The following is a 52,825-nucleotide window of genomic DNA, read 5'->3' on the forward strand; positions in this document are numbered from 1 at the left end:
ATGTATTAATATTAACAAATGACTATTTATTTTAATAAAGTCCAAGGAATTATTTATTAGTGAATAAAATACTTAAAAAAAATTTCCAAAAAAGATTGAAGAAAAAAAAATATACTCGTATCATTTCAAAAAATATTTAAAGTAAGGAGAGAGGAAAAATGAAAAAACTTTCTGTTGCTCTTTTAGTAATGCTCCTAGCTGTTTCTTTTGTTTTTGCTAATGGTGCTAAAGAGGAAGCAGCTCCAGCTTCAGATGTGTTCCATGTAGGTATCGTTACAGGTACTGTTTCACAGAGTGAAGATGACCTTAGAGGTGCTGAGGCTCTTATCGCTGAGTATGGTGCAGTTAAGGATGGTGGTATTATCCAGCATGTTACTTATCCTGATAACTTCATGGATGAGCAGGAAACAACAATCGCAGTAATTGTTGGTCTTGCAGATGATCCTTTAATGAAGGCTGTAGTAGTTAACCAGGCAGTTCCTGGTACAACTGAGGCTTTCCGCCAGATTAAGGAGAAGAGACCTGATATCTTATGCTTTGCTGGTGAATCACATGAGGATATTCCAGTAATTAGCACAACTGCAGACTTAGTATGTAACAATGACTTCGTTGCACGTGGTTATCTCATCATCAGAACAGCTCATGAGCTTGGATGTGATACATTCGTACATATCTCATTCCCAAGACATATGTCATATGAAACAATGAGCCGCCGTGTTGCTATCATGAAGGCAGCTTGTGATGAATTTGGCATGAAGTTTGTTCTTGAGACAGCTCCAGACCCAACATCAGATGTAGGTGTTGCAGGTGCTCAGCAGTATATTCTTGAGAAGGTTCCAGCATGGATTAACCAGTATGGTAAAAATGCTGCATTCTTCTGTACAAACGATGCTCATACAGAGCCTCTTCTCAAGCAGCTCCTACAGTATGGTGGTTACTTCATCGAAGCTGACCTTCCATCTCCTCTCATGGGATATCCTGGTGCTCTTGGTCTTGACCTTACTGCAGAGCAGGGTAACTTCTCAGCTATCCTCAACAAGGTTGAGTCTGCAATCGTAGCTAAGGGTGGTGCTAACAGATTTGGTACATGGGCTTACTCATATGGCTATACACAGTCTGCAGCTCTCGGACAGCACGCTATTAACTGTATTAAGGGTGAAAGCCAGCCTACAAATCTTAACGACCTTTGGAAGGCTTATAACAAGTTCACACCAGGTGCTAATTGGAATGGTTCATTCTATACAAATGCTTCAACAGGCGTAAGATCTAAGAATGCTGTTCTTATCTACCAGGATACTTATATCATGGGTGGTAGAGGCTTCATGGGTAACGCTGATGTAGAAGTACCAGAGAAGTATTTCACAATCAAATAGTTGCTTTTTAAGTAATTTTTTACTAATCCGGAGAGATTTTCTCTCCGGTTTAATGTTCTTGGATAAAACTTATCTTAGAGCATTAAACCACACATAAAGAGGAAGAAAAATATGAATAAAGCTCCCATGCTCCTTCAAGCACGAGGGATAAAAAAAGATTTCTTCGGTAATGTCGTACTAAAAGACATCAACTTTACTCTAGAAAAGGGCCAAATAATGGGTCTAGTCGGAGAAAATGGTGCTGGTAAAAGTACATTAATGAAGATTCTTTTTGGAATGAAGGATATCACTGAAACAGGTGGGTACCAAGGAGACATTATATTAGATGGAGAGAAGGTTCACTTTGAAACTCCTTTTGATGCTCTCGCAGCTGGTATTGGAATGGTTCACCAGGAATTTAGCTTACTTCCAGATTTTAGTTCAACAGAGAATATTCAGCTAAATCGTGAAAGCGTAAATTACAATGTTACCTCAGAGATTTTTGGAGAGAGGTTAAATACTCTTAATAAAAAGGAAATGAGAAAAAAAGCTGTTGAAGCTATTAATAAGCTAGGCGTTGACTTATCTCCTGAAATGGTTGTTAGTGAGATGCCGGTAGGTCATAAGCAATTTACAGAGATTTCTCGTGAGCTTTCTCGAGAGAAAATGAAATTGTTAATCCTAGACGAACCAACAGCTGTTTTAACTGAAAAGGAAGCAGAAACTCTTCTTAAAACAATGAGAAAGCTTGCTGATTCAGGAATTTCAATTATCTTCATTACACACCGATTAGGTGAGATTATGGAGGTTTGTGATAAGATTCTTGTAATGCGAGATGGCTGTATTATTAGCGAGCTCGAGAAGGATAAAACTAACGTCCGCGAAATTACAAAGGCAATGGTTGGACGTGAGGTTAAAGGCATCTCAGAGAATAAGAGAGAGAATAGTGATGCTCCAGAAATAATGAATATCTCACACCTATGGGTTAACATGCCGGGTGAGATTGTAAGAGATGTAAATCTCTCTGTTAAGAAGGGAGAAATACTTGGTATTGGTGGTTTAGCTGGACAGGGTAAGCTTGGTATTCCAAATGGAATTATGGGTCTCTATCAAGCAGGCGGTAAGGTTATCTTTGATGGAAAAGAAATTCAATTAAATGATGCTAAGCTCTGCTTAAAGGAAGGCTTAGCCTTTGTTTCTGAGGATAGAAGAGGAGTTGGACTATTACTAGATGAATCACTAGAGTGGAACGTTTCCTTTACCGCTATGCAGGCTCAGGATAAATATTTAAAGAAATATTTTAATGGGCTTATTAAGTGGAGAGACCAAAAGGCAATTGAAGAGGTTACTCAAAAATACATCGATGAGCTTCAAATAAAATGTACTAGCTCAAAGCAAAAGGCTAAGGAGCTATCGGGAGGAAATCAACAAAAGATTTGTCTTGCAAAGGCCTTTGCTCTTGAACCAAGACTTTTAATGGTAAGTGAGCCTACTAGAGGTATTGACGTAGGAGCTAAGGCGCTAGTTCTTGAAGCACTCAAAAAATACAATCAGGAAGCTGGTACAACTATTATTATGGTTTCATCAGAGCTTGAGGAGCTTAGAACTACATGTGATAGAATCGCGATCATTACAGATGGTAAGGTTGCAGGAATATTACCAGCACATACCTCAAGTGAGGAGTTTGGTTATTTGATGGTAGGTGCTAAGGATATGGTTAAGGAAGGAGAGAAGTAATGAATAAGACAGAAGGTAAAAGCTTAAAGGAATTTATTAATGACTTCATTGACTCCTTTGGATGGCCAAGATTAATTATTGCATTGTTCTTAATAATGCTATTTATTATTGCACCACTTGGAGGAATAAGTATTACACAAAGTATTTCAGATGTTCTCCAGCGCTTTGGTATGAATAGTATTATGGTACTAGCAATGGTTCCAATGATTCACTCTGGATGTGGCCTTAACTTTGGTCTACCAGTAGGAATTATAGCCGGTCTTCTCGGTGGTACAATTTCAATGCAGTTAGGCTTCACTGGTGGATTATCCTTTGTAATGGCAGTATTAATTGCAACATTCTTTGGAATTATCTTTGGTTGGGCTTATGGAGTTCTATTAAACAAGGTAAAGGGTGGTGAGATGATGATTGCTACCTATGTAGGTTATGCAATCGTATCCTTTATGTGTATGATGTGGCTCCTGCTTCCATATAATAATCCACAGATGGTTTGGGGCTATAAGGGTACTGGATTGAGAACAACAATCTCAACCGAGGGATATTACTTACACATCTTAAGTGACTTCTTACAGATTAAGATTGGAAACCTAGTAATCCCTACAGGATCTTTACTATTCTTTGCTTTCTTTGCTTTCTTAATGTGGGCGTTCTTACATACAAAGAAAGGAACTGCAATGACAGCTGTTGGCTCAAACCCAATCTTTGCTAGAGCATCTGGAATAAATGTTAACTCAATAAGAACACTTTCTGTAATAATGTCTACAGTTCTTGGTGCTATTGGTATTTTAGCTTATCAACAGGCATTTGGCTTTATACAGCTATATATGGGACCATTCTACATGGCTCTTCCTGCTGTATCAGCAATTCTAATTGGTGGTGCTTCTGTAAATAAAGCAACAATTTCAAATGTAATCATCGGTACTCTCCTTTATCAGGGTATTGTCACGATGACACCATCTGTAATGAACTCACTTGTTCATACAGATATGAGTGAGGTAATAAGAATTATAGTATCTAACGGTATGATTCTTTACGCTCTCACAAGAAAAACGGAGGGTGCAAAATGAAAAAAACTAATATAAAGTCCTTTGTATTAGATAACTTAGTACCAATTATTTTCATTGTAATTGGTATCTTTGGTATAATGTTTTCTGGCTTCTCTGCAACTGCAATAGCTAATGAGATGATGACTAGACTTGCAAGAAATAGCTTCTTAGTTATCTCACTTTTAATTCCTATTATGGCTGGTATGGGTCTTAACTTCGGTATGACCTTAGGAGCGATGGCAGGCCAAATCGGATTAATATTTATAACTGAGTGGGGAATTGTTGGAATTCCAGGTATGATTCTTGCTGCTATAATTTCAACACCTATTTCAATATTCCTTGGATATATTTGTGGAAAAATCCTCAATATGGCAAAGGGTAGAGAGATGGTAACTAGCTACATCATTGGCTTCTTTATCAATGGTGTTTACCAGCTAATTGTACTCTTTTTAATGGGTGTAATTATTCCAATTAAATCAGATATTCTGCTTCCAAGAGGATATGGTATTAGAAATACTGTAAACCTTATTGGAATAAGAAAATGCTTAGATAATTTAATTCCATTAAAGATAGCTGGAGTAAGTATTCCTTTAGCAACCTTTTTAGTAATTGCATTACTTTGCTTATTTATTATTTGGTTTAGAAAAACAAAGCTTGGACAAGATATGAGAGCAGTTAGCCAGGATATGGAGGTTGCTAGAGATAGTGGTATTAAGGTTGAAGAGACAAGAATATTATCTATCATCATTTCAACTGTATTAGCTGGATATGGAATGATTATTTATCTTCAGAACATGGGAACCTTAAATACATATAATAGCCATAACCAAATTGGTATGTTCTCTGCTGCAGCTCTATTAGTTGGTGGTGCTTCAGTATCTAAAGCAAATATTAGAAACGTATTCTTGGGTGTTATACTTTTCCACTTAATGTTCTATGTATCTCCATATGCAGGAAAGAACCTTATCGGAGAAGCACAGCTTGGTGAGTATTTCAGAGTATTTGTCTCCTACGGCGTTATTACACTCTCACTAGTTCTCTATGAATTAAAGAAGAAGAGAGATAAGCTTGAAAGAGGTAAGAAGCTCGCTTTAATGCAAGAGGAGGATAAATAATGAAGCTACAATTTAAAAAGCCAACTAAAACCTTTTATATCCGTCTTATTGCTATTTTAATCATTATCCTAGTTGCTATTTGGATGTATGTTATAGGAAAGCAGCATAATATCTATATCGATAATAAGGATTATGGCTCCTATAAGGCCTTTAGCTGGGTTGATGTTACTGTAGATAAGCAAGAGCCTCTTGGACTTGCAAAGAGAGATAGAGATGTATTTACAGTTGTAAATCAAACTCATAAATTCAAGGTTGAAGCTGACGGAGAGACTAAAGAGGTTAAGCTTAGAATTCCTCTTGAGATGAAAAATGTAATCATCAATCTTCCAGCTTTTATGGCAGGGCTTGATCAAGCTGAGTGGATGAGTGAATTTATAATTGAAACTGTGAGTGTTGAAAGCCAGACAGAAGCAATCGTAACAGATGACACAGCAGTATTTTTTGAATAAGTTATCGGGGCTACAGAAATGTAGCCCTTTATGTTATAAGTTTTTTTGTATATAATTATCAGCTATGATGAAATTAGCTCCTTCAATTCTTTCATGCAATTTTTCAAATGTTGCAAAAGCAGTATCACAGGTAGATGAATTAGGTCTTGAGTATTTACATTTAGATGTAATGGATGGAAGCTTTGTTCCAGAAATAACCTTTGGCGCAAAGCTGATTAAGGATATAAGAAGAAATACAAATATTACCTTCGATGTACATTTAATGGTTGAAAGACCTGAGGATAAGCTAGATGCCTTTATTGAGGCAGGAAGTGATATAATTACTGTTCATCAGGAAAGCACGATCCACCTTCATAGAGTTTTACAGAAAATTAAAAGTGCTGGAATAAAATGTGGAGTTTCGATTGTACCATCAACTCCAGTATCAATGATTTTACCAATACTTGATATGGTTGATTTAGTTCTTATTATGACTGTTAATCCTGGCTATGGTGGTCAAAAGCTAATACAGTCCTGCTTAGATAAGGTTGTAGAGCTTAGAGATATCAGAGAAAAGGAAGATTACACATATTTAATAAGTGTTGATGGTGGAGTAAATCTATCAACAGTCCAGGATGTAGCAACAGCAGGTGCTGATTTAGCTGTCACAGGTTCAGCATTCTTTTTAAGTGAGGATAAGGCTGAATTTGTTAATAAGATGAATGATTTAATTAGGAAATGTCAATGAAAGCTGTTATTCAAACTGTCCACGATGCAAGGGTCACAGTTGATAATAATGTAGTTGGCCAAATTAAGGATGGAATGCTTATCTACTTTGGCGTTGCAAAAAATGATGAAGAAAGGGATGTAATTCCATTTTTTGATAAAATATTAAAGATGCGCATCTTTAAGGATGAAAATCAGAGAATGAATTTAAATTTAAAGAGCGTTAATGGTAGTATTTTACTTGTAAGCCAATTTACTCTAGAAACAAATATTTATGCTGGTAATAGACCTTCCTTAGATAGTGCCGCTCCAGGAGAAAAGGCAAAGCTATTCTACGAAAAAGCTATACAATACCTAAAGGATTTAGGATATGAGGTAAGTACTGGAGTCTTCGGTGCACACATGATGGTTTCTTACGTAAATGATGGTCCAGAGACTTTTGTCCTAGATAGTCGTGATCTTTTTAAATAATTTGTAAAAATTTTTAATTTTTTTTGTATTATTAGCAGGAGATAAAAAAATTATGGAAAAAAATGAGAATGTAAAAAAGGCTAGGGCGGAAGCGCTTGAAGCAGCAAGAGCCCAAATCGACAAGCAATTTGGTAAAGGCTCACTCATGAGATTGGGAGATGCAAAAAATACTCTCGATATCGAAGCTATTCCATCTGGATCTCTCCTGCTCGACGAAGCTTTAGGAGTAGGTGGGTATCCAAAGGGAAGAATCATTGAGATTTATGGACCAGAAAGCTCAGGTAAAACAACCTTAGCTCTTCATGCAATTGCTGAGTGTCAAAAGAGTGGCGGAACAGCTGCATTTATTGATGCTGAGCATGCTCTTGATCCAACCTATGCAAAGAATTTAGGTGTAAATATCGATGATTTATGGATAAGCCAACCAGACAATGGTGAACAGGCTCTAGAGATTACAGAATCTCTAGTACGCTCAGGTGCAGTTGATATTGTAGTTATTGACTCTGTAGCAGCTCTAACTCCTCAAGCAGAAATTGAAGGTGATATGGGTGATTCACACATGGGTGTACAGGCAAGACTTATGAGCCAGGCTTTAAGAAAGCTCACAGGTATTCTTGCAAAGAGCAATGCAACTATCATCTTTATCAACCAGCTAAGAATGAAGATTGGTGTAATGTTTGGTAACCCAGAAACAACTACAGGTGGTAATGCATTAAAGTTCTATGCATCTGTCAGAATGGATGTTAGAAAGATTGAATCTATCGGAAAGAGCCAGGATGAAATCGTTGGAAACCGTGTAAGAGTTAAAATTGTAAAGAATAAGGTTGCACCTCCATTTAAAAAGTGTGAAATTGATTTACTCTTTGGTAAAGGTATTTCCTACGTTGGCTCTATGCTTGATGCAGCATTAAAATATGAGCTTGTTGAGAAATCTGGTTCTTGGTTTAGCTATAATGGTGAGAAAATTGGACAAGGTAGAGATAAGACCTTAGATTATTTTACAAACAATCCTCAAATTACAGAGGAATTGGTAGCAAGTCTAAGAAAGCTAATGTTTAGTCATGATGAAGAAGAGAGCGCTCCAGCTCCTACAGAAGAGTGATGGTATTAGAGAGCCAGGAAAACTTTGGTGAGGTTAAGCAGGTCTTTAAAACAGAGGAGTTTGAAGGCCCGCTTGATTTACTTTTATATCAAATACAAAAAGCAGAAATAAATATTTATAATATTCCTATATCTGAAATTACTGAGCAGTTTATAGAGTATATTGAAAATCATAAAACAACACTGCGTAACCTAGCTGACTTCTATAAGATGGCAGCTGATTTACTTTACATTAAATCAAGGATGCTTCTTCCTGTAGAGGTTGAATTTGATGAAGAGTATGAGGACCCTAGAAGAGAGCTTGTAGATAGACTTCTTGATTATCAAAAGTTTAAAAAATATACAGATCTATTAATGGGTGTAAATACTAGTGATAGCTTCTACATTCCTAGAAAGGAAAATTTATTTGCTCTTCCTTTTGAGGATGAGGATCTATTTAAGGGAGTTGATCTTCAAGCTCTTTTTGATACCTATAGGTCCTTAGTCAGTCAAATTGCTCCTAATAAGCTATTTAACGTTTATGAGGAGGTAACAGTGAAGGAAAAGATTGCATTAATGCAGGAGCTTTTAGAGAGTAATGAGGAAATAACATTATCTCTATTAATAAAGGATTTTAATAATCCTCTTCACATTATTTGTTCCTTCATGGCTATATTGGAATCATGTAAATTTAGGATGATTTTAATTAGACAGGATGTTAATTGCGGAGAAATATATATCACAAAGAGGCCTTTAGATTTTGATCAAAGAGATGCAGATGAATTTGATAAAGCATATGATGAGATTGTTGAGCATAATCTTCAGGATGCAGATGATTTCTCTATATTAACAGAGGAAGCTAAAGAAAAATTTGAGGAAGAAGAAAAGCTAGAGAAAGAAGAGGCTCAAGAAGAAATTGAGTATATTGGAGATGAGGAAAATCTCTTAGATGAGGAGGATTGAGGATGCTCTCACATGAAGCTAGAATAGTTGAAGCAATACTTTTTATTGAAAATGAAGCTTTAACAATTGAAAAGCTTGCAGCTATGTCTAATCTAAGTGAAAAGGATTGTGAAAAAGCCTTAAAGGAGCTTGATAAGCTTTATCAAAATCAGGGACATGGTATTTTCTTAAAGCAAAATGATGATGAGAGTGTTTGCTTTGCGCCTTGTAGTGATTTATATGATGATTTAAGACAAACCTATGGAAAAAAGGTTGATAAAAGACTTTCACGTGCTGCATTGGAAACTCTTTCTATTGTAGCTTATTCACAGCCAATTACTCGTAAGGAAATAGATAATATAAGAGGTGTTACCTCAGATACTATTGTTAGACTTTTAAGAGATAGAGAGTATATTAAGATTGTTGGTAGAAAGGATGTTCAAGGACACCCATGCTTATATGGAACAAGTAGAAAATTTCTATTTGAATTTGGACTACAATCTATAAGTGATTTGCCTAAGCTCTCAGATATTGATAGAATGCGATTTGATAAAGGCGAAGGAGAAGATAAATGATTATAGAGTATCCTATTAGGCTACAGGCTTATTTAGCTAAATGTGGATGTGGAAGCAGAAGATATTGTGAAGAGCTCATAAAAGATGGGCGTGTAATGGTAAATAATAAAACTGTAAGAGAAATGGGAGTAAAGGTTAACCAGGATGATATTGTCCAGGTTGATACTGAAACTGTAGAGGTAATAGATAAAACATACTATATAGCTCTTAATAAGCCAAAGGGATATGTTTGTACTAATTTTGATCCAAACGAAACAAAATATGCTCGTGAATTAATTCAAATTAGAGATCAAAATCTTCTATTTAATGTTGGACGCTTGGACCGTGATTCAAATGGCTTAATCCTTTTTACAAATGATGGTGATTTTGCAAACAAGGTAATGCATCCTTCTAAGGAAATAGAAAAAGAGTATCTTGTACACCTAGATAGAATGTGTACTGTTGAGGATTTAAATAAAGCAATTAAGGGGCTTTATATCGATATGGACAAGCCTTATAGAATTAAATCCTATGAATTTGTCCCAAGAAGAAAGGATTATATTAAGGTTACTTTAATTGAGGGAAAAAATAGAGAGATAAGAAAAATCTTTTCATTCCTTGGATATGAAGTAAAGGGTCTTACTAGAATTAGGATAGGCTGTATTGTTCTTGGTAATATGGTTCCTGGCGAATATAGAGATCTAAGTAAGAAGGAAATTGAAGGCTTACTTGCAGGAAAGACAACATTAGTTGAAAGAAAGAAATTTGGTGCAGCTTTAAAGAGAGAGAAGGACCAAAAACGATTAGAGAGGGAAAAGCGCAATGATAGTAGCAATTGATGGACCTGCTGGATGCGGTAAAAGTACTATTGCTAAGCTATTAGCAAAGAGATTAGGCTTCTATTTTCTAAACACAGGCTCCTTTTATAGAGCTGTTACATATGCTCATCTACAAAAGGGCTTAGATCCTAAGGATAAAGAGAGTGTACTTGAGAGCGCTAAGCAAATAAATATTAGTGTTAATAATGGTAATATTTGTATTGATGGTAAGGATGTAGAGGATAAGCTACATGGTCCTGATGTAGATTTAAATGCATCATATGTTTCTTCGGATCCTAGAGTAAGAGAAATTATTACTTCTAGAGTAAGAGAGGTTGCAGCTAACATGGATATTGTTACAGAGGGTAGGGATACAACTACTGTAATTTTCCCAAATGCAGAGTATAAATTTTACTTTGATGCCTCTCCTGAAATTAGAGCTGAGAGAAGAATAAAACAGCATCCAGAGGGACAAACCTACGAGGAAGTCCTAAGGGATATTATTCTTAGAGACGAAAATGATAAAAATAAAGAGGTTGGTGCGTTAAAAATATCAAAAGATGCTATATATATTGACACATCTTACTTGACCATTGACCAAGTTTGTGAGAAAGTTGTTTCTGTTATGGGAAAAGATTTAACATAACAAACGTAATTTTATAGGAGCAAAAGAAGTGGAAGATGAAACTCAGATGACTGACATGCAGTCATTACTGCAAGAGCAGTATCTAAAGTCACTTGCTGGCATTGAAGACGGTCAGATCGTAACCGGAACTGTTGTACAGTTAAATAACGACTATGTATTTGTAGATGTAGGCTACAAGAGCGAAGGAAAGATTCCTGTTGATGAATTTATCGAATTACCAAAGGTTGGTGATAAGGTAAATGTTGCTATCATTAACAAGGAAGGTAAGGGTGGTCAGGTCATCGTATCAAAGAAGAAGGCCGATGCTAAGGAGAGAACAGAAGCTCTCAAGGAAGCAGCAGAAAACAGAACACCTATCCTTGGTAAGTTCTTAAAAGTAATCAAGGGCGGCTATGAGGTCGATCTTGGTGCAGATTATAGAGGTTTCTGCCCATTATCAAAGGCAGATGTTTCAAGAGTTGAAGATACTGATTCCTTAATTGGAAAGACAGATTACTTCATCATTGATAAGTTCCACTCAAGCACAAAGCTTAAGAGTGTAGTTTCAAGAAGAGAGTACCTAGAAGGTATCATCAAGGAGAACAAGGAAAAGTTCTTTAGTTCTGTTCAGATTGGTGATGTTGTTCAGGGTGAGGTTAAGAGCTTCACTTCATTTGGTGCTTTCATCGATCTCGGTGGTTTCGATGGTCTTCTCCATATCAACGATATGTCTTGGGGCCATGTAACAAGACCAAAGGATTTTGTTAAGAAGGGTCAGGTTATCCAGCTCAGACTTATCAATGTTGATCCAGAGACACAGAAGATTAACCTTTCTCTCAAGCACATGCAGGAAGATCCTTGGACTAACTTTGAACAGCGCTATAATGTTGGTGATGTTGTAAAAGCTCCAGTAACAAAGCTTACATCATTTGGTGTATTCATCGAAATTGAACCAGGTATCGAAGGTCTTGCTCACATTTCAGAGCTCTCATGGACTAAGAAGATTACAAACCCTAAGGAAGTTTTAAACATTGGTGATGTAGTTGAAGCTAAGATTCTTGGTTATGACCTCGATAAGAAGAGAGTTTCACTTGGTCTTAAGCAGCTTTCTGAGAACCCATGGGATACTATTGAAGAAAGATACCCAGTTGGTAAGGTTCTAAAGGGTAAGGTTGTAAAGATCACAAATAGTGGTGCATTCGTAAACCTTGAAGAAGGTATTGATGGTTTCTTACACATTGATGATGTATCTTGGGTTAAGAAGCTTAAGAATATGAGCCAGTTCTGTGCTGAAGGTGATGAAATTGATGTTGCTGTTTCAAGAGTTGAACCAGAAAACAGAAGAATCCGCCTTTCTGTAAAGAACCTTGAGGGTAACCCATGGCAGGCTCTTAGAAAGAATCACCCAAAGAATTCTATCATCACTGGTGAAATTTCAAACATCACAGACTTTGGTGTATTTGTAAAGGTTGATGGTGGTATTGAAGGTCTTATTAGCAAGTTCAATCTTGTTGGTCCTGATCAGGAATTCGATGATAAGATTCTCGAGAACTACAAGGTTGGTGATTCAATCACAGCTATGGTTGTTGAAATCAATCCACAGACTCAGAAGCTCTCACTCTCAGTAAAAGAGATGATTAAGAAGAACCAGGAAAATGAGATGGCTAAGTACATGTCAAATTCTCAGGATGATTCAGATACTTTCTCTCTTGCTGATATGCTCAATGCAAAGAAAGAGAACTAATCTCTTTGACTAACTTAAGTCTAGGCGGGGGAATATCCCGCCTAACTATTTAAATGAGGTAAAGATGAAAGCTAAAGAAAATACACCTGAACTCACAAAAACAGAGAAATTAGCAGGTTCTGTTGAAAAGTTTTTCAGCAAAAATGGTAAGGTCTTAGCTATTGTAGCTGCAGTTGTTCTAATTGTAGTAATTGCTATTGGCATAATTGTTACTGTTAATTCAAATAAATCTGAAAAAGAATTTACTGCTATTGCTAAGCTTGATAGCCAGTATTCTGCATTAATTAATATGGATAATACATCAGATGAGTATAAAACTGCCGCTGATACATTTGTTTCTGATGCTGACGCTCTTATCTCATCAAGCAAGGGTTATCCAGGTATTAAGGCTAAATATCTCAAGGGATTATATAGCTTTGATATGAAGAATTATTCAGATGCTGCTTCAATCTTTGAAGAAGTAAGTGTTTCTGCTAACAATACATATCTTGGCGCTCTTGCTTTAATTAATGGTGCTGCTTCATATGAAAATGCAGGTAACCAGGATAAGGCACTTGAATTATACAACAAGGTATGGGATTCATATGGCAAGAATGCTGCTGAAAGCCAGAAGGCTCTTTTCAATGTAGCTAGAATCTATGAAGAGAAGGGTGATAGTGAGCTTGCAAAGGCAACATACCAGCAGCTCGTAGATGAGTTTGGTACAACCGGTGAGTATGGAAAGCTTGCTGCTTCAAGAATAATTGTACTATAATTAATTATAGTTTATTGTTCATAAGGAGGATTATATGAAAAGGTTTCTAACTTTATTCGTCATCCTCCTTTTTTTTGTATCCTGTGGTATTCCTTCAATTAAGGACTTTTCTTCATCTGTAATAGTAAGTAGTAGAAAATCAAGTAATAAATTTACTTTAACATTTAATCCAAATAGTATAAATTCTAGCTATTTTTATAATGGTCAAATAAACCAATATTCACCATCTGTATTATTACTTTATACAGTTACAAATCAAAGTAGTGATGCATATGCAAGCTCGTTTATAAGCCAGTTTAAAACCGATTATAGAGGTACTGGTGGAGTTAATGGACTTCCTGTTACAATTAAGCGAGATTCAGGTATTGTTGAAATAACAAAAAATGATAATCAATTATATCTTTATCCTTTAAAGGAATATAATAGTGAAATCTATGCACCAGGATATACAATAGCTAATAATGTTGATTATACCTTTAATCAATATGGTACTGAGTTTACTTTGTCCTTAAAGCAAGAAGAAGATGGGTTTACAATTTTATTAACTAACGATAAAAATTCAAATGAAAAAGAATTATATCGCTATACAGGAAATAAAAAGTTCCTTGAATCCGACAATCTTGAATATAGAAGAAATAGCGACAGCTCAGATCAATTTTATATTCATATTTTTGCTGCAGTTAACGTAACTAAATCAACAACATCAGATTTCTCTAATGATTATTGGACAGAGCTATTTAGTGTAGCTGATATCCCAATAAAATATTAATTTAAGCTCATTTTTAGAAGAAAATTTAATCTAATATCTATAGTAGTACTAATTTTTGTCTAAAACGCCCTATTAAAAATTAGATATAATCGATATTCTGTCAACTAGGATATGTATTATTACAGGATATAGCATTCTATAATAGTGAGATATAGGGGTAATGCAAAATAAGTTTAAATCTCTTTTACAACATAGGTGCTAATATGGTTGGTAAAATTATTTTCATTAATAATTATTGGTATTAATACAATCACCCCTGTATAAAATAATTGCAGATTTAAATGGTCCTTATATAATTTTTCAAGTTCATTTTAAGATTGAACTCAAACACATACTTTTTAAATGTTTAATAACTACAAGCTCTACAACTCCCCTATTATTTTTAATTTAATTATTCAGAAGGATGAAAATGGAAGTTATAAATACATTTACAAAAGTTAAGCATTTCCTATATTAAAAAAATGGTCTTCCAGCCATAGAAAAGAAGATGAGGCAAGATTACTTACCTCATCTATTTTACTATTAGATTCAATCTTTTTATTATCAATAATAATTTATTGTAAACTTATTTTATATTTACTTAAGAAGTCTTCTGTAATAGCACCTACTGGTATTCCACAATTCATTAAATGCTTTTTAATAAAAGCTCTCTTTGTTGATTCATCATTATTATTCAAAGTATAACCAAAATGAGGAAAACCAAAGTTATCATCATTTGAAAAAGTTAGACCAGGTAATGATTGTATAACAATATTATTATTATCATAGTTATCAAGAATATATTTAAATGCAGGGCTATAGGTAGGATCCATATACTTTGCACTAGCTGTTTTTTTATTTATGGTATCATAGCATACAGGGTTTTCAGCAAAATCAGCGTTTATATTTGCTTCTGATTCAAAATTATATTCTTTAATTGATGCTGCATTAAAATCATCAAAGCTACTATAATTATGACTTACAATTTTTTCTCCTGATTTATAAGCATATTTAATAAAACTATTTAATGTATCAATTTTCATAGCTTTAGCTTGATCTGTAGTACGTATAGGTAAAGTACTTACGGTATTATTAGTACTAGTACTTAATATATCTAGAATTTCTGCTTCTTTTGTATTTAATTTCTTAATAAAGCTTGTAGGTCTATAAACTGAATAATATATTCCATTATCGAATTTAGAAGAAAGGATTTGTCTCTGGAATTCTAAACTTTTTGTAATACCATATTGTAGCATTATAAAATCGGCAATTCCATTATCTATAAATGAATTATCTTTATACTCCCCTACTACATATGAGATAATTCCATTGCTAATAGTTAGAGGAATATTTGTGTATTCAACGGTATATGGAGAAACAAGTATAGGTACAACTTCTGTTCCCATCTTCATACAAATAGTAAGCATTACACTTTGTCTATATGAAAAGCTTTTTGTTGCAGGGTTATAAACATATTCAATAAAGCCTACCTGTTGGTTATCTTCATAAACATTGTATATTAGGAAAGAAGATCCATCAGATAATAGCTTTGAGTTAGCGCTATCAAGTTTAATATCAAATCCTAAATCACCAATTCCATCTTGTTTTGAAAGATTTTGAGTAAGAGAATCAAAGGAACCTTCTGCTTCAGAAATACCAACCATTAATGGTAAAGAAGTCATAATATTGGAAGCATCCTTCATATTTGTAAATGGATTACCATCTGGCACCATATTAATTAAACCTCTGCTATTTACCTCAGTTTTAAAAATTGGTACATAGCTTTTCTGCATATTTTCAGGTGTACTAGTATTGTTGTTACAAGAAAATAAAATTAGTAACAAAAAAATAAATAAACAAAATTTTGTTTTTTTCATAAATATCCCCTTCAAATCAAAAATATATAATATAAGAGTTTAATATACAATAATTAATATATTCCTAAACCATTGATTACCATTTATTCTATGGCTAGAATAACCACATGGTTAACTATAATTTTAATAAAGCAACAAACACAAAAGATGCATTTCAGAATCTATATGATATTGTAACAATATTAAGAAGTGAAAATGGATGTCCATATGATAAAGCACTTCATAATAAGGATTCTCTTGCAAGCTTATTAGATGAAGCTTATGAGTATTTAGAGGGTGCTAATAATAATGATGTATCATCTTGTAGAGAAGAAATTGGTGATGTTTTTATTAATGCTATGATGATTCTCCGTATACATGAAGAGCAAAAAGACTTTACTCCATATGATGCAATAAATGATGTATGTGAAAAGCTCATTAGAAGGCACCCACATGTATTTTCTGATGTTGTAGTACATAATATGGAGGAAGGGTTAAAGTCCTATTACAGTGTTAAAGAAAATGTAGAAAAGAAGGCTGCTGACCCTATTTCTAAGCTAGATCATATACCTCACTCTCTTCCACCTCTAGAGAGAAGCTACGAGATACAGAAAAAGCTTTCAAAGGTTGGCTTTGATTGGCCAAATGTTGATGGTGTTATTGATAAGGTATATGAGGAGCTAGATGAAGTTATATTAGCCTTAAAGCATAAGGATAATGATAATCTTGAAGAAGAAATTGGGGATCTATTTTCAGCTGTAATTAACCTAGCTAGATTTGTACATGTTAATCCTGCTTTTGCTATTGCAAGAGCTAATGAAAAGATAACTAATCGCTTTAAGGCAGTATTTCAGCTTGCAAAGGAGCGTGGTATTACCATTGATAAAGACCATGTCGATGAAATGAATTTATTATGGGATGAAGTAAAGCTTAGAGGTATGTAAGCCTTAGCTTTACTTCCTCTGGATAGCTTTTATATGCATTAGACCAATAGCTACGAGCCAGGCTGTAATCATTTTCATAGAAATATATATCACCAATAGCTAAGGCTAATGCATCATTAGATGAATTATAATGCTTAATAGCAAGATTAAGTAGCATGCTACCCTCACCTCTTTCATTAAGCACATTTATCGCTTGAGTTAAGATAGAATCAAAATCCTCATCATATGCTTCATCTAAATCACGTAGCTCACTTACTATTAGCTCTGATGAGGCTTTGCCATTAATTAGCATCATGCATCTAGCCTTATTTGAAAGAGCTACTTTACTTTCAGCATAAATTATATCTGCTTCCTGATAATCCTCAGTTCTCATAAGAGCTGTAAAGTATGCATTCATCTCAGCTTCTGATAAGGTATAATACTTTTTCATTATATGACCAGCAAAGCATTTTTCTGCATCATTAGAATAAAATAGTAATATTCTTAATGCATCACGTAATCTCTGATCCTGAACACTATTATAGCAAGCTACATATAAACGAGCAGAAGGTAAAGAATCATCTATGTAACCAAGCTTAAAGTGGCTCATAAATTGATAGTAAATTGCATCTTGATTAAGCTTATGAGATAGATCCTCATTTGCATGTTCTATTACTAAGTCATAGCTACCAGCTTCATAGCTAGCTTTGTAATCAAAGCTTTTAAAGCAAGAGGATAAAAGAAAAGAGATAAGAATGAGTATAGAAATAATTCTAAGTTTCACATCTTACCTCCAAATAAAAATAATAATCGGTTAGCAATAAGCCGGGTTCTGTATAACGGCAGTCATCTATCCAGGCCTACAGTTACCTGTAGGCTCAAGCAACCTACCCGAAAAGTATAGTCAAGGACGGGACACTTTTCTTCTTGGTCTTGCTCCAGACGAGGTTTACCATGCCACTTACATCACTGTAAGTGCGGTAGGCTCTTACCCTACCATTTCACCCTTACCCGAAGGCGGTATACTTTCTGTTGCACTTTCTATTGCATTACTGCATCTGGGTGTTACCCAGCATCTTGTCCTTAGGAGCCCGGACTTTCCTCTCCAACCTAATGAAGCGACTGCCTAGCTAACCGATTGAATTAACAATTAAAGAAGATCGTCGAAATCACCTGTATCAACAACATCTGCAAGAGCTTCTTCATCACCCTCATCACCATAAGATGCTGCTGAATAGTCGATATCACTATCCTCGCTCTCTTCATAGTAGAGAATTCTTGAGCAATAAGGACAATACTCTGTTGTATTACCCATTCTTACATCGTTAACAAACTGAACTGGTAATACCATGTGACAGCCCTGACATACCTGGCCATGAATAGCAACAATACCTACACCACTCTTGTTCTTTACAATATTACAGAACTTTGTGTAAATCTCATCGCTAATACCCTGCTCTTTGATCTCAATACACTTTTCTTCGAGCTGAGCAATCTGCTGCTTCTTCTCATTGATAATACTATCAATTTCAGCATTCTTAGCATCTACATCAGCTTTAATAGCATCACAAACAGCTTCCTGCTCATCGAGCTGAGTCTTAAGCTGTTCAACAAGTGCTGTTGAAGCATTTCTAGCTCTAAGAAGACCATTTTCCTTAATCTTAGCCTCTTCAATCTGCTTGGAAAGTGCTTCATACTCTCTTTGAGTAGTGATAGAATCCATCATCTTCTCAGCATTTGTTCTTGTCTGAAATGCTTCATCATAACGGATAGAATTAGAAGCAGCATCTTCCTTTGCCTTGAGATACTTATCATTAAGCTCCAAGAACTTCTGATTTGCTACTGCAAGCTCTTCCTTTTGAGACTTTAGATTCTCAGGAAGTAATTCAATCTCTTTTTCAAGATCAAATTTTACCCTTAACACATCCTGTAATGTGAGAAGGAGATTGTCGATTTGCTGTAAATCTTTATCAGCCATTATATTTCACTCCTCAAAGATCAAACGTAATCTTTTAATTTTCTACTTCGTTTAGGGTGGCGTAGTCTTCTCAAAGCCTTAGCTTCGATCTGACGAATACGTTCACGTGTAACATCAAAATACAACCCAACTTCTTCAAGTGTCAATGGATATCCATCGTCAAGACCAAATCTCATGCGAAGGACCTCCTGCTCACGAGCAGGTAGAGTTGTAAGAACATCTTTAATTTGCTCCTGTAAAAGAACATATGCAGTCTGATTAGCTGGGTTCTCAACATCCTTATCCTCGATGAAGTCAGAAAGTAAGCTATCTTCCTCCTCACCAACCGGTGTTTCAAGAGAAATTGGTTCACGAGAAACGTTCTTAACAGCCTTAACCTTCTTTTCATCCCATCCGAGGCGCTCTGCAATTTCTGCATCGGTCGGCTCTCTACCTAAGGACTGTAATAGAGATCTAGACTCTCTTACAACCTTGTTAATCTGCTCAATCATGTGTACTGGAACACGGATTGTTCTAGCTTGGTCAGAAATAGAACGAGTAATAGCCTGTCTAATCCACCAGGTTGCATATGTAGAGAACTTAAAGCCCTTTCTATATTCAAACTTCTCAACTGCCTTAATAAGACCAATATTACCCTCTTGTACAAGATCAAAGAAGTGTAAGCCTCTATTGGTATATTTTTTAGCAATTGATACTACAAGTCTAAGGTTAGCCTTAATGAGACGGTCCTTAGCATCCTTCATCATCTTCTGACCACTCTTGATAGTCTTAACGTTATCAAGAATCTTTTGAGTACCAGTTCTAAGCTCCTTAGTTGGATTATTTGGGTCAAAACGATCATCAAAGGATTCAAACTCATAGCATATCTGCTTTAGCTTCTTTTCAGTTATCTGAAGCTCTTTAATATCCTGCTTAATCTCATCGGCACTAAGACCAAGACGCTCTTCAATTCCAGCAACCTTACTTCTTGTTGCAAGATCACGTCCAAGCTGTCTTAATTCCTTTGCGATATCACCATCACTAGCGATTTGAAGCTTACGAGTTAAAATTCTATTTTTATCTGTACATTCTTTAATAAAATCAGCAGCTTGAATAAATTTTTCAGTAAGCTCATCAATTTCTTCCTGCTGAATTACCATAGGATAGTACCAAATAGGAACATATGTACTGTTCTCAGAAACCTGCTTAACAGCCTCTTCATATGCTTCATCAACCTCTAAAGCTGCAGAGATACCATCTTCTTCGTTTTCTACAAATTCCTCACCCTCAGCACCTTCTATTACCTCCTCTGAAGAAGCAAAAATAGAGGACTCATTTTTATCGATGATATTTGCCTTCTTGACAATCATCTTATTGCCATAAGGGTTTGTAATCTTTACATATTCATTTAACTCATATTCCTTAAGGTCCTTTACATCAACACCAAGGAACTTAGCTAAATCCTTTTTATTATCATCATCAAAGAATTCAACGTCATCAAGCTTAACCTCAAAGCCACCGAGGTATAGCTTCATTAACTCATCTCTCTTCTTGTTGAATCTTTCATCATTAATTAATTCTTCACCTGTAAGAATTGCTTTTTGGATTTGGTCGTTATAATCCTTTAAATATTTGTTAGCGACCTTAAGACCTTCCTTATAGTTTGAAGAGTAGTGCTTTTGCTTACTAATTAAATTCTTAAGCTCTTCAGGAGAGATAGAATCATCATCCTCATCGATTTTTGTTGAAATCTGCTGATAGATTTTTGTGTACATAGAGATAAGTACACCACTCTCTCTAATAACAGAACGAATTACTTCATCTCCAGATTCCATCTGCTTAGAAAGAGTTACTTCCTGAGCTGCATCGAGCAAATTCTCTTTACCAATCTCACGAAGATATAATCTAATAGGGTCATCACCACTTGTTTCACCCTTATCAGAGCCTAAGATAGTATGACTTCTTTCATGGTCATGTGAATCACTAATCTGTGAGATATCTACATATTGCTCAGATGAGCCTACATGCTCATCCTCAGATGACCAAGATGAAATAGTAGGTGCATCATTATCAACATCTTCCTCTTCATCGTAGTCTTCATCATCGTCATCATCGTGGGATATTTCAGTTGAAGCATCACTAGGCTCTGGGATAGCATACTCATCTTCATGGTTCTCATCTCCAAGATCCTCTTCTAAGAATGAATCATCTAGATCATCCCCACCTTCCTCTAATACTTCAGCTGTAGGTTCATCACTATTAACTTCGCTTTCATCCTCATGATATTCAATTCCATTATCACTAAGCTCAGCGATGAGATCATCAATTTCATTGGATATCTTATTTAATTCATCCTCACTCATTTTTAAGAGTGCATTTATATCCTTTTTTAGAATATACCCACCCCTCTCTATGCTCTTCTTTGTGAGTTCTTTAATTAAAAGATTCCTTGTTTCTTCATTCATTATCTACTACCCTTCTGTCATTGAAAAGACGGTCCTTAAGCTCTAAAATTTCCTTCTCGATTGAGAACTTTTCATTTAATAAAGTCTTAAGATCCTCATTTGCAATGCCATCCTGCTCACCCTGTTTCAACTGGGCAGAAATTAATTGACGCTCCTCTTCCTTCTTTCTTAAGCTAAGACGATCAAGAATCTCATCTATAACGACCTGTGGTCGCTCACGTCTGAACTCCTCTAGTTCAAAGGACGTATTAACATCATTGCGGACTCTCTCGTCAGCAAAAAGCGATAAGAAGATCTCATCACTTGTGCCCATATTGCTTCGACGCATGTTTTCAAGCGCTACAAAGATCATTTGTGCTTCCTTATCCTTAAGATCACCAAAGTTTAAAACCTTAGTGTACTCAGAGAATAATTCTCTATGATTTGCAAAGATTAACATCAAATACAAATCAAGTGAGATAGCACTTGTATTTAGTGGCTCAAAATGTACCTGCTCCTCCCTTATTGGATTTTCATATACCTTTCTAACCACTGGGTTTCGGTTAAGATCAGAGTAAATCTGTTCTTGACCAACGCTAAGAAGCTCACTAACTCGTTGTACATAGCTTTCCTTCTCAACCTGGCTTTGAGTTGCGTTGATAAAGTCCTTTAAATACGATACGAAATCAGATTTGCCTTTTGGCGTCCGTATATTATACAAATTCAAGCCATTATTGACAAGATAGCTAAATCCTGTCTGTTTATTAAGTAATATGTTTTTTACAGCCTCTTCACCCTTTGTTTCTAGTAATTCAGAAGCATCCTTAGCGCCCTCAATTCTTAATACGCCTACCTCTATATTCTTTTCCTGAAGCATTACTATTGCCTTCTCTGTGGCCTTCTGTCCAGCACCATCAGAGTCGAAGAGTAAATCTACATGAGAGCAATATCTGCAAATTAAATCTGCCTGCTCACTAGTAAATGCAGTACCAAAAGGTGCAACAGCATTTCTTATACCTGATTGCTGCAAGGAAATTGCATCAAAGTTTCCCTCACAAACTATTACACTCTTTTCCTTTTTTATTACATCTAGACCTTCATAAAACGCATATAGATTGTGCTTCTTTGAATATATTACAGTTTCAGGTGTATTAATATACTTTGGAGCATTCTCCCTAAAAGAGAGATCTCTAGCACCAAAGGCTACAATCTTACCCTGCCAATTTTTAACAGGGAACATTAAACGATTAGCAAATAGTGGATACGGATAGTGATTACTACTAAATAATCCACTCTTTTTTAATGCCTCATCACTATATGACTTACTCTTAAGAAAATCATATAACCATTTAGGATCCTGAGGAGCATAGCCTAAGGAGAAGCGTAAAATAGTTTCATCTGAAATCTTTCTCTTTCTTAGGTAATCAAGAGCCCTTTTTCCACTTTCTGTTTTTAATAGCATATAGGAGAAGGTCTTTGTTAATCTGTCATAAAGATCAAATAAAGCATCTCTCTCTTCTCTTTCTTTATTAGTATTAGATGATTTCTTATCTGTCTTCTCTAGCTCAACTCCAGCCTTTTCTGCAAGAAACTCAACACTCTCTGGAAATGTTAAATGCTCCATTTCCATAACAAAATTAAACATTGTTCCTGTCGCATGACAGCCAAAGCAATAATAACGTGAGCTTTCAATATCTAATTTACATGAAGGAGTTCTTTCTTGCCCATTACCATGAAAGGGACATTTAATCCAAGGCTTTCCACTCTTTTGATATATTTGGGTATAAGAGCTTGCAACATCAACTATTGATAGTTTACGTTTAATCTCTTCTATAGTTTTATCAGAATATATCGGCAAAGCAAAAACCTCACTATTTTAACAATATCTTAATTGGGAAAATTTACAACAATTATTTTTTAATTTTTCTATAATTATCTCTTTTTTTTGCTTTATCTAATTGTTCCCTAATTTCCTTCTCACTATGTAGTTCTCCCTCTCCTATTCCAGGACAGGCTTCCTTTTCTGCATAAAAGAGTGCTTTATCACTTAATAGATAATCCCAGAAAGGATATGTGGAGCATTGTAATGGCTTTACAGGATAAATCGTACACCCCTTATCAGATAAAAAGATACAGGAGTAATCTTCTCTTTCCTTTAGTGAGATATCGTAGTAGGTTCCTCTATCAATTAAACGAGTGTACTTATTTAAAAACTCTTCTTCAGCTAAGCCTAAATAGGAAGAAATATGCTCTATTTCATCCTTAGATAGAAAAACATAACCTGGCTCACCTGAACAGCAGTGACCACAAAGCTTACATGTAAATTTTAATCCTGAGGAATACCAGGCCATTTTATCTCCTGTATACACAAAAAAACCTTCCAAATATTGGAAGGCTTTTTAGTGGAGAGAGAAGGATTCGGACCTTCGAAGGCTTAGCCAACAGATTTACAGTCTGCCCCCTTTGACCGCTCGGGAACCTCTCCATGCTGTCAAAACAACGATTAGTATTTAACCTAAAATAGAGATAAATGTCAACCACTATTTAATAAATATTTTACAAAAAATATAGAGGTTTTTGCTATATCCTTACCCTAAAATTAAATATTAAAAATTATTTCTGCTAACAACCTTTTTACTTAGCTCAATAGCAACATTTTTAGGAACCATTTTAGAAATATCTGCTCCAAAGGCTGCCATTTCCTTTATAGCTGAGCTTCTCAATAAGAAATAATGAGGGTCTGTAGGCATGAAAAGAGTTTCAACACCTGGTAGGAGCTGCTTATTAGTCATTGCAAGCTCAAACTCATAGCCAAAATCAGCAAGAGCTCTAACACCTCTAATCATAACATCAACATTTAATTGCTTAGCAATATCTACAGTTAACCCTTGGTATGATAGTACCTCAATATTATCAAGACCAATAAAGTTGTCCTTAATAAGCTTTATTCTCTCCTCTGCTGTAAAGAGACATTTCTTCGCAATGTTATCAGCAACTACTACATAGAGCTTATCATAGAGCTTTGCACTACGCTCGATTATATTAATATGTCCTAAGGTTGGTGGATCAAAGGATCCAGGAAACATGGCACTAGTCATACTTTAGTTCCTTCTACATATGCCTTCATCTTCTCAAAGCTTTCTTGGTTCTCATAGACATATCTTTCGACAATAGACCAAGAGCCATTTTCATCCTTTTCAAGTAAAGCAAAGGTACCTCTACCTATGTAGCTAATTGTTTGGTTTTCATGAACACTATGATTTTTCTTAAGATCCTCTAGGACACAATCAAAATGGACAAATGAGCCATCAGGATTAATCATAGCTTGAGAAATATTATGAATAGTCTCACCACAGATAGAACAGCTAACTAATGGCTCTTTAATTATCTTAGCTGGGCTAACTTGTAGCTTAGATTTATATGGATGTGGCTTAGGAACCCCTGACACCTGATTCAGTGTAGCAAACCCTGTGAGCTTTGAATCATCACATTTCTTCTTTTCTTTTTTCTTTAATTCCTTTTTTGGGAAGTTATTTTTTGCTTTCATACCCATATTATAAAAAAAAGGTGACAAATTTGCCACCCTTAGAAAAATTAGTTATAGACTTAGTTAGCCTTTTTTCTGATAAGCTCCTTAACCTTAGCAGCCTTACCAACCTTACCTCTGATATAATAGAGCTTAGCTCTTCTAACACGACCACATCTAACAACCTCAATCTTATCGATTCTTGGTGAGTGGAGTGGGAAGATTCTTTCTACGCCTACACCATAGCTAATCTTTCTAACTACGAAAGATCTACCAATACCTGTATTGTTCTTTGCAATAACAATACCTTCAAAAACCTGAATTCTTTCAGTAGTTCCTTCAACAATCTTGAAGAAAACTTTAATTGTGTCACCTACAGAGAAATTCTCTGCATCCTTCTTAATCTGCTTTGCTTCAATAGCCTTAATTAAGTCCATTTTCGCCGAACCCCTTATTATCTAACAATTCAATAAATTTTTTTCTGCTTTCCACGTCGAGAGAGGCGTTAGTCAGCACTTCCGGTCGGCTCAGCATCGTTTTTTCGAGCCTTTGGAAAACACGCCAGGTAGCAATCCTTTCGTGATGACCGGATAATAATACCTCAGGAACATTTTTTTTGCAATACCTTTCAGGTCTTGTATACTGAGGATATTCAAGCAAAGGAGATGAAAAACTCTCATCCTCTAAGCTTTCTTTTGAAATAACTCCATCGATTAATCTAAAGATTGCATCGATTATTACGATCGAGCTAGTCTCACCACTAGTTAGAACGTAATCACCGATAGAAATTTCATCATCAACCCATTCATCTATTACTCTTTGATCAAGGCCCTCATAGTGTCCACAGATAAATGTTAAGCGATCCTCATTAGATAATTGCTTTGCATATTCCTGATTAAAAAGCTTACCTGAGGGAGTTGGAAATATAACTCTTGATTTAGCTGCATCTATACTATTTAGAGCTAAATACAATGGCTCTGGCTTTAAAACCATACCAGCTCCGCCACCATAAGGTACATCATCACAAGTGTGATGATTATCAAAAGTAAAATCTCTGAAGTTAATTATATTATAAGTAATTATTCCCTTTTCAACAGCACGAGCCATGATAGAATTCTCAAAAAAGGACTTTATCATGTCTGGAAAAAGTGTGAGGATATCTATATGCATCAGTCCATCAATTCCTTAATAAGGAGTACAATCTCTTTTTTGTTAAAATCGGGCTTTGACACAAATTGAGGGATATTAGGAACAATTTTTATCTCTCCCTTATCATTTCTGACATTAAGATATAAGCCCTGAGCACCATCTGAAAGATATTCTACTTTACCTAAGACTTCCTGGTTATATACAATGCTTAAGCCAATTAAATCAGCAATATAGTACTCACCAGCTTTTAATTTAGGAGCCTTTGAACGAGGAATATACATTACTGAGCCAGATAAATATCTTGCTTTTTCGGGAGAATCATAACCTATAAATTTAAAAAGAATATTTGAAGAATGAACCTCTATGTCTTCAATAGTAACAGCTACCTGTTTACCGTCCCTTGTCTTTAGGATACATGAATCCAGCTTCATTAAGTGATCATACTCTCCAGATAGAGAGTTAATCTTAATAAAGCCATTAACACCATGTGTTTTTCCTACAGTAGCGGTAGCAAGTAGCTGTTCTTCCATTAGTCTAAAATCTCCAAAACGGCACGTTTGCCATCTTTAGTTGCGCTGGCGGAAAGAATAGTTCTTATCGCTTTTGCAATTCTACCTTGTTTTCCGATGACCTTTCCAACATCATCTTGAGCGACATGAAGTTCAAGGATAGTTGATTTCTCTCCTTCAACTTTGTTGACAAATACTTCATCAGGGTTATCGACAAGGCTCTTGACTACGAATTCAACAAGTTCCTTCTCCATAACTGAACCTCCGGATATTAACCCTGGACAGTACGGTTACAAGAAATACCTTTTGCGTTAAGAATCTTCTTTACTGTTGCAGATGGGTTTGCACCCTTCTTTAACCATTCTGCTGCTTTTTCTGCATCGATAGTTGTCTGTCTGTCTTCAGCTTCAATTGGATGATATGTACCAATCTCATCAATAGTTCTGCTTGTTGCTGCAGCTCTGCTGTCCATAACAACAACACGATAGTAAGGTCTCTTCTTAGACCCAAAGCGCTTTAGTCTCATGCTAACACTCACGGCTTTACTCCTTATTCTACTTGATAGACTCACATGCCCATTTTAGAAAGCATGCTAGCCTGTAATTTCTTATTTCCAAGAAGCTTCTTCATCATAAGCTTACTCTTTTCAAATTTCTTTAAAAGACGATTAACATCGGCAACGCTAGTTCCACTACCCTTTGCAATCCTCTTTCTTCTTGATGGGCCAATAATCCTATAGTTTGCTCTTTCAAACTTAGTCATACTCTTAATGATTGCTTTCTCAACCTCAACCTCTTTAAGATTGATATCCTCCTCACTAATATTACCCTTTGCACCAGGAATCATCTCAATTAGCTTATCAACAGAGCCCATCTTATTCATGTTTTCTAGCTGATCAAGATAGTCCTGTAAATCGAAGGTGTTCTTCTGCATCTTCTTTGCAAGACGTTCAGCCTCATCCTTATCGAATGCCTGCTGAGCCTTTTCAACGAGAGATACAACATCACCCATTCCAAGGATTCTAGATGCAATTCTATCTGGGTGGAATGCTTCTAAATCCTCACTCTTTTCACCTGTACCGATAAACTTAATTGGCTTACCAACTACACTCTTTAATGATAGTGCAGCACCACCTCTAGTATCAGAATCGAACTTAGATAGAATAACACCAGAAATTCCAACCTTCTCTTCGAATTCCTTAGCGATGGTAACGGCATTTTGACCAGTCATTGCATCTGCAACAAATAGTGTTTCATCTGGGTTAACTGCCTTTGCGATATCTTGAATTTCCTTCATCAAGGTATCATCAAGGTGCATTCTACCACTTGTATCGATGATGACTGTATCATATAGCTCATGACGAGCTGTCTTAACTGCTTCAGTAGCAACCTTAACAGGGTTCTTCTCACCAGGTATAGTAAATACTCTTACACCAACCTTTTCGCCGAGAACCTGTAACTGTGTAATAGCAGCAGGTCTAACGAGGTCTGCTGCAACTAGCATTACCTTTCTGCCCTCTTTTGTGAGCTTTAATGCTAGCTTATGTGCTGTAGTAGTTTTACCTGAGCCCTGTAAACCCATCATAAGGATAACACTTGTTGTATCCTTACCCTTTAGCTTTAACTCCTGTCCACTCTCATCGCCTAAAAGGGCAACCATCTTATCATAGACAATCTTAGTAAATTGCTGACCTGGATCTACAGATAAAAGAACCTTCTCACCTAGAGCTTCTTCTAGAGTACTGTTGATAAATTTTCTGACAACACGAAGATTAACATCGGCATCCAAAAGAGACATCTTAATATCTTCTACTGCATCACGAATGTTTTTTTCTGTTATCTTACCTTTACCCGATAAATTCTTCATTATCGAGGAAAATTTAGTGCTTATATTATCAAACATGTACCTTTCCTTGGTTATATTGCAACTTTTTATTTATACTAGCTTAGAGGTGTTTTAGTCAATAAGAGTTAGCCATTAAGTTCTTCTACCTTCGCTATCAAAATCGACTTGGTTATCATTTTCATTTAATATGACAGCCTCCCCCTTAATCCTAGCGAGCTTATAGCTTACAGTTGTTGAAACACCTGCCTCCATCTGAGTAACACCTAAGAGAGATGCGGAGCCCATAACTGTATGCTTATTGTGAGTAATAATAATAAACTGACTATCCTTTGCGAAATCCTCTAAAACAGATAGGAAGAATCCAATATTCTTATCATCTAGCGCCGCATCAATCTCATCAAGAATACAGAATGGAGATGGCTTTACCATGTAGGTTGCAAACAATAGCGCAACAGCTGTCATACTTCTTTCACCACCAGAAAGAAGTGTTAAGCTAATAAGCTTCTTTCCTGGAGGCTGAGCAAAGATATCTATTCCACTTGTTAATACATTCTCTGGGTCTTGAAGTGTTATTTCAGCTCTACCACCACCAAATAGACGTCTAAACATCACCTGGAAGTTTTCACTAATTTGCTTATATGTATTTAGGAACATCTCCTTAGAGCGTGTCTCAATCTCAGCTAAGACAGTCTCAAGATCATGCTTACTCTTATACATATCATCTAGCTGCTTTTGCAAAAACTCATATCTTTCCTTAGCACCCTCAAATTCATCAACAGCCATATGGTTGATGTTAGGACCAAGTGTTTGTAGCTGCTTTTTTATTTCAGCAAGCTCATTTTCTAAAAGTACCTGCTCACCTAGCTCTGCATCCATTCTATCCTCAAATTCCTTAAGGTTACGAGAATATGTATTATAAAATGATGCATAAAGATTTTGAATTAAATCCTGAGTGTTATTAATCCATAGCTCATTCTTTTCAATTTCATTATTAAGATAGTTAATCTTATCTATTGTATCGTTTTTCTCTTTTTCCTTACTGCTTAAGGCGCTATAGCGTTCATTAATCTCATCCTGAAGCTCCTTTAGCTGTTTCTTCAGCTCAATAATTTGATTAAGTAGCTCTGCCTTCTCGCTATCTGCCTGCCTTAGCTGGTTAGCTGTTGCTTCAATTCTAGAATTAGCGATAGTAATAGCACTTTGACTATCAGCAAAGCTTATCTCCTTTTCATCTATACTTCTCTCTAAATTATCCTTAACAGCCTTAAAGGATGAAATACCAGCCTCTACAGAGGCTAATTGTATTTCCATATTCTTAATAGTATCTCTTAGGTTATCAACCTCAACCTCTAGAGATGCAATTTGACTCTTAAAGGAGACTATTTTCTCTCTACTTCTTACATTTGCATCTCTTAATAAAGCTTCCTTTTCTGAAATCTCTCTTTTCTTTGTTAATAAGCCATCTGGAGACAAGAAGGAATCAATAAAGGGAGGAATAGTATCCTTATAGCTTAAGAAATCATTCTTAAGCTCTTGAAGAGCTGAAATAATATTTTCAAAGGAAATAATTTTATCAGAAAAGGATGAAATAGATTTTTGTAGCTCTGCTTTTTCCTTTAAATCTCTAATTATCATATCAAGTCTGTCATTAAAGTTTTTCTCAGCACTACTACGACGCTTAAAGGAGTACTTCTCGCCCATCATCTTATCAAGCTCACTAGCTAGAGAATCAACAACTTCCTTTAGGCTTGCACCAAGCTTTTCTATTTTCTCTTCATTTTCACTAATTAAATTCTCTTCTGCAGTAACCTTAGCTTTGAAATCATCAATTAGCTTTAAGTCATCAGAAAGCATTAAATTAGCACGCTTAACCTGCCTTTGGCTCTCCTCAAGAATTTGATGCTTTTCATCAAGCTCAGCTTGCATTCTTTCTAATTCACTTTTATCTCTATCGAGGGAGGACTTAATACTCTCTGCTCTATTTTCAGCCTCCTTCTTAGCATTTATATAATCACGATAGGTACTTTCTAAAAATGCTATTTTATCATTACGACTATTTACAGCCTCTTCATTTCTATTAATTGCATATTGAAGAGAATGAGATTTCTGGCTCTCACTCTGCATCCTAGCCTGCTCCTCTTCAATATTAACTCTAAAGCTCTCAAGAGATGACTTTAGAGCTTCAACCTGTGCTGCTAAGCTTTTATTTCTTTCACTTCTCATATCCTTCAAAGCTAAATAGGTCTTTAGCTTTGAATAGTGAATATCAACATCAACACTAAGCTGTCTTTTAACTAATTCATTATAGCTCTTAGCCTTCTCAGCTTGAGTCTTTAACGATTCATAGCTTCTCTTTTCAACCTTCATCAGGCTCTCTGCTTGGTTGATATTCTCATCTGTTCTCTCAATCTTCTTTGAAGCCTCATTACACTCCATCTTAAAGCGAGAAATACCTGCAGCCTCTTCAAAAATATATCTTCTATCCTCAGGGCGCTGAGATAGAATTTGGTCGATCTTACCCTGTTCTAGGATAGAATAGGCACTCTTTCCAACACCGGTATCAAAAAAGAGCTCTCTAATATTTTTTAATAGACATCTATTTTTATTTATATAGTATTCGCTTTCACCACTTCTAAAAACACGTCTTTTGATCTCAACCTCTGTAAGATCTGTTGGAAGATTTCTTTCACTATTATCGATAGTAAGAGCAACCTCTGCATATTGCAGTGGTTTTCTTTTATCTGTTCCATTAAAAATTACATCCTCCATTCTGCCAGCTCTTAGAGTCTTTGTTGATTGCTCACCTAAAACCCACTTAATGGAATCAACGATATTTGATTTTCCACATCCATTTGGTCCAAGGAGCGAAGTAATTCCATCGGCAAAATCTATATGTGTTTTATCTGCAAAGCTTTTAAAGCCTACAATATCAAGACATTTTAAAAACAAATTTAAAGCTCTCCTTGACTATCTATCGAGATAAAATTTAACATTTTTGAAATGGAAATGGAAGAATTATTCTCTTTTAATGAGGTGTTAACAATTTGTGGGACAGATGAAGCAGGTAGAGGTCCTTTAGCAGGACCTGTAACAGCCGCTGCTGTAGTTTTGCCAAAGGATTTTCCATTTGAAATTTTAGCTGATAGCAAAAAATTATCTCATAATAAATTAATTGAAGCAGAAAAGGTAATAAGAGAAAAAGCAGTAGCATTTTCAATCTCATTTATTTCTAATGAAGAAATAGATGAAATAAATATTTTAAATGCAGCATTAAAGGCTATGGCAAACTCCTATAAAGAGGTTAATAAAATAATTCATGTCGATAAGCTAATGGTCGATGGAAATCGTTCCCCTAGAAAGTTTATTGAGGATTCAAGCCTTGCTATTGAAACTGTTGTTAAGGGTGACTCAAAGATTCATGAGATAATGGCTGCAAGTATATTAGCTAAAACTGCTAGAGATAGATTTATGGAATCACTTGATAAGGAATATCCTCAATATGGATTTTCTAAAAATAAAGGATATCCATCTAAAGAGCATCAAGAGGCGATAATCAAATATGGATTATCGCCTTATCATAGAAAAACCTTTCATCTAAAGAATGTAAAAATTAAAGAAGAGCAAGACTTATTCCCATTATAAGCATTCCTAGAATAACACCCCATATTACTAGATGGTGTCTTCCATAGGTTTCTGCTGTTGGTAGGATTTCATCAAATGACAGATAAATCATTATACCTGCAACAGCTGCATATACATATGATAATACACTAGATGGGAAAATAGTTTTTATTAAAATGAAACCAAGTAAGGCTCCAAGTGGCTCTGCAAGTCCTGAGAATAAGCTCATCATAAAGGCTTTACGCTTTGCTCCAGTTGCATGGTAAATTGGAGCTGCAACAGTAATACCTTCAGGAATATTATGTAGTGCAATAGCGATTGCAATAGAAATACCCTGTGCAGGATCCTCATACGCAGATAAGAAGGTAGCTAAGCCCTCAGGGAAGTTATGGATTGCAATAACTAAAGCTGAGAATAGTCCCATCTTTTGTAGTGAAAATTCTGTTCCAAATTCATGTGGATTTTCATTTTCTGGAATTGCTTTATCGATTAAAGCAATAAATAACATTCCTAAGAAAAAGCACGCTAGAGCTATTATGCCAGATACTCTTGGAGAAAAGGAGTTTTCAAGCAAGGAAATACTCTCTGGTAGAATTTCCATAAAGGATACATATACCATTACACCTGCAGAAAGACCAAGGCTAAAGCATAAAAAGGAGGATGAAACCTTCTTCTGAAATAGAGGCATTAAGCCACCTATTGCAGTTGATAGACCTGCTAAAAGCGATAAAATAAATGCGTACGTCATAAAATAGCAAAGAGAGGTTTACTCTTCGTCACCTCTCTTAACACTCTTTTTTGCATGAAGCTTTAAATAATCTAAAGACTTTTGCATCTCTTTGATAAATTCTCCAATGTCCTCTTGATAAACAAGAACTGATTGTCTTAAGAATTTTCCGTTTTCAGTTGGCTTGCTCTCTACAATATTTAAGTAGAGGTCACCATATAGATTTTCCTTTACATTGAAAAAGTATGTTCTATCTCCAGTAACACACTTTGAGGAAAAATGTTCACCACGCTGTCCCATATTATAAGACCTTCCTTTAGATATAAAAAAAAGCGTCCGACGGGAATCGAACCCGCATCTTCAGCTTGGAAGGCTGAGGTAATAGCCATTATACAACAGACGCGCTACGAGTAAAGAAAATACTCTAATTCTCGATTAATGTCAACAATACTGGCAAAAAAAATCTCATTTGCTTATACTTTACCAATCATGAATAACATTGAGCAAAAATATGCAGAATTCATTTTAAATGAAGAATTAAGAATTGAAGGTGGTGAAAAGCTTACAATTAACGCCAATGAAGAAACAATAGCCTTTGCACATTTACTTGCACATATGGCAGCTGAAAAGACAGGTGTAAATGTACAAATTGTTTTTATTGATCACGGTAAGGTTGAATCTGTTGATGAAATAGAACCAGACTTTCAGGAAAAGGCAAGTGGTAAGGTTTGTATGCTCCACCTAGCCTCCTTCCCTAGCTTCTCACCTCTTAATGATGAAAATAAAGAGCTAAGTGCTAAGGAGCTTGGAGAGTATAGAGTTATAAGCGAGCCAGTAATCGCAGGAAGAAGAGTCGCAGTACCTTGGGCTATTTGCTATGTACCAACTCCAGCTTGGGCAGAGTTTGTTTTTGGTCCAGGAGCTACTACAGACTCCTTGTGGCTTTTACTTTCCGATATATTAAAGCTTGATAGCGAAGATAATTCACTAAGAATGCAGCATCAAATATTAAAAAATAGATGCGCAAAGCTAAATAATGCAAATATTACTCAACTAATTTTAAAGAGTAATAGCTGTGACCTAAAGCTTGATATCAACCAGGAATTACACCTAGCAACAACCTCAACAATGCTTTCATCTGGAAGATTATTCTACCCTACAGCACCTTGCGAGGAAGTAATAATTCCACTTTCAAAGCATAGTGGCTCTGGTAAATTTATAACTACATACCCATTTAGACTCTTCGATAGAGTATTTAGCTCAGCAGAGGTTTCTATTGAAAATGGTAAAGTAGTATCATTTAAGGTTGAGGATGGAACAACTCATATAACAAAGTATTTAAGCATCGATGAAGAGAGTAAATGCTTAAGTGAGCTTATACTTTGTGATGGCTACACTCCTTCCTCAAAGCTAGAGGTTTCAACTGGTATTCCAATGCTTGATAGAATGCGCACTACCTCCTTAGTCTTAGGAGGAATTACACCAGATACACTTCAAGCTGAGAGCGATGAGGATATAGATAAAACAATTATAAATAATTCCTTTGTTCGTTTAGAGCTTCCATTAGGTTCAAAGGATTTATCTATTCAAGGTATTACAGAATTTGGTGAGATTATAGATATCATGGAGGATGGTATAATACTATTCTAGGAGGAAATATGAACAAAAACTATTCAGATAAATTAAATGAGCTAGTATTAACTAAGGGTGTGTGCTTAAAAAAGGGAGAAAAGCTTTGTATTAATACCTCCCCTTCCTGCTATAGCTATGCACAGGCTATGGCAAAGCGTGCATATGAGCTTGGAGCTAAATATGTAATTATTAATATTAATGATGGTGATTTAGATTCCTTTAGAACATTAGTTCAAGATAGCGATGAGGTGTCATTTGTTCCAGATTTCTATAGATACAATGCTATGGAAAGAGCTAAGGATAGCTACGTTAACGTTCGCTTAGATAGTAATGAGGATAGAATTGGACAAACTCAAGGTGATAGCGATAAGCTAGCTAAGCTTAATATGTCCTTTAGAAAAGCTGGTAAGGTCGCAAGTGATAGATATATGTCAAATGAGCTTGCTTGGTGCGTATCCTGTGTCCCTGGTCCAAAGTGGGCAAAGCAGCTTCTTGGTGAAAATGCAACAGAGGATGATTTAGCTAATGTACTAGGAAAGATACTACTCTTTGATAATGAGAATTATCTCTCAGCCTGGGATGAATTTGATAAAAAGGTTAAAGAGAGAAGAGAAAAGCTAAACTCATTAAATATTGTAAAGCTACACTATAAATCCTCAATTACAGATTTTACTATTAGCTTAACAAGCGATGCTCATTTTGAGGGTGGCGCATCAATTTGTGATGATGGTAAGGTCTTCTTCCCTAATCTTCCAACAGAGGAGCTATTTACTACTCCTGATATGTACTCTGCAGATGGATATATTACAACAACTAGACCTGTAAATGTATTAGGTCAGCCTACAAAAGCAATTACATTTACATTTAAAGAAGGAAGAGTTGTTGATGTTAAAGCTGAGGAAGGCTTAGAGATTATCAAAAAGTATTTAGCAATAGATGAAGGTGCTTCAAGGATTGGAGAGGTTGCTTTAGTTGATAACAATTCACCAATTAGTAAAACTAATTTAATCTTTAATTCAATATTAATCGATGAAAATGCATCATGTCATATAGCCTTAGGAGCAGGATATCCTGAGTGTATTAGTGGAAGTAGTAGTGCTAAAACAGATGAGGAGCTACATGAGTTAAAGATAAATACTTCATTGATGCATACAGACTTTATGGTAGGAAGTAGTGACCTAACAATTACAGCTACTACAAGTGATAATAAAGAGGTTGTAATTATGGAAAACGGCTCCTTTACTCTCTAAAATTATTAAGTCTTCCAAGCATGATAGTTTGGAAGACTTATTTTTAATTTAAATCAGAAATTAGCTTTAACCCATTTAAGGTATGATACTTATCTAGGTAATTAATTCTTGGTATTAAGGTCGCTATAGTCTTTGAAAGACCTCCAGTAGCTATTACAAATAAGCTTTCACCAAGCTCTCTTTCTACCTGCTCGATCATTGAATTTACAAGCCCAGCATACCCATACATAATTCCAGCTCTAATAGCATCCTCACTATTTCTTCCAATTGCAGAAGAAGGTATTTTAAGCTCTACCTGAGGAAGCTGAGCTGTTGAGCCAAATAGCGCATTTACACTGGTAATTAATCCTGGAACAATTGCAACACCTACAACACTCCCATCCCTTCTTACAGTAGAAAAGGTTAATGCTGTTCCAAAGTCTACAACCATAACATTTTCACTTTTATAAACATGATGTGCATATGCTAAATTACATAGTAAATCACTACCAAGCTCTTGAGGTATTGAAGCTCTAACAAGATTAGTATTTAAATCATGATTAACTATTAATGGATTAACATTAAATAAGCGATTTAGATTCTTTGAAGCTGAAAAGGTAAGATTTGGAACAACCGATGATACTATTGCTTTATCAACAGCTGAAAAATCAATATTTGAAGACTCTAAAAGACTTTTGAAGATGACATAGTATTCATCTCCAGTCTTTCTTTGGTCTGTATATACCCTCCATGAGTTAATCCAATTATTACCATCATGAAGGGCTAAAACAATATTAGTATTTCCAATATCTAAAGCTGCTAGCATTAAATCATTACAACCTTATGTGAACCACCAGCATAAGCCTTATCACGAATTTCGTTAACAGAAGCATCATTGATATATGAATCAAAGTTAGTCATGCGGTCAATGATACCAGTAGGTGTAAACTCAATAATTCTATTTGCGATAGAATCAACAAACTGGTGGTCATGTGAGTTAAATAGGATAACACCATTGAAGTTAATAAGACCATCGTTAAGAGCCTGAATAGCTTCAAGGTCAAGGTGTGAGGTTGGCTCATCGAAGATTAAGCAGTTTGCACCCTCAAGCATCATCTTAGCTAGAACTACTCTTACCTTCTCACCACCAGATAGTACTCTACAGCACTTTAATGCTTCATCACCAGTAAAGAGCATTCTACCCAAGAATGATCTAACAAAGGTATCATCATCCTCAGTAGAGTATTGCTGTAAGAAATCAGCAATAGAGCTATCTGTATCAAACATCTTAGAGTTATCCTTAGGGAAATATGAAAGTGATGTTGTAACACCCCAGTTATAGGAACCGCTATCAGCTTCCATCTCTCCTGCTAGAATTTGGAAAAGTACTGTTTTTGCATAGTGGTTAGGACCAACAAAAGCAACCTTTTCACCTGGATTAATAGTTAAATTTAAGTGGTTAAGAACTAACTCTCCATCGATTGTCTTTGTTAAATCCTTAATTTCGAGACAATTCTTACCAATCTCTCTATTAGGCTTAAAGGCAACATATGGGAATCTTCTTGAGGAAGGTCTGATATCATCTAAGGTAAGCTTATCAATAAGCTTCTTTCTACTTGTTGCTTGCTTTGCTTTAGCAACGTTACTACTGAATCTCTGAATAAACTCTTTTAACTCAGCAATCTTATCTTCTCTTCTCTTCTTCTCATCCTTTAACTGCTTTGCAGCAAGCTGTGAGGACATATACCAGAAATCATAGTTACCAACATATAGCTGAATCTTACCAAAGTCGATATCACAAACATGAGTACAAACAGTATTTAAGAAGTGTCTATCGTGGCTGACTACAATAACTGTGTTGTTAAAATCTGCTAAGAAATCCTCTAACCAGTGAATAGACTCTAGGTCAAGGTGGTTAGTAGGCTCATCGAGTAATAGAATATCTGGATTACCAAAGAGAGCTTGAGCAAGAAGTACTCTAACCTTTAGGTTATCTTCGATTTCTTCCATTAGCTTTTCATGAAGAGTAGTTGCAATTCCAAGACCATCAAGCATCTGAGCAGCTTCACTTTCAGCTTCCCAGCCTCCCATCTCAGCAAACTCACTCTCTAGCTCTGCAGCTCTAATTCCATCTTCTTCTGTGAAATCTTCCTTTTGATAGATTTCATCACGCTCCTTCATTACTGAATAAAGCTTCTTGTGTCCCATGATAACAGTATCAATTACTCTAAACTTATTAAAAGCAAAGTGATCCTGTCTAAGGGTAGTCATTCTCTCACCTGGAGTAATAATAATCTCACCAGTATCTGGCTCAATTTCTCCAGAAAGAATCTTTAAGAAGGTTGACTTTCCTGCACCATTTGCACCGATGATACCGTAACAGTTACCAGGTGTGAACTTGATGTTTACTTCTTTAAACAGAACTTGGGTTCCGTAAGAAAGAGAAATATTACTAGCTGTAATCATTTATTTCCTCGCAATAAGCTGTATTATATGTGATTAGTAAAAAAAAAGCAGTATCTTTGAAGATACTGCAGTTAGTTCCTAGGGGAATCGAACCCCTATTTAGAGACTGAGAATCTCCCGTCCTAACCGTTAGACGAAGGAACCATCTCTACTGGGATGGAGGGATTCGAACCCCCAAAGGCAGAACCAGAATCTGCAGTGTTACCATTACACTACATCCCAATTAATTTGACCTTGATTACATTACTAAATCACAAAAAAACAGTCAATACATATTTTAATAAAAATGTAAATTTGCACAAAACAATTTATATTTTTGTATTATTTATAGGAGATAGTAATGAATAATATTAAAGAAGAACACGTTGCAACCCTAATTAACACACTTTATTTCTCAGGAAGGAACGTAATAAAGAAAACACATATTGAACAAATTGAGTCAAAAGCTATAGATGAAATAACTAAATTAATAATGCCTGGCTCTAAAAGAACAACTAGGTACTCATCAGAGCTAGGCACTATACATCTAGTAGAATATTAATCAAGGATAGCTCTTTTTGAATGCAGCTACTCTTGAGTAAGCTGTAAGCTTATCATCATCCTTCCAGCCGTCCTTTAAATATCTATATCCAAGACCTGCTATCATGGCTCCATTATCTGTACAAAGCTTTAGAGAAGGAAATGTAACTGTATAACCACCCTTCTCTAGTTCCTTAAGCTCGCTACGAAGTAATGAGTTAGCAGCAACACCACCTCCAGCAGATACTCTCTTTAACCCAGTATCCTTTAAGGCTGCCTTTACTCTCTTCATCAAAATACCAACTGCAGCTCTCTGAAATGATGCAGCAATATTTTCTTTTGTTGCTGGAGCATTATTATTTCTGAATTTATCAAGCTGGTTAATAACACCAGTTTTCAATCCAGAGTAGCTCATATCATATGGATGCTCTCCCCTATCCAAGGTAGGACCAGGGAAAAGGAATGCCATAGGATCACCAGACTTTGATAATCTATCAATAACTACACCACCTGGATATCCTAAATCATAGAACTTAGCAACCTTATCAAAGGCTTCTCCAATAGCATCATCTATTGTAGTACCTAAGACATCAACATCATCATATCCATTAACCTTACAAATAACTGTATGTCCACCAGAGACTAATACACCAAGATATGGGTATTCTAATGGATTTTCTATTTGGGATGCATATAGATGTGCTCTAATGTGGTCAACACCTAAAATTGGAATATTTAAGCTAGCAGCAAAGCCCTTAGCAAAGTTTACTCCAACTAGTAATGAGCCCAATAATCCTGGTCTATTAGTAACTGCTACAGCATCTAAGTCCTTATTAGTTAACCCAGCTTGCATAATAGCAGCCTTTACTACCTGACTAATCCATTCTGTATGTAATCTAGAAGCTAATTCAGGAACAACTCCCTGATATGGTTTATGTAGCTCTATTTGAGTAGCTATTACATTGCTTAAGATTTCTCTTCCATCTTTAACTACTGCAGCTGAGCATTCATCACAGCTTGTTTCTATTCCAAGTACAATCATAGCTCTTCCTCATCAAAATAATCATCTTCATCGGTAGGGCCAGCTGTCAGTAAAGCTGCATAGTAATCCATTAGCTCTAATGGAAGAATATCATTATAAAAGCTTGCAACATTTTCACAGATAGTCTCACCAACTAATACAGATGGTTCAGGATTATATCTCATTGGGATTGATAACACAATTTCATCGGAAATTGGTCTTCCTGAAAGGATTGCTCCTCTCTCTTTATTTTCCATTGAGTTCCTCCTGTAATATAACTTAGTATAATCAAAAAACAATAATATGTAAATTTGACAAAAAATCTATGCTAGAGTATTCTTTTTTTGTTGTGCCGTAGTAGCTCAGGGGTAGAGCACTTCCCTCGTAATGAAGTGGTCATGGGTTCAATTCCCATCTTCGGCTAAATAATTATATCGTTTTATATGTTGATTTACAAATTAACGTGAAACAGAATAGCGAAGCCACCCAAAAAGGTGGCTTCTGAAATGTTTGAAGGTCAGAGGATCAGATAGACCCCGGTCCCGTTGAGTTCCAATGGATTGTACAGGAGACAGATGCATTTGCAAACAGGGGGCTTTCTGGCTGGTTGACGTAGATGTTGGTAAGTCTGTTGCAATTTTCGAATGCAGAGCCTCCGATTTCCGTGACACTTGACGGAATCGTGATACTGGTCAGGCCGGTGCAACCATAGAACGCTTTCTCTCCGATTGACTTGACACCTTCCGGAATCGTGACGTTGGTTAGCCCGACGCAACTATAGAACGCAGAGCTTCCGATTGACGTGACACTTGCCGGAATCGTGATACTGGTCAATCCGGTGCAACCAGAGAACGTAGAGTCTTCGATCGAAGTAACACCTTCAGGAATCGTGATACTGGTCAATCTGGTACTATCAGCAAACGCATAGCTTCCGATTGAAGTAACACCTTCAGGAATCGTGATACTGGTCAGGCTGGTGCAAGCAGAGAACGCGAAGCTTCCGATTGACTTGACACTTGCCGGAATCGTGATACTGGTCAGGCTGGTGCAAGCAGAGAACGCGAAGCTTCCGATTGACTTGACACTTGCCGGGATCGTTATACTGGTCAATTTGGTGCAACTAAAGAACGCACCGTTTTCGATTGACGTTACACTTGACGGAATCGTGATACTGGTCAGGCCGGTACAGTGACTGAACGCAGAGGTTCCGATTGACGTGACGCCTTCCGGAATCGTAATACTGGTCAGGCCGGTACAGTTCCAGAATGCAGCGCTTGCGATTGACGTGACACCATCCACAAGCCTTACTGAAGCAAGAGTCGTGTTCTCAGTTTCGGAATAGTCTACTGTTGCTGTCTTACCCCACCATGCCTCAGTCGCACCGGATGTATTCAGGTCCGCGCTTGTAGTTACAGTTATGGGTACCAGTCCAAGGTCCGACGCCTTGTACCGTCCCTGACTATCAGGTGTAGCGGAAGTGTAGATTGTGTACGGATACGTGATCGGAGTCTGGTCGCCAAGCGCATTCTCCGCATATCCGACTACAATTGCGTTATCAGCAACGGTATCAGGATAGATGTCAAAGACACTGTTGAACACCTTCCAGATGACGTTGTCCTCTACTGTTCCTTCCGGCTTGCTTCCGTTGACCGTTAACTTGACCACGTCCATTGAGATTGTTGCCGTAGTCGTAGTGTGCATGTCGGTCATGATAAGTGTCGTCGCAGTGCCTGCATCACCGAAAGGCGTTCCATCGTCATCAAGGTAGTCGACGGTGATCGTTGCGATGCCGTTGTCGACGTTGGTGAACACAGCCGCTTTGCTTGCATCCGTATCGGTCTCATCGAAGGAAAGGGTGACGGTCTGGTCGAATTTACCGCTCTGGAGCCTTACCGTAGCCTTCTTGCTGACGCCTGCATAGGCTTCATCGAATGTGACATTAACGGTACAGGACCCCTTTCCCGTATTGTTTGTGAACTTCAGGGGTACATCCGCGGTAACTGCAAGCACAGTAGAGCCGTTTCCTACGCTGAAATTGTCGAGCTTGCCGTTTAATATCGCCTTTGTGTTTTCCGTCTCCGCCATCCCCGCCTCAGTCCTTGCCTCAGCTGTAGCGAAGCCACGCAGGAATATGTTCCATACGCCTCTGCCCAGCTTCAGGGTATATCCAAGGCCGGGGCGTTCCGAAAGGTTGGTCCATCCTTCGGTCTGTCCGATCGTGATGCCGCTCACGTGCTCCGCCTTATACTGGAAATAGACGTTCTCTATAAGTACGGAGTCGACGCTTCCTGAACTGACGGTAGTCGTCCTGGCTTTAAGGTTCTGGAACACGACATTGACCGTATCCGCTGTATCTTTGAATAAAGAACCCGGCGCCTCACATGACACGACCAACAACATGGTCGCCATCAGCATCACCATTAACTTCTTCATTTGCTTCATGTTTTTACTCCTTTCATTTAAAATAATTACACCTGTATTTACAGATTAAAGAAGACTTAATTATCATTCATATTAATATTTTAACATCCTTAAACAGATCTTGCTTTTTGTCCCAAAGGGTCCCTTTTCTGATAATTGCCTGATGGTGACATCAACCTCTTAGCTCAAAAAGCACAGCAGCAACAACTTGATCATCTCCATTATGGATGTAGCCGATTATCTGTAGCCGTCCAGGAAAACCTTCTTCGTCTACGATGTAGGACAGGCTACTTGTGGACAGGTCTATGTCGCCGTTCCTTGTCCATTCGCAGTACCAAGTATCAGGAGCGCTGATATTAATCACATACCTGCCGTCTTTATTTTTGGAGACCACAACATCTTCCTTATCCATCCCATATACGTAAATCTTTATGATGTTCAGGGCAGGGATACTGATTGTTGGTTTTTCAGGTTCTGTTTCCGGTTCATCGATTCCTGGCGTAAAATATGGATATACTGTAATCGGATAGGTGGAAGGTTTTTCTCCGGCCTCTGCGTATTCGGCATCCGGATCCACAGACGGATCCGATGTAAACCAGCCGATGAACTTCATTCCTTCTCTTGTCGGATGGGGCATCGTAGGCCAAGGGACATCGGCATCCAGCGTAATTTCTTTTATGGAAGAGTTTTTACCGCCGATACAGGAAAGGTCAATGGAATATCTTGTCTTTCCGGTTATCGTGAGGCTTTCCAGCTTATCAGGATTGGGCAGCGATATATTGAGGGGACGTGTACCCACTGTATCTATCGCTTCCGCATTGACCGTAAGGGTTGTCAGATTTTCAGGAAGGGAGGCTTCGCCAAGGCTCAGTACATTTGGGATTGAAAGTGTGGTTACATTGGTTGCATGTTCGTAGGCATGGCTGTTTATAGCCTGTATGCAATCGTCCACATTGATTGTCGTAATCTGGCTGAGGTCTACATTTTCCTTGTAGCCGTTGAACACTGCTACATAATAGATGTTGCCGTTGATTTCTACGACCTTTGGAAAATCCGTATCATAAGACGTAAGGAATGTGACTTCAGCATATGCAGACTCATCCCCTAATGGAAATGAATAAGGCTGAAATGAAAACTTCGGGTACTGTATCCTGTAGACGGAGCCTTCAACGGAACATGAGGCAAGCACCATCAACATAACCATGATGGAGAAGATGGTGGGGAGAATGTATGTCTTCTTTTGGGAGCGTTTACGAAATTTCATGCCCACCTCCAGACTAGAGCAATATTGGGCCTTATGGAAAACATAAGGGTTCTTTCTTCCTTAGGACCGATTACATCAAGTGCTGCAGCCGCTTCAATACCAAATGCCAAAGTGATAAAACTGCACCCTACATGGAACCTTCCGGAAACCCCTATGGAAGGACAAAGGGTTGCCCAACTAAGATTTGTCCTCCATGATGCACCAATCATGAGAGCTCCTTCCACAAACGCCCTGCATTCACCTTCTGAGAAAAGAAGAACAGGAGACAGAACCCCTATCGTTGCAAACACGTCTGTACAGTATACGATACGTCGATCTGGTACGGGACAGAACTCTGGTTTGTACTTTTCCATTGCGATACGGATTTCTCCGCCGAAGGAAATCCTGTCATAAAGAGAATAAGAAAGCGACATTGACGTGGCCGGTATTGGGTCGGAAAATCTTACAGGTATAATCCCTTCCATGTTATGGAGTGCATAGAAGTCTATGCCGGATAAATTGTATGAAAAGGACGGTATCTGAACTGAAAGCATAACACTTCCCTTATCCCGCTGTAAGGGTAGTTCTTCTGCTGTGTCAATCGGAATGCTGACTTTTGCCCACACGGAGCCTGTTACCGCAATCAGGACCATTAGGACAACAATTCGCTTTAGTATTAATCTTTCCATACTACTACTAATTTAGCACTAAATAAGCTTATGATTCGACCCCCACTAAGTTAATCATATGCTAGAGACATGTCAAGACAATTAGTTAAAAAATTATCCAAATAATTAAGCTATCTTCTATATTAATATTAGGGAAAGTTCCCTGTTTATATACTTCATCTGGGGGCGTGATAATCTAAGCTTTGATGAATACTTTCATAATTAAAATAGTAAACAAATTCATTAAGGCTTTGTTGTAGTTGATAAGATTCATGATAATCTCTTAAAAATACCCACTCATATTTCAAAGTCCGCCAAGTTCTCTCGACTCGTAATGTGAAGTTTCGCATTACGAGTCTTGTGGTTGCGGAGAAGTTCTAGACAGGATTTTATGAACCTCTTCTCCATACTATGATAGTGGATAAGAAGCTCAAGGGAATCAAGGCTGTACAGACTCTTTCAAGGCTTAACAGAACCTGTGCAGGAAAGACCGACACATTTGTCCTTGACTTCATAAACTCCACTGAAGATATCCAAAATGCCTTCCAGCCTTTTTATCAGGAGATGATGCTTGAAACAGAGGTCAACGCAGATCTTGTCTATAAGGTAAAAGACGAGCTTCGCGGGTACAATATCTACAGCGACAATGACGTCATCGCTTTAGCGGCAATCTGCTTTGATGCAAATGAAACTAAGGGGACTGATGCACAGATGGGTAAGATAGCTGCCGTTCTTAATCCTATCGTCAGCAGATACAATTCCATGGAAGAGGACAAGCGGTATAACTTCCGCCGCAATCTGAGATAGTTTACGCGTTGGTATGGTTTCATCTCTCAGGTATGCAGAACTTTCGATGAAATGCTCCTAAAGGAAAATGCCTTTTGTACCTATCTTCTTAAGCTAATTCCTTCTGATTCTGTTGAGATTATTGACCTCGAGGGAAAGCTGAAGCTGGAGTATTACCAGCTAAAGAAGACTTTTGAAGGTCAGGTCAATCTCAATGAAGGTTCGACAGTCATAACACCTGAAACAAAACTTAGACTCAAAGGAAAGGATGAGAAGAAGCCTCTAGATGAAATTCTAGAGCATATAAATGAGAAGTACAAAGGAGAATTCACTGATGGCGACAAGGTTGTCATCCAAGATCACCATGACAGGTTGATAAAGAACAAGAAATTCAAAAATGTTGCGAATAACAATGACTTACAGATGTTCAATGATAGCATGTTCACCAGTTACTTTGATGATGCAGCACAGGACGGATATACTGAGTCACAGCAATCTTATATGAGCATATTTGAGGATCCTGCTAAATACAGTGCAATTAAGAGCGCTCTTGCAAGTGTACTATATAAAGAACTGACTGACTTGGGAAACGTGCTATTATAATGACAACACACCATGACAAAGTAGCACATTGAATCGAACTATAGAGGGATTAAGCCTTTCCCCATAATCAAGGAAAGTCCCCTCGTTATAAAGACAATCAATTCCCTTATTAGAGAAAAAAATAGGATCTTGAATTACTCAAGATCCGTTATTACCTCTCTAATGATTAATTAGCTTGCACTCTTATTAACTGAAGAAGGAGTATTATCATCATACTCATGTTTGTGTTCATCGTAAGAATAAGGATAGCTACTAAAGTTACTACCTACCATTGATAGATAAGCCTCTCCTGCATCTACTAGAATGTCTAAAAGTGTTCTCTTCATAGTTTTTTCTCCTATGTATCAATATCTACAACAAGGTTGTAGTCCGATTCGAATAGTTTTAACAGTTAGCGCTATTGTTAAAACTCCCCAAAGACACTTTCCTTTTTTATTCTTACACCCTATATAATGAATTTATTTTAATTCGTCTAGATACAAATCATAAATTTGTATACAGATTTCCAATATTTTTACAAAGATAATTAATATGAACAATCAGAGACTCAAAATTCTCTTTAGACTCTCCGCTCTTAATTGACAGAGAATATGAAAAACCATTATTAGTCCAAATAGCAGAGTAATAAATACCATCATTACCTCTAAGCTGTACCTTATTAGAATTAATATTAATTTCTAAATTATCCTTAAAATCATAATAAAGACCTGAAATATCACCAGTGATATTCGCTTTTCTTATTACAATTTCATCACCACAAAGTAATTCGATCATCTTATCAGTAGTATTTAATACTCTATAATTTGTTATTCTCTCACTTATATTATTTGGAATTGAAATTGAAAATCCTGCAAGCCTTTCAGCTTCAATTAAAGAGACACAATCAACAAATGGATTAGCAAGAGTTGTTGTATTAACACTCTCACTTTGCTTTGTTGATGAACATGAAACTAAACTAAGCAATAAAATAATAACTAATAAATACTTCATAATCACTTTCCTGAAACAGCTAAATCCTTTACTAATACAGAAGGTGTACCAAATCTCTCAGATGATAATGTGACATCAAACTCTAAATCATTAGCAACCTCTACAACATTTTCTAACAGCTTATAAAAGTTTCCACTTACAGTAAATTCATTTATAGGCTCACATACCTTTGAATCTCTAATTCTAAAGCCAGCACTTTCAATAGAGAAATCTCCAGTAATAGCATTAGCTCCCGCATGAAAGCCCTTCATTTGAGTTACATAAATTCCGTTGTTACAAATTTTAAATAGCTCCTCTAACGATAATTCACTTGGCTTAATATAAAATGAATAAGAGGCAATTCCAGAAGCCCCACTTATTGCACTTCTATATCCATTACCTGTAGAAGCCTTTCCACATTTTGAGCCATATTCAAGATTATATAAAAGAGTTTTTAAAACACCATTTTCTATAACATTCTTTGTATAGCAAGGATGACCATCACCATCAAAGGAGGCTTGCATCCTATACCCAGCATAAAATGGGTCGTCAATAATAGTTATCTTTTCAGAAGCTATTCTTTCACCCTCTTTATCCTTATATCTGGTAAGAGAATAAGCACTACTTTTTCCTGTAAAAACAGAAAAGAAGGTATCTAGTATTTGGTTCATAGCATCTGGAGAGAAAATAATATTGTAGCTCCCACTTTCTATCTTTTTAGGATTAAGCTGCTTTATTGCTTTATCAACGCTATCTGTAATATCAGCATTATTAATTAAACCTTCCTTAACAGAATATGCATTTTGAATATCGCTATTATCACTAACCTTACAATTTGCCATTAAATATGCATCGTCACTGCTTTGAATGAGCTCTAAGCCCTTAGAGGATGCAAAATATCTAATACTCTTTCCATAAGCTGCTGAGCAGGTACTTCCATCAATAACTCTATTATCCTTTTGATAAAGTGTTTCTAAAGCCTTTAAAGCAAGCTTTTTAATATCAGAAAGATTATAATTAAGCTCTGTAAGCTTTTCTATCTCCTTGTAGCTTACTTTTTCATCAAAGATTATAGGCTTTTCTGTTTTATCATAAAGAGTTGCATTATCAATAGCTCTTTCTATAAGACTTTCAAGCTCACTACTCTCTAATAGCTGAGTAGAGGCACACCCCTCTTTACCATTTTTAATAACTCTAATAGAAAGTGCTGATGAAAAAGAAGATGCTTCCTTAATTATCTCATGCTTAAAGGAATTAGCACTTACACTAACACTATCACTAATAATAAGCTCCCAATCATCAACATTGTTTTTCTTACAGATATTAGAAGTATTAATCATCAATTCATGATACTTATTCATCATCTACCTCCTACAGTAATACTCTTTACTCTAATAAGAGGCTGTCCTACATCTGTTGGAATACTTCCTGAGGAAGAGCCACACATACCCTGTCCTGTTAACAGATGCTTTCCTACCATATCTATATTTTTAATTACCTCAGAGCCCTTTCCAATTAGTGAGCACCCTCTTACAGGGTATGTAATCTTACCTTTTTCAATCATGTAGGCTTCATCAACTGCAAAATTAAAGGCTCCTGTCATAGGATTAACAGATCCACCACCCATCTTACGAGCATAGATACCATATTCTATTGAGGAGATAATATCTTCATCCTCATCATTTCCTGCAGCTATAAAGGTATTAGTCATTCTTGAGGTTGGACAGAAAGAAAAATCCTGTCTCCTAGCAGATCCACTAGAAGGCATATTCATTCTCCTTCCATTGAATCTATCAACCATATAGCGCTTCAATATTCCATTCTCAATTAGTACCTTTCTCTCGGTAGGAGTTCCTTCATCATCGATATTTACAGAGCCCCATGCATTAGCAATAGTTCCATCATCAATAGCTGTTACCTTCTCATTAGCTATCTTCTCACCTATTTTCCCTGTAAACTCACTATTTGAATAAGCGACAGAGCTTGCTTCCAAGCTATGTCCCGTTGATTCATGGAATATAACACCACCAAAACCATTTTCAATAGCAACAGGAAATACTCCTGCTTTGCAATATGGTGCGCTAAGCTTTACTAATGCAGAGCGAGCAGCTTCATTTCCAATATCGCTTGGTGTAATAGAGTCAAAAAGCTCAAGGCCCATAGATCTTCCAGGAGAGCAGCTACCTGTCTGACACTCACCGTTATCACTTGCAACTGCATTTACACTCATTCTGACTCTTATTTGTCTATCTGTAGTTAATAGCCCTTCAGAGTTAGCAACTAAAATATTTCGATCAACATCTAAATAGGTACCCATTACCTGAGTAATTTTACTATCTCTATTTGTAGCAGCAGCTAAAGCACTCTTTAATAAGTCAACCTTAAAGACATTTCTAACAGAGGAAGGAACAACCTTAATTTTATGAATATTTGTATTAACTCTTTCTGTAAGATAAAAATCACTTACAAGCCGTGATGAATCAGAAATTGATGACGCAACACTCTCTGCACATCTTTTAATTCCATCAATAGAGAAATCTGAGGTTGATGAATAAGCACTTCTTAAATCCTTATAGGCTCTAATACCAATACCACTAATTGTTCTATCAACTATAGAGTCAATATTAGACGAAGAACCCCTAGAAATCATAGAAATAGTTTTATTTAAGGTTCTTTCTACAAATACTTCAGCAAAATCAGCCCCAGTTGATAGCGCAGTATTTAAAGCTAAATAAATCTTATCCTTACATAGAAGCATCCTTAACACCTTCCCTCTTTGATATTTGATAGATAATAACTGCACCAACGATAAAAGCTATTATAGAAAGTGGAATTTCCCATCCAATTGGTGTACCAGGATAGATTGGGAATACCGATCCAATTAAAAAGCCTAAGATAATTAAATATGTAACCTCTGGATATTTGCTCATGCAAATATCTAAGACCTTAGTTAATAGAATTACTCCAATACAAAAGCCAAGGCCAAATGGAATTAATACAATAATATTTAATGTACTAATAGCACTCATAATAAACTCATAGGAGCCTAATATTAATAATAGATAAGAGAAGCTAATACCTGGTAAAATAAATCCTACAGCAACAATAATTCCAATTAAGCACTGTGTTAAAGCTAAAGAAGCTGTAAAAGGAGCAGCTGGATCAAACTCTAGCTTTGGAATTAATTGACAGCTTAAAACAACTATAATTCCTATAATAAAATAAAGTAAATCCAAGAAACTAAATTCCTTTATTTGAGCCTTTTTATAAAGCATTGGAACAGAACCAAATACAAGTCCAATAAAGAAGAACATAGCTATTCTAGGAAATCTATCTATTACTCCTAATATTGGCTTTGCGCACAATACAATTCCAATTAAAGCAAAAATAGAAAACTGAATAAGAAATTTTAAATTATTCTTTATATCCTTAAAAAAGGAACTAACAGCAGTAATTAATTTACCATAAATTCCTAATACCATTGCCATTGACCCACCGGATACACCAGGGACCATCATGGTTGAACCAATTATAAAGCCTTTAATTATTGTGTCTAATGAAAACATATAATGAATATACAATATTAATTGAGGTAAAAAAAGCCACATCCAAAGATGTGGCTATATGAAATTAAATTAGAATTATCTTTCCCAGAAGAGATTAGCTCTAATTGTGAGTGCATCAATAGGCTTATCACCAACGTTCTTACCAAACTCTAAGCGATAGTAAGAAGCCTCTAGGTGGATAACGTTCATTACGTTAACACCAAGACCTAATGAAACATATCCCTGGTTGAGACCAGCTCTAAGCTCGAATACACTTAAGAGCTGAAGTTCAATACCTGCTCTAAGGTGAACAAGTACATTACTAAGTGATGCACTATTAAAGAAGCCAATAGTATCAACAAAGTCAATTGCAATATTAGGATCAGCAAGCCAAGAAAGTCCAAACTTTGGCTTCCAACCAAAACCAATATCAAGAGACATTGGAGACTCAATCTTTAGGTTATTTTTGATTGTATCCTTAGCATTGTTATTAGCATTCTTTAAGCTTGCATATTGAGAGAAGCTAAAGTTACCATTGAGGTTTCTCAATACTGCACTGAAGGTAACTCCGCCTGGTACATTTAAGTTTGCACCAAGATCAATAGGAACTGCGTAACCAATCATGATAGGAGTTGTTTCCTTAAGAGATTTAACAAATGTAGAAGAATCATTAACAGCACCCATGATTGTACTTACATCAACCTTTTCATAGTAAGCTCTAAGATCTAATCTAGCAGCAATACCTAAATCAAAATTAACCGGGTTATTTTTAAAGAATCTATAGCCGAAACCAAGTGAAGTAACTACATCTATCTGTGGTACTACTGCGATATCTACAACACTTGTAGATGGTGTATATGTATTAAGATTAAACTGGGTATCAACTGCAAATGCAAATCTACCTAATTTAGCTCCAACACCAGCATCTGTAGTTGCAATCTTATTATTACCTGCTTTACCCAAGATATTAATTAATGCATCGGTATATTTTCCCATATCATCTTTAATATTCTTGTAGTTATCAACAATGCCGGTAGCTATTAAATCTCTTGTATTATAAAGAGTAATTGCAACATTAGGAACATTCCATACGAGTCCCTTCTCTCCAAGAGATGCAGGGTTAACATATAACGCATCCTGATTAGATCTTACAGCTATACCAGCTCCACCCATAGAAAGAATTCTAGCACTAGTCTTAGAATATCTATTAGTTACCATGTTATATGTAACATCATCTGATGGAAGCATAGAATCTACAGCAAAAATTGATGACATGGAAATAGCCATGACAAGAATAGCAATTAATACTTTTTTAACCATTGTTTCCTCCAAAAGATGAAATTAACTCATTAATAATACTTTCAGATTCTAAAATATCTACTTTTCCTGTAGCAATCTTTGCAGCATTATAAAGAGTTAATGTATCATTTAATAGCTCTTTTACTTCTGGTAACTCCAACTTTTTTTTATCAGATAATGTAGAATTATTTTCTAATGCTTTAGCTGCGTTTACAGCAGAAGCAGCAGCATTAACAATTAACTGAGCTTGAGCCTTATCTGCCTCAGTAAAATTATCTGAATTTGCAGCTTCTTTATAATCTTCAGCAAGGCCTTTTAATAAATTATTAACATTTTCAGGTATTCCTGTTGTATTAGCTGCAGTTGTTAAAGCACCGGAACCTAATGCATAAGTTCCTTGAATAGCTTTTTTAGTATCTTCATCAGTTACAGCCTTACTAAGTTCTTTTGCTAATTGATCTTTAGCAGTAGGAGATGAAATTGCTTCGTTAATGCTTGCTGTAAGCTGTTCCTTTTTTTCTTCAGTCTGTGGTGCTAGAACGCCTCCATTATTTATTAAATTTTGTAAACCAGTATCAGTAACATCAACTGAAATCGGTTGTCCACCAATATTAACAGTTACTTCATTACCACTAATGGATGCAGGTGTTTTCTCTGTTTCAAGAGCATCTAATACCTTATCTACAGCTTCTGTGCTTGGCTTAACGATACCTGTTTTAATATAAACGTTAGTGTCTGTACCATCCATTACCTTTAATAGAGTGTCTGTCAAAGAACCACTACATGATACAAACAATAATAGTGTTAACAATACTAATGTAAAAACACACAAAAATTGTTTTCTCATACACCCTCCTCGAGTGATTATAGTTAATTCATTATAGTTATATCTTATAAAAAAAAACAAGAAGAAATAAAATCGGTTACCCATTGAAGTAATTAACACTAAATAAGTTATTAAAACTGCTATATTTAAATTATCCCTCTATCTTATTTAAATATTTGACTATCGAGCTTTTTCTTCTCCATTGGCTTAAAGCTTAAATCAAAATCTTCAGCTTCCTTTTCATCAACATAATATACCTTTGGAGTCATATAATTAGCTTGATCACAATCCTTTAAATAGCCTTCCTCTAATTCTTTATATAGTAAGAAATCTACTGTTGAGCCATAATATAAAATATTTTTGTCTTTTGCTCTTTCAAAGCCTAGCTTTGAATAAAAATCATAGTTACCTTCCATTAAGAGAGCCTTAATACCTTGCTCTTTAGCTTTATTTAAAGCAAAGGCTAAAAGAATCATCCCATATTTTTTTCTTTTATAATCATTATGTATTGCAATAGGACCAAAGGTGGCAATCTCTTTTGTGCTACCATCCTTTAATTTTAATTCAGCCTTATGAAATACTACTTGGCCAATTAAAACATCATCTAAATACATTACAAAGTTTAATTCCTTGTAAAATCCAGGAGATGATCTCATAACATGTAAAACATAGTGCTCTAAGCAGCCAGGTCTATAAACATTCCAAAAGGAATCCCTTACTAATTCTTCTACAGCTCTTTCTTCACTATTTAATTCATTTCTAATTATTAAACTCTATACTAAGAGCATAAATCAGACAGGGAGGTGAAAATAATTCGAATAACAGCTACCATATCAAAGGAGTAAAAAAGATATGGGTAGAAACAAGAAGACTTACACAGATGAGTTTAAGCTTAAATGCA

55 protein-coding genes, 5 tRNA genes and 1 other RNA gene are annotated in these 52,825 nt (G+C 36.2%); 23 read left to right on the forward strand and 38 right to left on the reverse strand.

Annotated elements, in window-relative coordinates:
• Window positions 1-158: 158 nt before the first annotated feature.
• From FYJ80_RS08355 to FYJ80_RS08425, 15 genes are all read left to right on the forward strand, one after another.
• Window positions 159-1,373, forward strand: coding sequence for a DUF3798 domain-containing protein (locus tag FYJ80_RS08355; protein WP_154425906.1), 1,215 nt, complete (start codon window positions 159-161; stop codon window positions 1,371-1,373).
• 111 nt (window positions 1,374-1,484) lie between these two features.
• On the forward strand, window positions 1,485-3,089 hold the full coding sequence (locus tag FYJ80_RS08360; protein WP_154425908.1) for a sugar ABC transporter ATP-binding protein: 1,605 nt from the start codon (window positions 1,485-1,487) through the stop codon (window positions 3,087-3,089).
• The gene (locus FYJ80_RS08365) at window positions 3,089-4,156 is read left to right on the forward strand and encodes an ABC transporter permease subunit (protein WP_154425910.1); all 1,068 of its coding nucleotides are present in this window, start codon (window positions 3,089-3,091) and stop codon (window positions 4,154-4,156) included. The genes FYJ80_RS08360 and FYJ80_RS08365 overlap by 1 nt, the downstream gene beginning before the upstream one ends.
• Window positions 4,153-5,250, forward strand: coding sequence for an ABC transporter permease (locus tag FYJ80_RS08370; protein WP_154425911.1), 1,098 nt, complete (start codon window positions 4,153-4,155; stop codon window positions 5,248-5,250). The genes FYJ80_RS08365 and FYJ80_RS08370 overlap by 4 nt, the downstream gene beginning before the upstream one ends.
• Window positions 5,250-5,699, forward strand: coding sequence for a DUF6672 family protein (locus FYJ80_RS08375; RefSeq protein ID WP_154425913.1), 450 nt, complete (start codon window positions 5,250-5,252; stop codon window positions 5,697-5,699). The genes FYJ80_RS08370 and FYJ80_RS08375 overlap by 1 nt, the downstream gene beginning before the upstream one ends.
• A 64-nt stretch (window positions 5,700-5,763) precedes the next feature.
• Window positions 5,764-6,426, forward strand: coding sequence for a ribulose-phosphate 3-epimerase (rpe, locus tag FYJ80_RS08380; RefSeq protein WP_206361038.1), 663 nt, complete (start codon window positions 5,764-5,766; stop codon window positions 6,424-6,426).
• Window positions 6,423-6,875 (forward strand): D-aminoacyl-tRNA deacylase, encoded by a 453-nt coding sequence (dtd, locus tag FYJ80_RS08385; protein ID WP_154425915.1) that lies wholly within the window; start codon window positions 6,423-6,425, stop codon window positions 6,873-6,875. The genes rpe and dtd overlap by 4 nt, the downstream gene beginning before the upstream one ends.
• A 52-nt stretch (window positions 6,876-6,927) precedes the next feature.
• Entirely contained in the window at window positions 6,928-7,977 is a 1,050-nt protein-coding gene (gene recA, locus FYJ80_RS08390) for a recombinase RecA (protein WP_154425917.1), read from the forward strand.
• Entirely contained in the window at window positions 7,977-8,918 is a 942-nt protein-coding gene (locus FYJ80_RS08395) for a segregation and condensation protein A (RefSeq protein WP_154425919.1), read from the forward strand. The genes recA and FYJ80_RS08395 overlap by 1 nt, the downstream gene beginning before the upstream one ends.
• Window positions 8,919-8,920: 2 nt before the next feature.
• The gene (gene scpB / locus FYJ80_RS08400) at window positions 8,921-9,472 is read left to right on the forward strand and encodes an SMC-Scp complex subunit ScpB (protein WP_154425921.1); all 552 of its coding nucleotides are present in this window, start codon (window positions 8,921-8,923) and stop codon (window positions 9,470-9,472) included.
• A complete protein-coding gene (locus FYJ80_RS08405; RefSeq protein WP_154425923.1) occupies window positions 9,469-10,290 on the forward strand; it encodes a pseudouridine synthase in 822 nt (273 codons plus the stop codon). The genes scpB and FYJ80_RS08405 overlap by 4 nt, the downstream gene beginning before the upstream one ends.
• Window positions 10,274-10,915, forward strand: coding sequence for a (d)CMP kinase (gene cmk / locus FYJ80_RS08410; protein ID WP_154425926.1), 642 nt, complete (start codon window positions 10,274-10,276; stop codon window positions 10,913-10,915). Before FYJ80_RS08405 ends, cmk begins: the two co-directional genes overlap by 17 nt.
• Window positions 10,916-10,961: 46 nt before the next feature.
• Window positions 10,962-12,638, forward strand: a complete 1,677-nt coding sequence (gene rpsA / locus FYJ80_RS08415; RefSeq protein ID WP_154426003.1) for a 30S ribosomal protein S1 — start codon at window positions 10,962-10,964, stop codon at window positions 12,636-12,638.
• A 64-nt stretch (window positions 12,639-12,702) separates the two neighbouring features.
• Window positions 12,703-13,392, forward strand: coding sequence for a tetratricopeptide repeat protein (locus FYJ80_RS08420; protein WP_154425927.1), 690 nt, complete (start codon window positions 12,703-12,705; stop codon window positions 13,390-13,392).
• A 34-nt stretch (window positions 13,393-13,426) separates the two neighbouring features.
• Complete coding sequence (locus FYJ80_RS08425) at window positions 13,427-14,161, forward strand: hypothetical protein (RefSeq protein WP_154425929.1); 735 nt, start codon at window positions 13,427-13,429, stop codon at window positions 14,159-14,161.
• Between the two features lie 554 nt (window positions 14,162-14,715).
• Here FYJ80_RS08425 and FYJ80_RS08430 read toward each other — a convergent pair.
• Entirely contained in the window at window positions 14,716-16,017 is a 1,302-nt protein-coding gene (locus tag FYJ80_RS08430) for a hypothetical protein (RefSeq protein WP_154425931.1), read from the reverse strand.
• 107 nt (window positions 16,018-16,124) lie between these two features.
• Between FYJ80_RS08430 and mazG the strand changes: the two genes are divergently transcribed.
• Window positions 16,125-16,940: a nucleoside triphosphate pyrophosphohydrolase gene (mazG, locus tag FYJ80_RS08435; RefSeq protein WP_154425933.1), complete on the forward strand. Its 816-nt coding sequence runs from the start codon at window positions 16,125-16,127 to the stop codon at window positions 16,938-16,940.
• On the opposite strand, the gene FYJ80_RS08440 is transcribed toward mazG, so the two are convergent.
• From FYJ80_RS08440 to FYJ80_RS08515, 16 genes are all read right to left on the reverse strand, one after another.
• A complete protein-coding gene (locus FYJ80_RS08440; RefSeq protein WP_154425935.1) occupies window positions 16,927-17,703 on the reverse strand; it encodes a hypothetical protein in 777 nt (258 codons plus the stop codon). The two genes, mazG and FYJ80_RS08440, sit on opposite strands and share 14 nt — an antisense overlap.
• 22 nt (window positions 17,704-17,725) lie before the next feature.
• Window positions 17,726-18,057: RNase P RNA component class A (gene rnpB / locus FYJ80_RS08445), an RNA gene on the reverse strand.
• A gap of 12 nt (window positions 18,058-18,069) precedes the next feature.
• Window positions 18,070-18,897, reverse strand: coding sequence for a zinc ribbon domain-containing protein (locus tag FYJ80_RS08450; RefSeq protein ID WP_154425937.1), 828 nt, complete (start codon window positions 18,895-18,897; stop codon window positions 18,070-18,072).
• Between the two features lie 20 nt (window positions 18,898-18,917).
• Complete coding sequence (rpoD, locus tag FYJ80_RS08455; RefSeq protein WP_235899619.1) at window positions 18,918-21,341, reverse strand: RNA polymerase sigma factor RpoD; 2,424 nt, start codon at window positions 21,339-21,341, stop codon at window positions 18,918-18,920.
• Entirely contained in the window at window positions 21,334-23,178 is a 1,845-nt protein-coding gene (gene dnaG / locus FYJ80_RS08460; RefSeq protein WP_154425939.1) for a DNA primase, read from the reverse strand. The genes rpoD and dnaG overlap by 8 nt, the downstream gene beginning before the upstream one ends.
• A 52-nt stretch (window positions 23,179-23,230) precedes the next feature.
• Window positions 23,231-23,671: a YkgJ family cysteine cluster protein gene (locus FYJ80_RS08465; protein ID WP_154425941.1), complete on the reverse strand. Its 441-nt coding sequence runs from the start codon at window positions 23,669-23,671 to the stop codon at window positions 23,231-23,233.
• Between the two features lie 52 nt (window positions 23,672-23,723).
• A tRNA-Tyr gene (locus tag FYJ80_RS08470) sits at window positions 23,724-23,805 on the reverse strand.
• A 121-nt stretch (window positions 23,806-23,926) separates the two neighbouring features.
• Entirely contained in the window at window positions 23,927-24,418 is a 492-nt protein-coding gene (coaD, locus tag FYJ80_RS08475; protein WP_154425943.1) for a pantetheine-phosphate adenylyltransferase, read from the reverse strand.
• Window positions 24,415-24,867, reverse strand: a complete 453-nt coding sequence (locus FYJ80_RS08480; RefSeq protein ID WP_154425945.1) for a hypothetical protein — start codon at window positions 24,865-24,867, stop codon at window positions 24,415-24,417. The genes coaD and FYJ80_RS08480 overlap by 4 nt, the downstream gene beginning before the upstream one ends.
• Window positions 24,868-24,926: 59 nt before the next feature.
• Window positions 24,927-25,283 (reverse strand): 50S ribosomal protein L19, encoded by a 357-nt coding sequence (rplS, locus tag FYJ80_RS08485; RefSeq protein ID WP_154425947.1) that lies wholly within the window; start codon window positions 25,281-25,283, stop codon window positions 24,927-24,929.
• Window positions 25,270-26,016 (reverse strand): tRNA (guanosine(37)-N1)-methyltransferase TrmD, encoded by a 747-nt coding sequence (gene trmD, locus FYJ80_RS08490; protein WP_154425949.1) that lies wholly within the window; start codon window positions 26,014-26,016, stop codon window positions 25,270-25,272. The genes rplS and trmD overlap by 14 nt, the downstream gene beginning before the upstream one ends.
• Complete coding sequence (gene rimM, locus FYJ80_RS08495) at window positions 26,016-26,525, reverse strand: ribosome maturation factor RimM (RefSeq protein ID WP_154425951.1); 510 nt, start codon at window positions 26,523-26,525, stop codon at window positions 26,016-26,018. Before rimM ends, trmD begins: the two co-directional genes overlap by 1 nt.
• Window positions 26,525-26,758 (reverse strand): KH domain-containing protein, encoded by a 234-nt coding sequence (locus FYJ80_RS08500; RefSeq protein ID WP_154425953.1) that lies wholly within the window; start codon window positions 26,756-26,758, stop codon window positions 26,525-26,527. Before FYJ80_RS08500 ends, rimM begins: the two co-directional genes overlap by 1 nt.
• A 17-nt stretch (window positions 26,759-26,775) precedes the next feature.
• Window positions 26,776-27,030 (reverse strand): 30S ribosomal protein S16, encoded by a 255-nt coding sequence (rpsP, locus tag FYJ80_RS08505; protein ID WP_154426007.1) that lies wholly within the window; start codon window positions 27,028-27,030, stop codon window positions 26,776-26,778.
• A 41-nt stretch (window positions 27,031-27,071) separates the two neighbouring features.
• Window positions 27,072-28,406 (reverse strand): signal recognition particle protein, encoded by a 1,335-nt coding sequence (gene ffh / locus FYJ80_RS08510; RefSeq protein WP_154425955.1) that lies wholly within the window; start codon window positions 28,404-28,406, stop codon window positions 27,072-27,074.
• A 75-nt stretch (window positions 28,407-28,481) separates the two neighbouring features.
• Complete coding sequence (locus tag FYJ80_RS08515) at window positions 28,482-31,298, reverse strand: chromosome segregation SMC family protein (protein ID WP_154425957.1); 2,817 nt, start codon at window positions 31,296-31,298, stop codon at window positions 28,482-28,484.
• A gap of 51 nt (window positions 31,299-31,349) precedes the next feature.
• On the opposite strand from FYJ80_RS08515, the gene FYJ80_RS08520 reads away from it, so the two are divergent.
• The gene (locus tag FYJ80_RS08520) at window positions 31,350-31,991 is read left to right on the forward strand and encodes a ribonuclease HII (protein WP_154425959.1); all 642 of its coding nucleotides are present in this window, start codon (window positions 31,350-31,352) and stop codon (window positions 31,989-31,991) included.
• Here FYJ80_RS08520 and zupT read toward each other — a convergent pair.
• The 3 genes from zupT to FYJ80_RS08535 all read right to left on the reverse strand — a co-directional run bounded on the left by zupT (window position 31,960) and on the right by FYJ80_RS08535 (window position 33,100).
• The gene (gene zupT / locus FYJ80_RS08525) at window positions 31,960-32,718 is read right to left on the reverse strand and encodes a zinc transporter ZupT (protein ID WP_154425961.1); all 759 of its coding nucleotides are present in this window, start codon (window positions 32,716-32,718) and stop codon (window positions 31,960-31,962) included. The genes FYJ80_RS08520 and zupT overlap by 32 nt on opposite strands.
• Window positions 32,719-32,736: 18 nt before the next feature.
• On the reverse strand, window positions 32,737-32,997 hold the full coding sequence (locus FYJ80_RS08530; protein WP_154425963.1) for a DUF3276 family protein: 261 nt from the start codon (window positions 32,995-32,997) through the stop codon (window positions 32,737-32,739).
• A 31-nt stretch (window positions 32,998-33,028) separates the two neighbouring features.
• Window positions 33,029-33,100 (reverse strand) — tRNA-Gly (locus tag FYJ80_RS08535).
• 86 nt (window positions 33,101-33,186) lie between these two features.
• On the opposite strand from FYJ80_RS08535, the gene FYJ80_RS08540 reads away from it, so the two are divergent.
• Entirely contained in the window at window positions 33,187-34,347 is a 1,161-nt protein-coding gene (locus FYJ80_RS08540; RefSeq protein ID WP_206361039.1) for an aminopeptidase, read from the forward strand.
• Between the two features lie 8 nt (window positions 34,348-34,355).
• Entirely contained in the window at window positions 34,356-35,579 is a 1,224-nt protein-coding gene (locus tag FYJ80_RS08545; RefSeq protein WP_154425967.1) for an aminopeptidase, read from the forward strand.
• A 43-nt stretch (window positions 35,580-35,622) separates the two neighbouring features.
• On the opposite strand, the gene FYJ80_RS08550 is transcribed toward FYJ80_RS08545, so the two are convergent.
• The 4 genes from FYJ80_RS08550 to FYJ80_RS08565 form a co-directional block, all read right to left on the reverse strand.
• Entirely contained in the window at window positions 35,623-36,384 is a 762-nt protein-coding gene (locus FYJ80_RS08550; protein ID WP_154425969.1) for a type III pantothenate kinase, read from the reverse strand.
• Complete coding sequence (locus FYJ80_RS08555; RefSeq protein ID WP_154425971.1) at window positions 36,384-38,024, reverse strand: ABC-F family ATP-binding cassette domain-containing protein; 1,641 nt, start codon at window positions 38,022-38,024, stop codon at window positions 36,384-36,386. Before FYJ80_RS08555 ends, FYJ80_RS08550 begins: the two co-directional genes overlap by 1 nt.
• 72 nt (window positions 38,025-38,096) lie before the next feature.
• A tRNA-Glu gene (locus FYJ80_RS08560) sits at window positions 38,097-38,168 on the reverse strand.
• A 7-nt stretch (window positions 38,169-38,175) separates the two neighbouring features.
• A tRNA-Gln gene (locus tag FYJ80_RS08565) sits at window positions 38,176-38,246 on the reverse strand.
• Window positions 38,247-38,364: 118 nt separating this feature from the next.
• Between FYJ80_RS08565 and FYJ80_RS08570 the strand changes: the two genes are divergently transcribed.
• Window positions 38,365-38,565 (forward strand): hypothetical protein, encoded by a 201-nt coding sequence (locus FYJ80_RS08570; RefSeq protein WP_154425973.1) that lies wholly within the window; start codon window positions 38,365-38,367, stop codon window positions 38,563-38,565.
• Here the strand turns inward: FYJ80_RS08570 and tsaD are convergent, their stop codons facing one another.
• Window positions 38,566-39,585 (reverse strand): tRNA (adenosine(37)-N6)-threonylcarbamoyltransferase complex transferase subunit TsaD, encoded by a 1,020-nt coding sequence (gene tsaD, locus FYJ80_RS08575; protein WP_154425975.1) that lies wholly within the window; start codon window positions 39,583-39,585, stop codon window positions 38,566-38,568.
• Window positions 39,582-39,821 (reverse strand): hypothetical protein, encoded by a 240-nt coding sequence (locus FYJ80_RS08580; protein WP_154425977.1) that lies wholly within the window; start codon window positions 39,819-39,821, stop codon window positions 39,582-39,584. The genes tsaD and FYJ80_RS08580 overlap by 4 nt, the downstream gene beginning before the upstream one ends.
• Before the next feature lie 94 nt (window positions 39,822-39,915).
• Between FYJ80_RS08580 and FYJ80_RS08585 the strand changes: the two genes are divergently transcribed.
• Window positions 39,916-39,987 (forward strand) — tRNA-Thr (locus FYJ80_RS08585).
• A 102-nt stretch (window positions 39,988-40,089) separates the two neighbouring features.
• Here the strand turns inward: FYJ80_RS08585 and FYJ80_RS11765 are convergent.
• The 4 genes from FYJ80_RS11765 to FYJ80_RS08605 all read right to left on the reverse strand — a co-directional run bounded on the left by FYJ80_RS11765 (window position 40,090) and on the right by FYJ80_RS08605 (window position 44,246).
• Window positions 40,090-42,006: a leucine-rich repeat domain-containing protein gene (locus FYJ80_RS11765; RefSeq protein WP_206361040.1), complete on the reverse strand. Its 1,917-nt coding sequence runs from the start codon at window positions 42,004-42,006 to the stop codon at window positions 40,090-40,092.
• A gap of 151 nt (window positions 42,007-42,157) precedes the next feature.
• Window positions 42,158-43,249: a hypothetical protein gene (locus FYJ80_RS08595; RefSeq protein WP_154425979.1), complete on the reverse strand. Its 1,092-nt coding sequence runs from the start codon at window positions 43,247-43,249 to the stop codon at window positions 42,158-42,160.
• Window positions 43,246-43,917, reverse strand: a complete 672-nt coding sequence (locus tag FYJ80_RS08600; RefSeq protein ID WP_154425981.1) for a hypothetical protein — start codon at window positions 43,915-43,917, stop codon at window positions 43,246-43,248. Before FYJ80_RS08600 ends, FYJ80_RS08595 begins: the two co-directional genes overlap by 4 nt.
• Window positions 43,918-44,072: 155 nt before the next feature.
• The gene (locus FYJ80_RS08605) at window positions 44,073-44,246 is read right to left on the reverse strand and encodes an integrase core domain-containing protein (protein WP_154425983.1); all 174 of its coding nucleotides are present in this window, start codon (window positions 44,244-44,246) and stop codon (window positions 44,073-44,075) included.
• Between the two features lie 67 nt (window positions 44,247-44,313).
• On the opposite strand from FYJ80_RS08605, the gene FYJ80_RS08610 reads away from it, so the two are divergent.
• Both FYJ80_RS08610 and FYJ80_RS08615 read left to right on the forward strand, forming a co-directional pair.
• Window positions 44,314-44,703, forward strand: a complete 390-nt coding sequence (locus tag FYJ80_RS08610; protein WP_154425985.1) for a hypothetical protein — start codon at window positions 44,314-44,316, stop codon at window positions 44,701-44,703.
• A gap of 51 nt (window positions 44,704-44,754) precedes the next feature.
• Complete coding sequence (locus FYJ80_RS08615; protein WP_154425987.1) at window positions 44,755-45,285, forward strand: hypothetical protein; 531 nt, start codon at window positions 44,755-44,757, stop codon at window positions 45,283-45,285.
• A 170-nt stretch (window positions 45,286-45,455) separates the two neighbouring features.
• Here the strand turns inward: FYJ80_RS08615 and FYJ80_RS08620 are convergent, their stop codons facing one another.
• The 8 genes from FYJ80_RS08620 to FYJ80_RS08655 all read right to left on the reverse strand — a co-directional run bounded on the left by FYJ80_RS08620 (window position 45,456) and on the right by FYJ80_RS08655 (window position 52,691).
• Entirely contained in the window at window positions 45,456-45,611 is a 156-nt protein-coding gene (locus tag FYJ80_RS08620) for a hypothetical protein (RefSeq protein WP_154425989.1), read from the reverse strand.
• 157 nt (window positions 45,612-45,768) lie between these two features.
• Window positions 45,769-46,275 carry a hypothetical protein gene (locus FYJ80_RS08625; RefSeq protein WP_154425991.1) on the reverse strand — a complete coding sequence of 169 codons (507 nt, stop codon included), beginning with the start codon at window positions 46,273-46,275 and terminating at the stop codon, window positions 45,769-45,771.
• Window positions 46,276-46,277: 2 nt separating this feature from the next.
• Window positions 46,278-47,615: a TldD/PmbA family protein gene (locus tag FYJ80_RS08630; RefSeq protein WP_206361042.1), complete on the reverse strand. Its 1,338-nt coding sequence runs from the start codon at window positions 47,613-47,615 to the stop codon at window positions 46,278-46,280.
• Window positions 47,615-49,012: a TldD/PmbA family protein gene (locus FYJ80_RS08635; RefSeq protein WP_154426011.1), complete on the reverse strand. Its 1,398-nt coding sequence runs from the start codon at window positions 49,010-49,012 to the stop codon at window positions 47,615-47,617. The genes FYJ80_RS08630 and FYJ80_RS08635 overlap by 1 nt, the downstream gene beginning before the upstream one ends.
• Entirely contained in the window at window positions 48,999-49,820 is an 822-nt protein-coding gene (locus tag FYJ80_RS08640) for a DUF368 domain-containing protein (protein ID WP_206361044.1), read from the reverse strand. Before FYJ80_RS08640 ends, FYJ80_RS08635 begins: the two co-directional genes overlap by 14 nt.
• Before the next feature lie 75 nt (window positions 49,821-49,895).
• Window positions 49,896-51,119 (reverse strand): PorV/PorQ family protein, encoded by a 1,224-nt coding sequence (locus FYJ80_RS08645; RefSeq protein ID WP_154425997.1) that lies wholly within the window; start codon window positions 51,117-51,119, stop codon window positions 49,896-49,898.
• Window positions 51,112-51,945, reverse strand: coding sequence for a hypothetical protein (locus FYJ80_RS08650; protein WP_154425999.1), 834 nt, complete (start codon window positions 51,943-51,945; stop codon window positions 51,112-51,114). The genes FYJ80_RS08645 and FYJ80_RS08650 overlap by 8 nt, the downstream gene beginning before the upstream one ends.
• Before the next feature lie 143 nt (window positions 51,946-52,088).
• Entirely contained in the window at window positions 52,089-52,691 is a 603-nt protein-coding gene (locus tag FYJ80_RS08655) for a GNAT family N-acetyltransferase (protein WP_328596768.1), read from the reverse strand.
• Window positions 52,692-52,825 lie beyond the last annotated feature (134 nt).

This window comes from Bullifex porci, from assembly GCF_009695635.1.
In the GTDB taxonomy this organism is placed as follows: domain Bacteria; phylum Spirochaetota; class Spirochaetia; order Sphaerochaetales; family Sphaerochaetaceae; genus Bullifex; species Bullifex porci.

Coding starts and splice junctions, on each gene's coding strand:
- FYJ80_RS08355 (WP_154425906.1), top strand. CDS start 159: ATGAAAAAACTTTCTGTTGCTCTTTTAGTAATGCTCCTAGCTGTTTCT.
- FYJ80_RS08360 (WP_154425908.1), top strand. CDS start 1,485: ATGAATAAAGCTCCCATGCTCCTTCAAGCACGAGGGATAAAAAAAGAT.
- FYJ80_RS08365 (WP_154425910.1), top strand. CDS start 3,089: ATGAATAAGACAGAAGGTAAAAGCTTAAAGGAATTTATTAATGACTTC.
- FYJ80_RS08370 (WP_154425911.1), top strand. CDS start 4,153: ATGAAAAAAACTAATATAAAGTCCTTTGTATTAGATAACTTAGTACCA.
- FYJ80_RS08375 (WP_154425913.1), top strand. CDS start 5,250: ATGAAGCTACAATTTAAAAAGCCAACTAAAACCTTTTATATCCGTCTT.
- rpe (WP_206361038.1), top strand. CDS start 5,764: ATGATGAAATTAGCTCCTTCAATTCTTTCATGCAATTTTTCAAATGTT.
- dtd (WP_154425915.1), top strand. CDS start 6,423: ATGAAAGCTGTTATTCAAACTGTCCACGATGCAAGGGTCACAGTTGAT.
- recA (WP_154425917.1), top strand. CDS start 6,928: ATGGAAAAAAATGAGAATGTAAAAAAGGCTAGGGCGGAAGCGCTTGAA.
- FYJ80_RS08395 (WP_154425919.1), top strand. CDS start 7,977: ATGGTATTAGAGAGCCAGGAAAACTTTGGTGAGGTTAAGCAGGTCTTT.
- scpB (WP_154425921.1), top strand. CDS start 8,921: ATGCTCTCACATGAAGCTAGAATAGTTGAAGCAATACTTTTTATTGAA.
- FYJ80_RS08405 (WP_154425923.1), top strand. CDS start 9,469: ATGATTATAGAGTATCCTATTAGGCTACAGGCTTATTTAGCTAAATGT.
- cmk (WP_154425926.1), top strand. CDS start 10,274: ATGATAGTAGCAATTGATGGACCTGCTGGATGCGGTAAAAGTACTATT.
- rpsA (WP_154426003.1), top strand. CDS start 10,962: ATGACTGACATGCAGTCATTACTGCAAGAGCAGTATCTAAAGTCACTT.
- FYJ80_RS08420 (WP_154425927.1), top strand. CDS start 12,703: ATGAAAGCTAAAGAAAATACACCTGAACTCACAAAAACAGAGAAATTA.
- FYJ80_RS08425 (WP_154425929.1), top strand. CDS start 13,427: ATGAAAAGGTTTCTAACTTTATTCGTCATCCTCCTTTTTTTTGTATCC.
- FYJ80_RS08430 (WP_154425931.1), bottom strand. CDS start 16,017: ATGAAAAAAACAAAATTTTGTTTATTTATTTTTTTGTTACTAATTTTA.
- mazG (WP_154425933.1), top strand. CDS start 16,125: ATGGTTAACTATAATTTTAATAAAGCAACAAACACAAAAGATGCATTT.
- FYJ80_RS08450 (WP_154425937.1), bottom strand. CDS start 18,897: ATGGCTGATAAAGATTTACAGCAAATCGACAATCTCCTTCTCACATTA.
- rpoD (WP_235899619.1), bottom strand. CDS start 21,341: ATGAATGAAGAAACAAGGAATCTTTTAATTAAAGAACTCACAAAGAAG.
- FYJ80_RS08465 (WP_154425941.1), bottom strand. CDS start 23,671: ATGGCCTGGTATTCCTCAGGATTAAAATTTACATGTAAGCTTTGTGGT.
- coaD (WP_154425943.1), bottom strand. CDS start 24,418: ATGACTAGTGCCATGTTTCCTGGATCCTTTGATCCACCAACCTTAGGA.
- FYJ80_RS08480 (WP_154425945.1), bottom strand. CDS start 24,867: ATGAAAGCAAAAAATAACTTCCCAAAAAAGGAATTAAAGAAAAAAGAA.
- rplS (WP_154425947.1), bottom strand. CDS start 25,283: ATGGACTTAATTAAGGCTATTGAAGCAAAGCAGATTAAGAAGGATGCA.
- trmD (WP_154425949.1), bottom strand. CDS start 26,016: ATGCATATAGATATCCTCACACTTTTTCCAGACATGATAAAGTCCTTT.
- rimM (WP_154425951.1), bottom strand. CDS start 26,525: ATGGAAGAACAGCTACTTGCTACCGCTACTGTAGGAAAAACACATGGT.
- FYJ80_RS08500 (WP_154425953.1), bottom strand. CDS start 26,758: ATGGAGAAGGAACTTGTTGAATTCGTAGTCAAGAGCCTTGTCGATAAC.
- rpsP (WP_154426007.1), bottom strand. CDS start 27,030: ATGAGACTAAAGCGCTTTGGGTCTAAGAAGAGACCTTACTATCGTGTT.
- ffh (WP_154425955.1), bottom strand. CDS start 28,406: ATGTTTGATAATATAAGCACTAAATTTTCCTCGATAATGAAGAATTTA.
- FYJ80_RS08520 (WP_154425959.1), top strand. CDS start 31,350: ATGGAAATGGAAGAATTATTCTCTTTTAATGAGGTGTTAACAATTTGT.
- zupT (WP_154425961.1), bottom strand. CDS start 32,718: ATGACGTACGCATTTATTTTATCGCTTTTAGCAGGTCTATCAACTGCA.
- FYJ80_RS08530 (WP_154425963.1), bottom strand. CDS start 32,997: ATGGGACAGCGTGGTGAACATTTTTCCTCAAAGTGTGTTACTGGAGAT.
- FYJ80_RS08540 (WP_206361039.1), top strand. CDS start 33,187: ATGAATAACATTGAGCAAAAATATGCAGAATTCATTTTAAATGAAGAA.
- FYJ80_RS08545 (WP_154425967.1), top strand. CDS start 34,356: ATGAACAAAAACTATTCAGATAAATTAAATGAGCTAGTATTAACTAAG.
- FYJ80_RS08550 (WP_154425969.1), bottom strand. CDS start 36,384: ATGCTAGCAGCTTTAGATATTGGAAATACTAATATTGTTTTAGCCCTT.
- FYJ80_RS08555 (WP_154425971.1), bottom strand. CDS start 38,024: ATGATTACAGCTAGTAATATTTCTCTTTCTTACGGAACCCAAGTTCTG.
- FYJ80_RS08570 (WP_154425973.1), top strand. CDS start 38,365: ATGAATAATATTAAAGAAGAACACGTTGCAACCCTAATTAACACACTT.
- tsaD (WP_154425975.1), bottom strand. CDS start 39,585: ATGATTGTACTTGGAATAGAAACAAGCTGTGATGAATGCTCAGCTGCA.
- FYJ80_RS08580 (WP_154425977.1), bottom strand. CDS start 39,821: ATGGAAAATAAAGAGAGAGGAGCAATCCTTTCAGGAAGACCAATTTCC.
- FYJ80_RS11765 (WP_206361040.1), bottom strand. CDS start 42,006: ATGAAGCAAATGAAGAAGTTAATGGTGATGCTGATGGCGACCATGTTG.
- FYJ80_RS08595 (WP_154425979.1), bottom strand. CDS start 43,249: ATGAAATTTCGTAAACGCTCCCAAAAGAAGACATACATTCTCCCCACC.
- FYJ80_RS08600 (WP_154425981.1), bottom strand. CDS start 43,917: ATGGAAAGATTAATACTAAAGCGAATTGTTGTCCTAATGGTCCTGATT.
- FYJ80_RS08605 (WP_154425983.1), bottom strand. CDS start 44,246: ATGCGAAACTTCACATTACGAGTCGAGAGAACTTGGCGGACTTTGAAA.
- FYJ80_RS08615 (WP_154425987.1), top strand. CDS start 44,755: ATGCTCCTAAAGGAAAATGCCTTTTGTACCTATCTTCTTAAGCTAATT.
- FYJ80_RS08620 (WP_154425989.1), bottom strand. CDS start 45,611: ATGAAGAGAACACTTTTAGACATTCTAGTAGATGCAGGAGAGGCTTAT.
- FYJ80_RS08625 (WP_154425991.1), bottom strand. CDS start 46,275: ATGAAGTATTTATTAGTTATTATTTTATTGCTTAGTTTAGTTTCATGT.
- FYJ80_RS08630 (WP_206361042.1), bottom strand. CDS start 47,615: ATGAATAAGTATCATGAATTGATGATTAATACTTCTAATATCTGTAAG.
- FYJ80_RS08635 (WP_154426011.1), bottom strand. CDS start 49,012: ATGCTTCTATGTAAGGATAAGATTTATTTAGCTTTAAATACTGCGCTA.
- FYJ80_RS08640 (WP_206361044.1), bottom strand. CDS start 49,820: ATGTTTTCATTAGACACAATAATTAAAGGCTTTATAATTGGTTCAACC.
- FYJ80_RS08645 (WP_154425997.1), bottom strand. CDS start 51,119: ATGGTTAAAAAAGTATTAATTGCTATTCTTGTCATGGCTATTTCCATG.
- FYJ80_RS08650 (WP_154425999.1), bottom strand. CDS start 51,945: ATGAGAAAACAATTTTTGTGTGTTTTTACATTAGTATTGTTAACACTA.